Origin of the sequence: Rhizobium sullae (assembly GCF_900169785.1) — a bacterium.
Taxonomy (GTDB): domain Bacteria; phylum Pseudomonadota; class Alphaproteobacteria; order Rhizobiales; family Rhizobiaceae; genus Rhizobium; species Rhizobium sullae.
In genome coordinates this window covers 1-48,129 of the sequence record NZ_FWER01000044.1, presented here as the reverse complement: position 1 = coordinate 48,129, position 48,129 = coordinate 1, and the positions used below count along the sequence as shown (strand labels likewise).

The window sequence follows — 48,129 nt, the reverse complement described above, 5'->3', positions numbered from 1 at the left end:
GAGAGAGAGAGAGAGAGAGAGAGAGAGAGAGAGACGTGTGCCGTGAGCAACGCGCGCAAGAAAACTGCGTCCGCAATTCTCGGCACCGAGGATTGCCCCTCCGTAGGAGATCAGGACTTGGGCTTCCGTCCGACCTGGCGACGCTACTCGATCCGCGCAAGGTCGCCATCGAATCCCATTTGCGTATAGAGGCCGCCGTGGAATTGCCGCGAGAGGGCATCCTCGATGTCCGGCGTACTCAGAATGTCGGCCGCATAATCCTCCGAGTCGTCCTGCGGTCGATAACCGAGCGACTCGATGCCTGCATTGCGGTAGCGGTTGCGCCTGTTGTTGGAAACGCCGTAGACGACGATGAAATGATAGTCGGGCGCATCGATGCAGCATCCGACCAACCGCACGGCGTCGCGCGGGCTGAGCCAGATAGGGAGCAGGCGCCGATCAGCCGGCTTGTCGCGAAAGGCGCCAATGCGGAGACAGGCGACCGACAGGCCGTGTTTGTCGGCAAACAGGCGTCCGACTGCCTCGCCGAACACCTTGCTCACTCCATAGACGCCGTCCGGCCGCGGAGCGACCGTCTGGTCGATGAAGCGGGCGCGCCGATAGAACCCGACCACGTGGTGCGAGCTCGCATAGATGACGCGATGCACACCTTGTCGCCGCGCAGCCTCGAACACATTCCAGGTACCGACCACGTTGTGAGGCAGGATTTTGTCCCACGTATCCTCGCCTGCGATTGCGCCAAGGTGGACAACACAATCGACGCCCCGCATGGCGCCCTCCACCTCGGCGAGATCGGTGAGATCGGCGCGCATGATCTCTTCGCCGGCGCGCGCCGAATCGAGTGGCGCGATGTCGGAAAGGCGCAGCACCGCGTACCGTCCGCGCAAGCCTTCACGTAAGGTACTCCCGATTTTTCCGGCCGCGCCGGTGATGAGAATGCGATTCATGCTTCCCTCTCAAAACCCGATGCGGCCGTGCTGCAAGCTGGTATGGACGGCAGCTCCGGCTGGCCATCTCTGAGCACGCAAGCACGCGTCAGATTTCGACCGCTCACGACCAGCCTGAGTCAAACTTCAACGCAGACTCCGATTAGGGGTGTACTTTACAGCAAGGCGATGTGCCTGGCCATCGGCGGACCGTCGATCCACCTGCCTAGCTCGTGTCTGCTTCTCTTCTTTTATCGCGACGATGCACAGCAGCGGATCGCATCAAACGAGAGCAGGTGGCGGAATTGGTTCAACGAAGCCTTCAAGCTGGCTTAGGCGCCGGCGCATTTTGGACCCCGTTGCTGACATTGGAGCAATCTCGATCGCCGGTCGGCGCCTTCACCTACAAAAGCCTCAGAATTTGCTCATGGGTCCTACAGGGAGCTGAAAGCCTCGCTCTTGGACGGAGGCAGGGCAATGACAGAAAATTCAAGCGGCGGACGGCATTGGAGCGCTGGAGGATGGCGGGCTGGGCCGCGGCAGCGGCGCTCTTGCTTCTGCCCTTGTTCGCGGTGCAATTCACCGATGGAGTGAATTGGGAGATGGTCGACTTTTCGGTCTTCGGCGCGATGCTGCTCGGCGCTGGCGTCAGCTATGAGTTGGCGGTGAGGATGACGGGCAGCAGCGCCTACCGCGCCGCCGTCGGTGTTGCTGTCGCGGCAGCGTTCCTCCTCGTCTGGATAAACCTCGCCGTCGGCATCATTGGAAGCGAGGACAACTCTGCCAACCTGATGTATGGCGGAGTACTCGCCATCGCGGTCATCGGCGCAGCCATCGGCCGCTTCCAGTCCGCTGGAATGACGCGGGCGCTCTCCGCAACTGCGCTTGCTCAAGTACTGGTCGGTATCATTGCGCTGGCCGCGGAATTCGGATCTACGGCGCCTAGCTTTCCAGAAGCCATCGTGCTCTCGACCGGGTTCTTCGTCGCGCTGTGGCTGCTATCGGCATACCTATTCCTGAAGGCGGCGAGCGGGTAAACTCCCACAGGCGCGGCGCCGCGGTACCATCCAGGCTGATTCGCGCCATCCTTCCCTTCGCTTCGCCTCCGGCCGCGATCGAATACGCCCAGTCGCGGAGGCGGGAAACCACCCGAGGATCGTTGACCTTTCTGCCGGAGGCCGCGTCACCCCAGCCAATACCTTGGCCCCGGCCCCTTGCGTCCTGCCACATCAGCAGGGTTCGCCAAGCTACACCGGTCGATCGACAGGCAGCCGCAACCGATGCACTCGGTAAGCCCGGACCGCAGGCGCTGCAACTCGGCTATGCGCTGGTCGATGCGCTTTGCCCACTCGCCCGACAACCGCGACCAATCCCGACGCGACGGCACGCGATCGGCTGGCAACTTGGCGAGCTCGGCGCCGATCTCTTCAAGGGTCAGTCCGATCCGCTGCGCGAAGATGACGAAGGCGATCCGGCGCAACACGGACCGGTGATAGCGCCTATGCCCCGAGCCGGCCCGCTCGGATGCAATCAGCCCGCGCTGTTCGTAGAAGCGCAGGGCGGATGAGGCGACGCCGCTGCGCCGCGATACATCGGTGATGGTCAGCATCGGATCCATGCATAAACGAAAGCACGATTCCCACTTGACTTCAAGTTAACTTGAACTTGTAGCAACTAGTCCTACGGATTGAAGGAGCACTGGCAATGCAGACGAATATCGATCTTCAGGGACTTCGCGTGACGGTCACGGGCGGCACCTCCGGCCTCGGACTGGCGCTTGTGCGGCAGCTTACCGCGAAGGCTGCGTGCGTCGCCTTCGTTGCCCGCAGCGCCGCGAATGTCGAGCGCGTCTCAGCCGAGACGGGCGCGCTCGGCATAGTCGCCGACATAAGCAGGAAGGACGACATCTACCCGATCGCGATGCAGGTCACTGCCGGCCTCGGCGGGGTCGACGTCCTGATCAACAATGCATCGAGCCTCGGTCCTGTCCCTCTGTCGCTTCTTGCCGATACCGATTGCGAGAAGCTGGAAGCAGCGCTTGCCGTCAACCTCCTCGGCGCGTTCCGGCTGACGAAAGCGTTGTTCGGTGCGCTTGCCGCGTCCGCACGCGAGGGCCGCGGCGCGCTGGTGGTCAACATCTCCAGCGACGCGGCGGTCAACGCGTATCCCGGCTGGGGGGCGTATGGTGCGAGCAAGGCCGCTCTTGCGCACCTAACGGCGATTTGGGATGAGGAGGTGAAAGACGATGGCATAAGGCTCCTAGCGCTCGACCCTGGCGATATGGCCACGCCGCTCCACGCGCTGGCGCTTCCAGACGCAGATCCGTCGACCTTGAAGGCCCCCGAGCTGGCGGCTGCCGAGATCATCGAAAAGATGCTCGACGCGTTGTCGGTCCAGGCCAGGCTTCTCGCCGGGGAACACGCATGATTGCCGTCGCCCGCCCCGATCGGCACTCCGCCAGGCTGTTCGTCGTCGCGGCGGACGGAATGATGCGCGACCTGCCGCGCACCAAACTCGCAACGCTGTTCGATCCCGGAGACCTGGTCGTCGCCAATGACGCCGCGACCTTGCCTGCCAGCTTCCAAGGCACGCATGTCCCAAGCGGGAAGGCGATCGAGATCCGCCTGGCCGGCTGGCTATCACTTCCCGATCCCACCCGTTTCGTGGCGATTGCCTTCGGCTTGGGCGATCATCGCACGCGCACGGAAGACCGGCTGCCTCCGCCTGCGCTGTCAACAGGCGACCGCCTCTGGCTCGGTCCGCTTGAAGCCGTCGTCGAGCGCCTTCTCGACCATCCTCGACTTCTCGAACTGTGCTTCCCAGGCAACCGCGCAGCGGTGCTTGCAGGAATGGCGCAGCACGGCCGGCCGATCCAGTACGCGCATGTTCCCGAGCCGTTGGCGCTGTGGGATGTTTGGACGAAGATTGCCGCCCGACCGTTCGCGTTCGAGGCGCCGTCGGCAGGCTTCGGGCTCGACTGGCGCACGCTCCAAGCCTGGCGTCGGCGCGCCGTCGGCTTCGCAGCACTCACGCATGCCGCGGGCGTCTCTTCCACCGGCGATCCTGCGCTCGACTCGCGCCTTCCCTTCGATGAGCCGTACCGCATCTCCGAGCGCACCGCAGCGCAGGTCGCGCGGGCGAAGCTACGCGGCAGCCGCATCATCGCGATCGGCACGAGCGTCGTGCGCGCGCTCGAGGCGGCCGCTAATCCCGATGGCAGCGTGCGTGCCGGAAATGGCATTGCGACAGGGCGCATCGAGCGGGGCACACCGCTCCGCGTTGTCGATGCGATTCTCACGGGCGTCCACCAGCCCGGCGAAAGCCACTTCGAGCTCCTGCGCGCCTTCGCCGATGATGCCCTGCTCGCGAAGGCCTCCGCAGCGCTCACGGCGTGCCGCTACCGCGCCCATGAATTTGGCGATTCTGTGCTGCTGAATTGTTAACGGCTGCTCTTATCGATCCGATCCGGCCTGCAGAACTGGTCGAGGTGAAGAGATTCCCTGCCGAACTGATCGGAGCGCTGGAGACGATTGAGAAATGCATCGCCTGCCTCGTGCGGTGGCCTGTCCGGAACTCGAGAAGCGCGCTTCGGTAGGTTGAATGATTGCCCGTCTACCCGCCAGCATGAGACGGTATAGCAGCGAAACAAGACGCAACCGCATGAGCAGTGCAATGTAGCCGCTCTCTGAAGGCCCATCTGTTTTTTCGCCCTTGACTCATTTCGGTATGAGAACATAATGAGAACATTGGCGTCGCGATCAAGCGGCATTCCATGAAGCTCAAGACTCGGGTACCGCGCGCCGGCGCGGGAGGAAGATACACGTGCGTCCATTGGCGATCGAAGAGACTCCGCCCGAAGGCACCGACCTCGACTGGGAGGTGCAGGCCATCCTTGCCTTTCACGATGATGACGCCAAAGCGGCGATCGAGACACTGCTGCTCGACTGCAAATACCTCAGGCACCAGCTGGCCTTGGCGGAGAGCGTGTTAAGCCGCGGCATCACGCGCGGGTGGTCTCCGAAATACGAACGGGAGGTATAGGCAAATGCACGGCTATACGATCAACTGCGACCTCGAGCTGACTGCGACGGAGGCCGAGGCCACCATGACACTCAGCGATTATGTCAGCCGCGAATGCTTTGACCGGCTCAGAGAAAACGGCGGGCGGCAAAAGTCGATCGAGTTGCTTCATATGCTGAATGATTCGCGTGGCGTTTTCGCCAAGCTCGTCGAATATCATGTCGATCCGGATGACGGTGACGAGGACATTTTCGAGGATTGCGTTCCGCTGGCGGAAACCGTTTTGCGCGAAGGAAAGCCGCGTCCATCCGAGCTGGAGCGACATTAAATCTTGGGAAACACGATCGAGGCCGAAATGCCTGAGAGCTATAGACGAGAGCATGGAGATCCCGGGGCGGCATACCACATCCCGACGTTGTCGCAGTACGACGACGGCAGCAACATGCTGATCAACATCAATTGCATCCGGTGCAAGATAAGGCATCACTACCGCCCGCAGGATCTCCTTGAGGTTTGCGGCGACGTCGCGCTCGACAAGGTTACGCGGCAATTCCGATGCGAGAGATGCGGCCGGAAAGACTATCTGGAAGTGTCGCTGGATTCATTGATGACAAGCGAAATGACCGAGCTGAAGGTTAGGCGCCTGGTGAAGATCAAGACCATCCGGCGGCCGGTTTGGGAAGACGTGACACCGTCTGTGGACGACACCTAAGCGATCGGCCTTCGGCTGACAGAAAGGTCGGACCTTAGTCCAAGTTGACGATATTTCAATCCTAGCTAAATTAGCGTCTGCAGAAATAACCGGGGGCGGTCAGATGCTGGGGGCTTCATTCAGAGAAAGTGACTTGCGCTTGATGTCAGGTGCGGTTCAGGCTTGGTACCGGCACTTTGGTTTGGCACCCGACACGAGATGTTCCGTCGTGCTGTGCAGTTCCGTGATCGATCTGTTCAAGCAAGGCCATGGTTCCGCCGATGATCTGGCCGCGCTCCTGATTGCTCTCTACGATGGGCCGAAATCCGTCGAGCGCCCACCGACGTCTACCAAAGCGCATTAGCAGATACTTGCAGCAGATACTGGATGACATTTGCCGGCGTGATCTGCTGCGCCGCCGATCCGCATCGCTTCATGTGGTTTATTGCAGTTGTCGTCGGCTCTCTGGAGCCATCTCGGCATGTTCGGCGTTGTCGCGACCGCCCAGGGAAGATCCAGTCGACCGGCCGGTGAAGGTCATCCAGTCGATCGAGGACGGCAAGACGACGTCGGTTGCGGTCAGCAACGGCTCTCCAGGGTTCACGGCGGGCGATCTGCTTGTCGAGCTCGACGAGACCGAGCTGAAGTCCGATGAGGATGTCGTGCTCACCGAGCTGGAGGCGCTGAGCGCCGAAGTTGTTGCCGTCGCCGCAGCACGCTAATGGCGGGCCCAAGGGCTAGGCGCATGGGCTGGTATACTATGATAGGGGTAACCTATTGCTCTGAAGAGCTAACTTGATTGGATTAGTCGGCAAAAGCATTTTTAGGCCAGCGGATTCTCAATCTAAGTCCGCAAGGCGAAAGGGACGAACGTGAATAAAGCCGTGAATGTGAAGCAGCCGAATGCAATCGATGTGGAGGTCGGCCAGCGAATCCGAATGCACCGACTTGCCCGTGGCATGAGCCAATCAGCGCTTGCTGAAAAGGTCAATGTCACGTTTCAGCAGGTGCAGAAATACGAAAAAGGCAGCAATCGGGTGGGAGCGAGCCGGCTTCAGGGCATTGCCGACTGTCTCAATGTGCCTGTCTCGTTCTTTTTCGAAGCAATTCCGGGAGCGCCCGAGACTGCAAAGTCAGGCCTAGTGAACGGCATAGACGATCTAACAGGATTTGTTTCCACCGCCGAGGGGCTCGCACTCAATCGTGCATTTCTTGCTGTAAAAAACGCCCGCATACGGCAAAAGATCGTGAGTTTGGTAAAATCGCTTGCGTCGCGGGAAGGCGTCGGTTCCGATAGGGGCGAAATGACGCCTTAAAGGAAATCCTGTTGTATCGCAGCAGGAACGGCTAAAGATCAGCCAAAACTCTGGGAAACCTGCAAAAGCAAGACGTTTGGCCCTGAATGCGTATGCAGGGAGGACCAACAAACGCTATGCCCGCCGCAATGAAAAGGGACAGTTTGGGCCCCGCGGGTTGTGGAACAAGTTCCCGGTACCGGCCATTTGTTGTCCATGAAAACAGCCCTGCCGATGTCGCTGCTCGCTCTGGTCTTCACCGTTGATGGTGTTGCCGCGCAAGAACTCCGGCGCGAAGCCATCGATGCCGCTTCGATCGCTTCCATCGTCGCAGAGCGGTCGACAAAAGCGCCTGCCGATCCAGATCCAGCGGTTGTCCGTCTTCAGGTCCTTCTCGATCGCGCGGGCTCGTCTCCAGGTGTGATCGACGGCTTCTACGGCGAGAATGTCCGCAAAGCTGTGGCCGCGTTCGAGGCGATGAACAGCCTTCCTGTCGATGGGAAGACGGACCCGGAGGTGGTCTCCCGCTTGGAAGGCAATACGCCCATCGTCGAGCGCTACGTCGTCTCGCCAGAGGATGCCACGGGTCTCGTCGACAGGATCCCTGAAGATTACGACGAGAAGGCAAAGATGCACAGGCTCGGCTACACGAGCGTTGAGGAGAAGCTTTCCGAGCGGTTCCACATGGACGTCGACCTTATGAAAGCCCTCAATCCCGCTTCGCGGTTCATTCCTGGCGACGCGGTCTGGGTCGTGACGCCCGGCCCTGCGAAAGAAGGAACAGTCGCGAGAATCGAGGCCAGCAAGACGACAGGGCAGGTCCTGGCCTATGCCGAGAACGGATCGCTGCTTACAGTCTATCCCGCGACGATCGGAAGCAAAGACAATCCGGCCCCGTCGGGCAAGCACAAGGTGAAAGGCGTCGCGAGGATGCCGGTCTACAGGTACGACCCGGGGCTTAATTTCAGGCAGGGGAAGAATAACAAGGTTTTGACGATACCAAAGGGGCCGAACGGTCCGGTCGGCAGCGTCTGGATTGACCTCACTGAGCCTACTTATGGAATACACGGGACGCCTGAACCGAAGCTCATCGACAAGGTTGGATCGCACGGTTGCGTACGTCTGACGAACTGGGACGCCGAAGAGCTGGCCGGAATGGTCAAGCCGGGAGTCTTGGTGGACTTCGTCAGTCGAAGTCCGGCCGCTCCTAAGTGAAGTGTATGCCAATTCGTTCGGCACGGCGGAAAATCCGCTCTCCTCAGCGCGTTCTCCCAGGGATTCCAACCAACGGATGGAAGCAACCATTGGTGAGTGCACGAATCTTCACATCACCATCCGGCCCTGTGTGCTGTCGAGCTCAATCTTCTTCACACGGGGGGCGCAAACGCGGTACCGAAACATATATGGGCACAGGCAACGAACCTGTGCCTATATATTCTGGCTATCCACTCCAGGGAGAACCAAGACGCGAGAGGGAAGGATATCGACGGCCACTATTTCCTGGCAAGGAACGCGAACGTCCTGTCCGCCCGTCCAAGACTGTCATAAATATGAGGCTTGAGAGAGCGGAAAAACACGGGCAAGAAACGCGCCGGCGACAAACGTTCCGAGCATGAGAGTAAAAAGCGAGTTATTTTCGCTGGGCTTATTACGGTGTCGACTGACTGAACTTTCCGCCTCGATATCACGGGATCGCGCCATCAGTACATTGAGCGATACTACGGCTCGAGCAATCGCTGAGCGGTGAACTTGTCGGTCACCAGCGTGTCTATGACGCCAAGTCGTAGCGCGCCGGCAATAGCGGCCGCCTTTTTCGAGCCGCCCGCCAAGGCAATGACACGATCCACCCGCGCAAGATCCTCAAGAGGGATACCGATAACACGCTCATCCAGAGGCGTCTTCACCGCTTTGCCGTTCATATCAAAGAATCGGAGCGAGATGTCGCCGACGGCACCTGCATCCGCGAGATCAGCAAGCTCCCGCGACGAAAAGATGTTCCCCGACCGTGCGAGGAGCTCGGAGGGTTCGACCGCGCCGACGCCGACGATCGCAAGTGTGATGCTGCCAAACAAGTCCATCGTCTCTCGGACAAATGGATCGGACTGCATGAGGAGCTTGGCCTCTCGCGAGGTGGTCACACCTTGCACAGGAAGAAGTTTAGGCTCCGCACCGGTCAGCCGCGCAAGCCGTGTAGTAAGTTGGGTCGCGTGCGTTTGCACTGACGGATCGCCCATGCCGCCGAGCGTCTGAACGACGTATTTCGCCTGCGCGCTCTTCTGAGGGTGGATGTTTTCGACCATCTTGAAGATAGTTTGACTCCAACTCGAAACTCCGATGATCTCGCCGGGCGCGAGCGTGACCTCCAAGAGATGAGCTGCCGCTTCTCCGATCCGGGCCATGATGGCGCCGTCGCGATCTTCCGTACACTCCACCACAACTGCCTCGGGCAGGTCGTACTTATCTCGGAGCGCGCCCTCGAGTTCGCTATAGGTTCCGACAGGAGGGATGACGCTTGTCCGGACGATATCTTCTGCCTCGGCACGCTTCAGCATTCGGGAAACTGTGGCCTGCGACAGGCGAAGATGCTGCGCTATCTCCGCCTGTCGCCTTCCCTCAATGTGATACATCTGGGCGACTCTTGAAATGAGGCGGAGTTCGTTTAGGCGAGACATAGCTGATCCCGGTGTGAATTTTTATTCACCTTTAGCCGGTGTTTGGCGCAACGTCGAGCGGGCGAGAGCATCATTCCAGGTATTCAGGAGCGCTGCTCGGTCCACCGGTTCTGGATTAATGATCTGCGTGCTTCGGGGCAGTCCTGCGATGACCCCCAGATCGCTCCACAGGCCAAGTGACAGCCCTGCCAAATATGCGGCTCCCAGAGCCGACGCCTCGGGCGCCTCGCACTGGATGACGGCGTGTTCGATAAGATTCGACACGCACTGCATCAGGAAGAGGTTCTGGCTTGGTCCACCATCGACATAGAGGGCGCCGAGTTCGCCGCCGCTCTGTGCGCGCATGGCCGCGATCACGTCGTGGACCTGGAACGCAATCGAGTCTGTCACCGAGCGCGCCATCTGCGCGCGCGTCGTACTGAAATTGATCTGAGAGAAGAGAGCACGCGCGTCGGAATTCCAATATGGTGCCCCCAAGCCGACGAAGGCTGGCACGAATCCCGGTCCACCCGGTTCCGCGGTTGCTGCGAGATCGACGAATGCAGCGACGTCCGCAAGTCCCAGGATGCTGGTCATCCACGGCAGGCTGGCTGCCGACACGAGGATGTTGCCTTCAAATGCGAACGTCGGCGTTCCGCCAACGCGCCAAGCGACGGTGGTCGTGATACCGTTTCGTGGGGCGATGAAGCCTGGAAGCGTCGTCATCACGGAGGAGCCCGTTCCAAAGGTTACCTTTCCATCGCCAGGTTTGAACGCTCCGTGACCGAACAGGGCCGCATGGCTGTCCCCGATTGCCGCCCTGATGGGCGTTCCGTCCGGCACGCCCGGCAGCCCCTGCGTGCTCCCGAAATCGGCAGAGCTGTCGAGCACCTCTGGCAGGAGTTCGGTATCGACGCCGAAAATTTCGCCGAGCTCCTTACTCCATGTCTGCTCCCGGAGGTCGAACAACTGGCTCCTGGCGGCGTTCGAGGCATCGCAGACGTGCCTGCGCCCACCCGTCAGGCAGTGCACCAGCCAACTGTCGATCGTCCCCAGCCGAACTGATCGGCCGCTTGGCACCCGATCGAGCAGCCACCGGAACTTAGAGCCAGGAAACATGGGATCCAGCGGAAGCCCGGTGAGCGTCTGCACACGATCAAGATGACCCTCGGCGAGGAGACGCTCGCAATCAGGCGCCGTGCGCCTGCATTGCCAACTTAGGACGGGTCCCAGTGCTTTTCCGGTCTCAGCATCCCAAACGGTAACCGACTCGCGCTGATTGGAAATTGCCACAGCAGCAATGGTCACGTCCGGGACCGCTTCCAGGCAGACTTCGATTGCCTCGCAAACCGAGGTGTAGAGACGGTTTGGTTCTTGTTCGACCCAGCCGGGCTTCGGATGCGAAATACCGACAGCCGCGGAGCCTCTAGCGAGGACTTCTCCCTTTTCGGAAACTAGAACTGCCTTAGAATTGGTCGTGCCCTGATCGATCGCCAGAATAGCGAGCATCCTATCCTCCACAAACTAAAAGGCCAGGCGGCGGAGCGTCCCGGCTTGATCACGTGCGACCCAGCTTATTTGCGCTTGATGAGCATCTGGGCGGCGTCCGCGATTGCCGATGGAGCCATGCCGAACTCATCGAGAAGGAACTCCGCCGAACCGGTCGGAGCATAGACGCCCGGAACGCCCAGGCGCTTCATCGGGACGGGAGCGTTGTCGACCACTACCTCGGCAACTGCCGAGCCAAGCCCGCCGAAAATCGAATGCTCTTCTGCTGTCACGATCGCTCCAGTTTCCTCAGCAGCGGCAATGATGGCATCCTCATCGATAGGGCGAACAGTCGCGAGGTTGAGGACTCTTGCCTGGATGCCGCGTTCTGCGAGAATTTCCGCGGCTTTCAGCATACGGTGAGTCAATGTGCCATTCGCAATGAGCGTGACATCGGAACCATCGCGCAGGAGGTTCGCCTTGCCAAGCTCGAACTTGTGACCTTCCGGCAGAAGGTCAGGCACACCCACGCGTGACAGGCGAAGGAAGCAGGGGCCGTCGTAGGAGGCCGCCCATTGCACCGCAGCGGCAGTCTCGATCCGATCGCAAGGAGCAATCACCGGAAGGTTCGGCAGGACTCGCGTCCAGGCGAAGTCTTCGATCGAATGGTGGGTCGGACCGAGCTCGCCATATGCCATTCCGGAGGAAATTCCAACGAGCTTAACATTCGCATTCGAGTAAGAGATATCCGCCTTGATCTGTTCAAGCGAGCGGCCCGTCAGGAAAGGCGCGGCGGCGCAAACAAACGGCAGCCGTCCGCCGTTTGCGAGTCCGGCGCTGACGCCGACCATGTTCTGTTCAGCAATGCCGACGTTGACGAGCCGGTCTGGAAACTTCGACTTAAAGCCGCCGAGCTTCGATGAACCGACAGAATCGTTGCACACGGCGACGATCCGGTCATCGGTCACTGCTAGCGCCTCGAGGGTCGCCGCGAACGCATCGCGGCAGTCGTAAAGTTTGGGTGTGTTTACCGGCGCGTTCATTACAGTGCCTCCGAAAGTTCTGCTACTGCGATGTCATACTGTTCCTTGCTTGGCACCTTATGATGCCAGTCGACACGGTCCTGCATGAATGAGATGCCATGGCCCTTGTTGGTGTGGGCGACGATGCCATGCGGACGGGAGCCTCGATATTCCAACGCCGGCACGATTTCATCCATGCTGTTGCCATTGATTTCGGTCACATCCCAGCCGAACGCCTCAAGCTTCGGCCGCAGCGGCGCAACGTTGTTCGTATCAGCCAGGGACGCGCCCTGCTGGAAGCGATTGTGATCGACGATCAGCGTTAGATTGTCGAGGCCAAACTGGGCAGCCGCCATGAGAGCCTCCCAGTTGGAACCCTCCTGCATCTCGCCGTCTCCGGTGATGACGTAAGTTTGATACTTCGCTCCGGAGAGCTTGGCGGCCTTGGCCATGCCGACGGCGACTGGCAGACCGTGGCCGAGCGGACCGGTATTCGTTTCGACACCTGGAACCTTGTTGCAGTTGGGATGCCCATTCAGTCTCGAGTGCGGCTGCAGAAACGTGGAAATCTCCTCTTCCGGAATGAAGCCGCGCTTTGCCAGGGTCACGTACAGGGCGCACGCCGTATGCCCCTTGGAAAGAACGAACCTGTCCCGATCGGGGTGCTTCGCCTGATCGGGCCAAACGTTCAGCACGCGGAAATAAAGGGCCGTCAAGATGTCGATGACCGACATCTCTCCGCCGATATGGCCGGCACCTGCTTCGAAGACTGCCTGAAGGTCACGCAATCGGATCTCGCGAGCGACGCGCTCAAGTTCTATGGTATCCATGGATTCCTCGTGCATAAATATTCACTAGGCAATATTTTTGCACAAGACGAGGTTTAGTCAAGCCCTTGCGCAAAACATACCGCCAGCAGGGGGGCGGACAAATCCTGTTGACAGCCAGAAGGCAACTTGTTAATTCATTTTCTGGCATGTGTGAATAATTATTCTTGCCTGCACAAATATCTACTGACGACGACACCCAGGGAGGAATGATGGTGGCGCTCGACATCAATGAACAGAGACTTTCGTCCGGCACCTGGCTGAGCAAGCTCAAAGGCGCCACCGGTCCGCTCGTGGGGCTGCTCGTGCTGTGCGTCTTTCTGAGCTTCAGCACGGACGCGTTTCTTTCGGTCAGAAACGGTCTCAATATCCTCGATCAGATCACCGTCCTCGGTATCATGGCGGTCGGGATGACCTTCGTCATTCTGATTGGCGGCATTGACCTGTCGGTCGGTTCGGTACTTGCCCTTGCGATGATGGTCATGGGCTGGACCGCCAACATCGCCGGTCTTCCGCTTCCCGTCGGGATCGCTTTCGGACTGCTCGCATCGGCCGTTTCGGGGCTGATCGTGGGCCTGCTGGTGACGCAGTTCAGCGTTCCGGCGTTCATCGCCACTCTGGCCATGATGTCTGCGGCTCGCGGCGTCGCAAACATGATCACAGACGGTCAACAGATCGTGGGATTCCCTGACTGGTTCATGATGCTCGCAATCGATCGTCATTTCGGCGTGCTGACGGCTACCGTCTTCCTGATGCTTGCCGTGGTCCTTGCAGCTTGGCTTTTCCTGCACTTCCGTTCCGAAGGTCGCATGCTCTACGCGGTGGGTGGAAATCCGGAGGTCGCGCGTCTGGCGGGTATCAACGTCCAGCTCGTGACGATCGGCGTCTATGTGGTGAGTGCAGTCCTCGCAGGACTAGCAGGCATCGTGCTCGCGGCCCGCCTGGACTCGGTCCAGCCGTCCAGTGGGTTTGGATATGAGTTGGACACCATCGCTGCAGTCGTCATTGGTGGGACTTCGCTCTCCGGCGGCGCCGGCGGTATTGGGGGGACGCTGATCGGTGTTCTTATCATCGGTGTCCTTCGTAACGGGCTCAACCTTCTTAACGTCTCGCCGTTCCTTCAGCAGGTGATCATCGGCATCGTCATCGTACTTGCAGTGGGCACGGAGACAATTCGTCGGCGTCGCGCCTGACGAGCGGCCCGCCGAGTTGGCGGACGCCACGAATTCCGCCCCGAAGGGTTGGGGCGGATCAATACCCCGAGGGGGAGGTATTACCCGAGGGTCCCATCAAACAACGGAGGAAATACAATGAAAATTGCGCGCACCATGCTCGCGTCTGCCGCACTGCTTGGTCTCACGCTCGGCCCCGTACACGCGGCGGAGCTGAAGAAGCTCGGCCTGGCCGTTGCTAACCTTCAGGCAAACTTCTTCAATCAGATCAAGCAGTCTGTCGAGGACGAAGCCAAGAAGCGTGGCATAGAAGTCGTCACCGTCGACGCGAAGGGCGACGGACCGACGCAGGTGAACCAGATCCAGGACCTTCTGACGCAGAACATCGACGCACTGATCTACATTCCGGCGGGGGCGGCCGCCGCGACTGTTCCGGTCAAGCTTGCCAAGAACGCCGGCGTCCCGGTGGTGAACGTCGACCGCAATGCTGACGGCGCGCCAGGCGACACTTTCCTTGCCACGGATTCCGTCGCGTCTGCCAAGGCCGTCTGCGACTACATTCTGAAGCAAGCCGGCGGCAAGGGCAAAATGGTCATCATCCATGGTCAGAAGGGCACGACGCCCGAAGTCGACCGCTCCAAGGGATGCGCTGAATCCCTTAAGGCCAATCCGGACGTGACGGTTGTCGCCGAGCAGTACTCGAACATCTGGAGCCAAGACGAAGGATTCCAGATCATGCAGAACATGCTGCAGGCAAATCCCGACGTCTCGATCGTGTTCGCACAGGCCGACGCGCTGGCGCTTGGCGCCGCGCAGGCAATCAAGGTCGCCAATCCCTCCCAGAAGATCGTGGTTGGGGGTTTCGACGGTGACACAGCAGCCCTCGAAGCGCTGAGCAAGGGTGTCTTCGACGTGACTGCGACGCAGCAGACGCAGAAGATGGGCCGCGATGCGGTGGAAAATGCCGCCAAGCTCGTCGCCGGAGAGAAGATACCTCCGGTGCAGCTCATGGACGCCACGCTGACGACCAAGGAAAACGTCACAGGCTTCATCGCGAGCCATCCGTAACAAAGTCGAGATCTTGAGGAGGTGCGCCGTGACTGATCCGGTTCTTTCCCTGAGGGGCATATCGAAGCGATATGGACCGCTCCAGGTTCTGAAGAATGTCAGCTTGGACGTCTATCCGGGCGAAGTGGTTGCACTTCTTGGTGAGAATGGAGCGGGCAAGTCAACGCTCTCCGGCATCATCGCCGGGTCACGCACGCCATCCGAAGGATCCATGACATGGCTGGGGCAGACTTATGCCCCGGCCACCCCAAGGGAGGCGATCGACAACGGCGTCGTCCTGATCCACCAGGAACTGCAACTCCTGCCGCAGCTCTCCATCGCAGAGAACGTCTTCATCGGACGCTGGCCCATGACGAACGGCATTGTCGACCGCGCCCAGATGGTCCGCCGCGCTCAGGAGCAGCTCGCGCGCCTGAACCTTCACATACCGGCAACGCGGAGGGTCGCCGGCCTTTCGACCGCAAATCAACAGCTCATCGAGATCGCGAAAGCGCTGGCTCTCAATGCAAAGCTCCTAATCCTTGACGAGCCGACCGCGGCCCTCGGTGGCGCGGAGACGGAAGCTCTCTTCGAACAGGTTCGGAAGCTTCGGTCGGAAGGCGTTGGCATCATCTACATCTCCCACCGAATGGAGGAGATTAAGCAGATCACTGACCGGATCGTCGTGCTTCGGGACGGGGAGCGTGTGCAGGAATTCCCCGACAGCGCGACGCCCGTGCGAACGATCGTCGAGAGCATGGTCGGACGCTCGCTCGACCGCCTGTTCCCGGCTCTGCCCGTTCCGACTGAGCGCCCGGTACTTCAGGTGTTCGGGCTGAGTTCTCCGGACAATTCGTTCCGCGACGTCACCTTCGACGTGAAGGCAGGCGAAATCCTTGGAATTGCCGGACTAGTCGGCGCCGGACGCACGGAACTTGTCCGTGCGATTTCGGGAGCGGATCCGATCAGTGCAGGCTCGATCAAGCTGGAAGGCGAAGAACTCAGGCTACGCGATCCTGCTGACGCGATCGCCAAGGGAATCGTAATGGTTCCGGAAGACCGCAAGGATCAGGGTCTGGTCGTCGGGCACCGGATCGGCGAGAACATTATCTACGCCAACCTTGACAAGCTGGGTGGGGGTTGGATTACGCCGCGCGTCAAGCGTTCGTTCGCGGAGAGGGCGGTTGTCAAGTTCGGCGTAAAGGGTCGTGCCGAGCAGTATGCTTCAGACCTGTCCGGCGGCAATCAGCAGAAGGTAGTCATCGCGAAGTGGCTCATGCGCGATCCGAAGGTCGTTGTACTCGACGAACCCACCAGAGGCATCGACGTCGGCGCCCGGGCGGGCATCTACGACATCATCGTCAATCTTGCAAAACAGGGCGTGGCGGTCATCGTCGTAAGCTCTGACCTCGAGGAAGTTCTCGGCGTCTCAAACCGCATCCTCGTGCTTGCCCAGGGCAAGCAGGCAGGCATTCTCGATCGTGACGAGGCAAACGACGTCTCGGTCATGGAGCTAGCTACAATCTAAACAGAAGAAAGGAAGAGCGGTGTCCGACATCACTCTGAACGCCCCGAAGCTTTTCGATCTCAGCGGCAAGGTTGCCATCGTGACCGGAGCTGGAAGCGGGATTGGGCAGCGCATCGCCATAGGTCTCGCGCAGTGCGGCGCTGACGTCGCGCTGCTTGACCGCCGGACTGACGACGGATTGGCCAACACGGCTAGACACATTCAGGGCGCCGGCCGCCGCGCTATCCAGATCGCAGCGGATGTCACGAGCAAGTCGTCCCTCGGCGAGGCGGTAGCCCGCACCGAGGCCGCACTCGGCGCACTGACGCTTGCCGTCAACGCCGCCGGTATCGCCAACGCCAATCCCGCGGAAGAGATGGAAGAGGATCAGTACCAGACGTTGATGGACATCAACCTGAAAGGCGTCTTCCTTTCTTGTCAGGCCGAGGCGCGCGCCATGTTGAAGAACGGAGGCGGGTCCATCGTCAACATCGCTTCCATGTCCGGCGTGATCGTCAACCGGGGACTGAGCCAGGCGCACTATAACGCCTCCAAGGCCGGCGTGATCCACATGTCTAAGTCCATGGCGATGGAATGGGTCGGTCGCGGCATCCGTGTCAACACGATCTCGCCCGGATACACGGCAACGCCCATGAACACGCGTCCGGAGATGGTTCATCAGACCAAGCTCTTCGAAGAGCAGACGCCAATGCAGCGCATGGCAACGGTCGACGAAATGGTCGGTCCGGCGGTGTTCCTGCTGTCGAATGCGGCAAGCTTCGTAACCGGCGTCGATCTGCTTGTCGACGGCGGTTTCTGCTGCTGGTGATGCGATGCGAAAGTTGATTGCCGGCAACTGGAAAATGAACGGTCTCGCTTCCTCCCTGGCTGAGATCGAGGCGCTGAAGGGGCTCGCGGGCAAGGCGGCGTGCGACATCGTCGTCTGCCCGCCCTTCACGCTGATCGAGAACGCCGCGAAGCGCTCGACGGATTCGACCGTTATCGTCGGCGCTCAGGACTGCCACCCCGAGGCGTCCGGCGCCCGCACCGGAGACATCTCCGCCGACATGCTCGTCGACGCGGGGGCACGATTCGTAATTCTCGGCCATTCCGAACGCCGCGCGTCCCACAACGAAACAGATGCGATAGTCGCCAGCAAGGCCGTCGCGGCTCACAAGGCCGGACTGACCACGATCATTTGCATCGGCGAGACCCGCGATGAACGCGATGATGGAAAGGCGATCGATGTCGTGGGTGGACAGCTGCGAGGCTCAATGCCCGCGAGCGCCGCCAGCTCGAACATGGCGATCGCATATGAACCGGTCTGGGCCATTGGAACCGGCTTGGTTCCGACCATTGAGAAGATCGAGGAAGTGCATTCCTCGATAAGACAGATGCTTGAAGAGCGACTGGGCGATGATGGGCGCCTCGTGAGGATCCTTTACGGTGGTTCGGTGAAGGCTTCGAATGCAGCCGCCATCTTCCGCGCGGCAAACGTGGATGGAGCCTTGGTCGGAGGCGCATCGCTGAAGGCGGCAGAGTTCGCCGAGATCATTTCTGCAGCCGCTTGATGGCGGCATGACCCAAGGGGGTCGCCGGCTCTGCGGTCGACGCCCGAGATCGTCTGGCACGTGGAAGGAAGAAAGAATGAAACGCTTTGAGAACAAAACCGTGGTCATCACCGGAGGCAGCCGCGGCATCGGCGCTGCGATCGCCAAGCGCTTCGCAAAAGAAGGCGCCAATCTCGTCGTCTCCGCCAACGAAGAGTCGGTCCATGCAGTCGCCGAGCAGATCAAAACCGATGCTGGCAATGCTATCTCCTTCGTCGGAGACGTCACCGACAAAGCCAGCGTGAAGGCTCTCTACGACGCAGCAGAGAACGCTTACGGCGTTGTGGACGTGTCGATCCAGAACGCCGGCGTCATCACCATCGCCCGCATCGAAGACATGACGGAAGGTGAGTGGGACAAGGTCATGGCCGTTAACACCAAGGGCGTCTTCTTGTGCGCGCAGGAAGCAATTCTGCGCATGCGCAAGCATGGACGAGGTGGCCGTATCATCAACACCGCCTCCGGCCAAGCGCGCGACGGTTTCATCTACACGCCACACTACGCCGCTTCAAAGATGGGCGTTGTCGGGATCACCCAAAGCCTTGCCAAGGAAGTCGCGACCGAAAACATCACCGTCAACGCCTTCTGCCCGGGCATCATCGAAACCGATATGTGGGCTTATAACGATCAGGCGTGGGGGAAGCTCCTCGGGAACTATGGTCCTGGCGAACTCATGAAGCAATGGGTCGAAGGCATTCCGATGAAACGGGCCGGATCAGGTGAGGATGTCGCCGGTCTCGTCACTTTCCTCGCCAGCGACGATGCTGGCTACATCACCGGCCAGACGATCAACGTCGATGGCGGCCTGATCATGTCCTAGCTTTATTCGACAATAAGGAACGGTGCGTTCACTGGGAAAACCGGATTTTCGCTCGGTCGGCGGCCGGCGACCTCTTGCACAACAAGGCATCGATCCTCTATGTTGCATGCGTTCTCAGGGCGGGGTGCAATTCCCCACCGGCGGTATCGAGGCAACTCGGAGCCCGCGAGCGCCTTCGTGGATACGGAGGGTCAGCAGATCCGGTGAGATGCCGGAGCCGACGGTTACAGTCCGGATGGAAGAGAGCAATGCAGCGGACGCCGCCTCAAGAGCGGCGTTTCGTATGCTTGTTCGCCCAAGGGAAAATGGTGGCTATGACAGGCCATGCACGCCGCTCACAGCGGCTAACCCTTGAAAGGCAAGAAGATGGCAATTTCCAAAATCGACGATGCGATCGCCGCAATTGCGCGGGGCGAGATCGTCGTTGTTGTCGATGACCGTGACCGGGAAAACGAAGGCGACCTCGTGATCGCTTCGGAAGCCGTAACTCCGCAAGCAATCGCGTTCATGATGAATCAAGCTCGTGGCCTCGTCTGCGTTGCGATGGAAGGCGAGAGGCTTGATGAGCTTGATATTCCTTTGATGGTGCCACGCAACACCGAGGTGCTGAAGACCGCCTTCACCGTCTCCGTGGACTACATTCCCGAAACGACGACTGGGATATCCGCCGCCGACAGGGCCGCGACCGTTCGAGCACTCGTCAGGGAAGGTTCTCGCCCCGACGATTTTGCCCGGCCAGGTCATATCTTTCCGCTTCGAGCCCATGCGAACGGCGTCCTTTCCCGCCCTGGCCACACCGAAGCAGCGGTGGACCTCGCCAAGCTTGCCGGTCTATCCCCGTCCGGCGTGATTTGCGAGGTGGCCAACGACGATGGCACGATGGCACGTCTGCCGGAGCTCGAACGCTTTGCCGAACGGCATGGTCTTCATCTGATCACGATTGAAGACCTCATAGCCTTCAGGGCAGCGAGCGTGTCCGTTAAGGCTGCCTAGTTCCTAAGCGCTCGTGGCGCCTGCTTTCATGTGCGGGGGCAAAGTTCAAACATGGGTCAATTCTCGATGGAAATATTCCGCAAGGCCGGGTCAGTTCTTAGTGGAAATCAAAACCGAGCATTGACCGGTCTGACTTCGGCGAGCATCCCATCACGCGCCTGAAGAAGGTGCTGTGCTGAACGCACTCTCGTACCCGAGCGCGCGCGATGGACGTTTTCCGTCGCGTTTCGAACGGCGAGCTATTCACAGGGAAAGTCGGCGCTGTTCGTTGTCTCAGCTTATTCAGGTCTTCAGCGGCGCCGCAGAATCATTCCGCCATGGTGAAGGGTGTTTCGGTCGACGAAGGTTCCGTCGGCCGTGAAGCCGGTGTCGTCCCAATACTCGATGTGATTGCCCCGGATCTCGTAGCGACCTTCATAGGCGCTTTCGCGATTTCCGCGCGCTTCGTCGTAACGTCCGCTCGGCAGCAGATTGTGCCGAACCCTATTGTCGCTGGTCGTCCACATGCCGACGTAGGGATGATCTGTCATCCTGTGTTCATCCTTTATTTCATGCCTATTGCTGCCTGCATCGGAGGCGTTCGCCGGGGCGGAAAGAATTGCCAACACAGTGAGAGCGAGCCAGTTCTTGCCGAACACTCGGTACGCGTGCCTTCTCCGCGCCACACTCCGATAAGCGTTCAGGGCCGGGGCCTGACCCTTGATCATCCGATTTGGCCCTGAGGCCGCACGGTGATCTCGTTCACGCCGACGCTGGCCGGGGTCTCGATCACATGGCGCACCACGCGACCGACTTCGGCTGGCTGCAAGGCGTTGGCGCGGTATTCGTCCATGAATGCTATGGTCTCGGCATGGGTGATGGTGTTGGCCAGTTCGCTTTCGACCACGCCGGGATTGATACACGTAATCTGGAGTTCGGGGTGTTCCTTTCGCAGGCCCTCCGAGATTGCGCGGACCGCAAATTTTGTTGCCGAGTAGACCGCTGCGGTAGGCTCGACGGACAACGCCCCGATCGACGCGATGTTGATGATCTGTCCAGCGCCGCGAGCATGCATGTGCGGCAAAACCGCCCCAATGCTCCACAGAACACCTTTGATATTCACTTCGATCATGCGGTCCCATTCTTTGTAGTGGCCGGCGACGAGTGGCGACAGTGGCATGATGCCGGCATTGTTCACCAGCACGTCGATGCGCCCCCAAGTCTCCAGGGCAGCACCGGCAAAGGCCTCAACCGACGTGCGATCGGTAACGTCGAGAGGGCGGGTTTCGACGGTGCTGCCCGTCGCGCGGATGTCGTCGGCGATGGCCTGCAGCCGATTCGTGCGGCGGGCGCCCAGAAGGAGTTTGGCACCCGCCACTCCCAAAGCTCGCGCGATGCCTTCCCCGATTCCGCTGGATGCCCCAGTGATCAGAATAACCTTGTCCATGTCCGGCTCCTTGTTTCGTCATCGGCAAGATGGAGCGACTTTTCCGTCGTTTGTAGATGTCAATTGCTGTACTGGTTGGTTAGCGATACTGGACAATGAAAATGGACCTGAATCTTCTGCCCCTCTTCCTTGCAGTCTCGAAAGAGCGGAACTTTCGCGCGGCAGCCGATCGGATGGGTGTAACCCGTTCCGCCGTCAGTCAGGCGATCCGACGGCTTGAGGATCATCTCGGTACGGCACTCGTGGTGCGCACCACGCGGTCGGTGCAATTGACTGAAGCAGGCGCGCGGTTGGTTAGCTCACTGGAAGGGCCGTTGACCGACATAGGAAGTGCGCTGGATGCGACCGGGACGGCGGATGAGCCGCGCGGCCATCTCCGATTGACAGCAACTTCGATCGCCGAGCCATTCCTCTCCGGTCCATTGCTGGCGAGCTTCATCGCGCGCTGTCCCCATGTGACCGTCGATGTGACGGTGACCGATGAGGAATTCGATATCGTCGCCCACGGGTTCGATGCTGGGGTCAGGCTGGGGGAGGTGATTGAGAAGGATATGATTGCCGTTCCCGTGGGCGGCGAGCAGCGGGAGCGAGCCGCCGCGGCGCCCGCCTATCTCGCCGAGCGCGGTGCGCCCGTCCATCCAGGCGAGCTCGTCGGACATCGTTGCATTGGCTGGCGCCTCTCGCCAGAGATTGCCCCTCACCGCTGGGAATTCGTCGAAGGCGGTCGCCCGTTCGACGTCGCGGTGGAGCCGCAAATCACGACGAACGACCTTCGCTTGATGCTCCGGCTCGCCCTGGCGGGAGCCGGTATCACCTTCGCCCCTGAGGACTGCCTGCAGCCGCATCTTGAAGACGGCTCACTCGTGCCGCTGCTGGAGGAGTTCCTGCCGCCCTTTCCAGGTTTCTTCCTCTATTTTCCACAACGCCGCAACATGGCGCCGAAGCTGCGTGCGTTGATCGACCATGTGCGACAATGGCAGAAGCCACGGTTAAGAGGATGATCGGGCGTCGGACGCGCCGTCGAGGGCGCTGGACATCGCTCTACGCCCTCAAGGACTTCATGGATCATCAGGGCTATCGGTCCTTTTGCGCGGCACGGGGAAGTTGGAAGATTTCTGTTTCACGATGGAGCCATCTGGAACAGTATGGACTTGATGCTCACAATGACTGAAGGATTGGAAATGCACGGATCTATCCAAGGGGTCAGTGGAATGCTTGTGCTGGCGCATGTCAGCCGGCGTTTTGGCGAGACGCAGGCGCTGGATGACGTTTCGTTCGCGCTCGCGCCTGGCGAAATTGTCTGTCTCGTCGGCCAGTCCGGTTGCGGCAAGTCCTCGCTCCTGCGCATAATCGCCGGGGTGGACAAGGCAGACAGCGGCGAAATTCTGCTGAACGGCGCGGTGATCGCGGGCGCGAACGGGTTCGTCGAACCCGAGGACCGCAAAATCGGTTTCATGTTCCAGGACTACGCCCTGTTCCCGCATTTGACGGTCGAGGAGAATGTGACGTTCGGCCTGAAAAAGCTGCAGCGGCATGAGGCACGTGCCCGCGCGGTCGAGGTGATACATCGCATCGGCATCTCGGCGCTTTCCGGCCGCTATCCGCACACGTTGTCGGGCGGCGAGCAGCAGCGCGTCGCCCTCGCGCGCGCCCTTGCCCCGAAACCGGTGATCCTCCTCATGGACGAGCCCTTCTCGAATCTTGACCGTGGCCTGCGGGAGCGGGTGCGCGAGGAGACCATCGCGACATTGAGGGCCCTGGGGACGACGGCGATTCTCGTCACGCACGACCCAGAGGAGGCGCTTTCGGTGGGAGACCGGGTCGTGTTGATGAAGGAAGGGGTCATCGTGCAGATCGGGACTGGATACGATATCTACGATTATCCCCAGTCGCTCTACGCCGCCGAATTCCTCGGCCCCTGCAACAGGATAAACGGGACATACCGCCATGGCCGGATCGAAACAGCGCTGGGCGCCTTTCCGGCCCGGCTCGATCTGCCGGAGGGCGCTAAGGCATTTGCCTGCATTCGTCCGCAGGCCCTCTTCCTCTCGCCTGGAGGCGAAGGGGTTGCCGGCCTTGTCGTGGGTTGCTCGTTCCTTGGCGAGATCGAGCAACTGTCGCTCAGGGTCGAAGGCGTTCCTGACCTCCTGCGCCTGCGCACAACAGGCCGCGCCGATGTACGGCCGGGCGAGTGGATTTCATTGAGCGTCGATCCAAAAGGCGTCCTGGTCTTTGCTGCGGAGCGAGCCGAAACGGCTGCTTTCGAGAAATAACTTGACCGTTTCGATCATATATGTTCGAGCAATTTGCTGGCTGTCAGTACGTCGGCCAGACCAGAACAATTTGATGGAGGACCGCATCTTGAAGAACATTTCCGTATTGCGGCATGCCCTGCTGGGTGGCGTTTTCGCTCTCGCCAGTGGCGCCGGTGCCATGGCGGCCGAACTGAACATTTACACGACGCGCGAGCCCGGACTGATCCAGCCGCTGCTTGACGCCTTCACCGCCTCGAGCGGCGTCAAGGTCAATACGGTCTTCCTGAAGGACGGCCTTGCCGAGCGCGTGGCCTCGGAAGGGGAGAGCTCTCCTGCGGACATCCTCATGACGGTCGATGTCGGCAATCTCGCCGACCTGGCCGAAAAGGGCCTGACGCAGCCAGTCGAATCGGACGCTCTGAAAGCCGCCGTGCCGGAAAACCTGCGCGACCCGGCGAACAACTGGTTTGCCCTCTCGATGCGCGCCCGTGTGCTCTACGCCGCCAAGGACCTCGATCTCGCCAGCTTCAATTACGAGAACCTGGCTGATCCGAAATGGAAGGGCAAGATCTGCATCCGCTCCGGTCAGCATCCCTATAACACGGCCCTCTTCGCCGATTACATCGCGCATCATGGCGCCGAGGCGACGGAAGCATGGCTTGCCGCCGTCAAAGGCAATCTCTCCCGCAAGGCGGGCGGCGGCGACCGCGATGCGGCCAAGGACATCCTCGGCGGCCTTTGCGACATCGGCATCGCCAATTCCTATTACGTTGGCCTGATGCGCTCCGGCAAGGGCGGCGAGGAGCAGGTCGCCTGGGGTAGCGCGATCAAGGTCATCCTGCCGACCTTCGAGGACGGTGGCACGCAGGTAAACATCAGTGGCGCGGCCGTCGCAAAGCACGCGCCGAACAAAGATGAGGCGGTGAAGCTCTTGGAATACCTCGTTTCGGACGAGGCCCAGAAGCTCTATGCGGAGGCGAACTACGAGTATCCGGTCAAGGCCGGCGCGGCAATCGATCCGATCATCGCCTCGTTTGGCGAGCTCAAGGTCGATCCCGTGCAGATGACGGAGATCGTCAAGCATCGCAAGCAGGCAAGCGAGCTGGCCGAAAAGGTCGGCTTCGACAACTGATGGACGAACCGGGCTCGGCAGCGCCGTGCCCGGTAATCTGCCGATGTCGCATCTCAATCTGCAACCTTCCTCCACACTGAAGGCTGCCCGGTATCGTTCCGGGCGGCGGTGGCTGTTTGCGTCCGTCTTCATCGCCGCCCTGGTGGCCACTCCGGTCCTCGCCCTTCTCTGGCAGGCGCTTCAGGGATCAAGCGGACTCTGGCCGCATCTTTTCGCCTATGTGCTGCCGCAAGCCTTCCTGCAGACCGGAATGCTGCTCGTCGGCGTCGGGGTCCTCGTCACGCTTCTTGGCACTTCGACGGCTTGGCTCGTCACAGCCTATGATTTCCCCGGACGCAGGCTGCTCGAATGGGCGTTGCTCCTCCCGCTTGCCGTGCCGACCTATATCATCGCCTACGCCTATCTCGACCTTCTCCATCCGATCGGTTGGGTTCAGGGCGCAATCAGAGCGGTGCTCGGCTATGCGAGCCCCCGCGACTTCCGCCTTCCCGATATCCGCTCGATGGCCGGCTGCATCTTGCTGCTCGGCTTCGTGCTCTATCCTTACGTCTACCTCACGACACGCGCGATGTTTCTCACCCAGTCGGCCAGTCTGGTCGAGGTTTCGCGCACGCTCGGAAGCGGAAAAGGCCGTGTCTTCTGGCGGGTCGCGTTGCCGCTGGCGCGGCCGGCGATCGCCGTCGGCGTCAGCTTGGCCTTGATGGAGGCGCTGAACGATATCGGTGCCTCGGAGTTCCTCGGGGTGAAGACGCTGACCGTATCGATCTACACGACATGGGTGACGCGGTCCGACCTGCCGGGCGCGGCGCAGATCGCGCTCGTCATGCTGTCATTGGTGATAGCGCTCGTCACGATCGAGCGCTGGGCGCGCCGTCGCCAGCGCTATTGGTCGAGCGCTCAAAAGGCGCGGAGCTTCACGCCGCATCGTCTCGGGGCCGCTTCCGGCCTGGCCGCGTTTGCGCTCGGTTTCTTGCCGGTGTTCATCGGGTTCATCGTCCCGGCGAGCTATCTTGCCATCGAGGCGTGGAAGCGCTTCCGCTTCACCGGGCTCTCGTCCCGGCTTCTGTCGGAAACGCTCAACACCGTGATCCTGTCGGCGATGGCGACGCTCGCCATCCTGCTCTTCGGCCTGGTCACCGCTTATGCGGCACGTTCGCTTCCCGGTCACCTCACGGCGGCATCGCAGCGGATTTCCACGGTCGGCTATGCGATGCCCGGGACCGTGTTGGCCATCGGAATATTGGTACCGGTCGCTGCGCTCGACCGGATGATCGATAAAACTGCGCTCGAATGGCTGGGCACGTCAACCGGCCTGCTGCTGATCGGGTCCGGGGCCGCGCTCGGCTATGCCTATGTCGCGCGCTTCCTGGCGATTGCGGTCGGTTCGATCGAGGCGGGCTTCAGCCGCATTCCGCGCTCGTTCGATCACGCCGCGCGCAGCCTCGGCGAGAATGTGACAGGGACGTTCCGACTTATTCATTTGCCGCTTTCGAAACCTTCGCTCGTCGCCGCAGGCTTGCTCGTGTTCGTCGACTGCATGAAGGAGCTGCCAGCCACGCTCCTCTTGAGGCCGCTCAATTTCGAGACATTGGCGACGCATCTCTATGGCGAGGCGGCGCGCGGAACCTATGAGGAAGCGTCGATTGCTGCGCTTGCCATTGTTCTCGTCGGCACCTTGCCGGTTATCATTCTTGCGCGAATCGGGCGCTGGAAATCCTGATGGGAAGCGGTGAGTTCTAGCGGCAATGGTTGTTGCGACGCCGATTTGACAACAACGACCATGACCGGCCCCCTGCAGCTTGAATCGAGCGCCCTGATCGACCCCGCCAGGAGCGGCCCAAGCGCCTCGGTGGCGCGCTTCCGCCTGCCTCCACGCCGCAACGGCAGTCAGATGCTCATCGTGAGTTGCGGAAGGTGGAAACCTGCCTACCGCTCGCCACCCCAGATGACCCGACCGCCACAGCGATCAGAGCGACGGCACCAGCAAGGAAAAGACATTTCAGCATTTGGCATACCTCACTAGCCTGAGGACGAGAACCGTCAGGTGGCCTCGTCCTGCCGCTGCCAATCGAGGCCTTCGAAGCGGATGAGATGCGATTCGATAACCGATTGGCCCCCACGCAAGGCTCTCCTCGCCTTCGGCCTTCACCGCCATGCGCAAACCACCCGCATCCGCATCGAGCGTGGCCACGCCGCAGTCGAAGCGGCGTTCGCCATGGGTGCCCGAATAGGTGACCTCGACCTTATGCGCAAAATGCTTGCGCAGCTGGATAAGGTACCCGTACCCGATGCGCAGGCAGGCGATGTAAGGCCCTATGGTCTGCGGATCCGGGGGAGAAAGCAGAGGTTGGGAGCGCCGACATCAGGCGCCGAAATGCTTCCATTCGCTGGCATAGGCCTTGCGGTTGTTGATGGAACTGGCCGGCTCGACATAAACGCGGGCCCGATCGGCGAGATGTTCGAGATGGCCGGTAATCTGCCATCTCCCTCCGGAAGAGGGGAGGATGTCAGGAAGATCTTTGGGGGAACTATCGTCGTCTGCCGTCGTCATGCGGCCTCGATATCGGTTTGAGAAAAGTCCTTGCCGATGAAGAGCAGCGGTTCGTCTGCGCGCTTTGCCAGAGCGTATGAGAAACAATCGGCAAAATTCAACCCCGCCGGATGGCGGCCCTTGCCGTAGGCCAGCCAAGCCTGCGTTGCCAGATCCACCAGATCGGCGTCGACCGGCACGATGTCGGCCTCGATTCTGGCAAGCCACAGATCGATCTCGGCCAGTGCGTGTTCGCCGCGCCGGCTGACCAACACCATGCGCGCCTCAAGGACACATGTCGCAGGGACCAAGCGAATAGGGTTGGCGACGACTTTCCTCTCGAGCGCTGCGGCCTCAGGTTCGCTGCGCAGAACCGCAACGATGGCGGAAGTGTCAATCACCATCAGTTCGGAATTCCGTGCTCATCATAGCCGATGATCTCTTCATCGCTGCGACTGTCGAGTTCGGGCAATCGCGCCAGTCGTCCTCGAATCGCCTGCATCTCGGTGAGCAGACGCTCCTGCGCCACACCGCCGTATCCCATGCGATGCAAGCGTTCGGTCAAAGCCTGATGAATAGCTGCGGTCTTGCTGATACCTTGCCGCCGCGCCAGCTCGTCAACGAGAGCGACTGTGGCGGGATTTTTGATGTTCAGGGACATGACCATCTCCGACATTCTACCTTTTAACGCATTTCTACCTCGAAAATCTCTCGCCGTCAAAACCTCCGATAAGGCAAGGATTTCGTTGAAAAACTCGGCAGATTGCTCGTTTTTAGGACTCTCTCAGCGTTTTTGGGACGAGGATGATCCGGTGTCTGTCCCGCGCTTTCTCGCAGCGCTGTCTTCGTAGTCGTTTATGCGGCGATGAATTGCCGAGTGGCGGCCTTGATGGTCTGAGTTTCGCCAATCTCCTCAGGTTCCGGCCCAGTTGCAGCAAGCAGGAATTCGTCTCGCGCGCCGCACCTTGCAGCCCAAACGAGCCATCCGGAGAATGCGTTTGAGCTGGACGAAATGCATATCGACCTTTTTGCGGCGATGCCAGGAACGCTCGTTTTCGGGTGTGGCGGCAATCGCTCCGGCGACATCGCGGGCATTTTCGTTGAGGTCACGCAGCAGCTTGCGAGCGGGTGTATTTGGGGCAGCAGCGCTGCTTATGTGAATCGGCACCGGGCCCTCGAAGGCCGGGAGGTGAACGAGTTCCAGGGAACATCGACAACGGATGGCATCGTTCTGTACGCGCAACCTAGCGCATTGAAACGACCATCAGAGCTGGCCAGGTGCCTCAAACCCGCCCGAGGGCAGGCCGTCTTGGCCCTCCTTCGGCTTTGCCGCCGTGGACTTCGAACTCGGGCGGGGAGGATCGCGTCTCATTTTGTTTCTCTTTGCAGATCAAGGGTGTTGACGACCCGAGATATGTCAATTAGAGATCTGATATCTCAGTTATGGAATTGATATGTCGAACGCTGTCGAATTTCCATCCTTGCCGCTTTCTGATCTGGTCTCTCCGCAGGATTTGCCGGCCGGGGGGAACATGACCAACCGTATTCACGCGCTGTTGCGCAAGCTCATCGTCGAGGTAAAGCTGCTGCCGGGCCGCGCGCTTTCCGAAAAGGAGATCGCGGCACTGCTTCATGTGAGCAAGACGCCCGTTCGAGAAGCCATCATCCGGCTTGCAGAAGAAGGGTTTGTCACCGTCGTGCCGCAGGGCGGCACCTACATCGCGCCGATCGATGTGCAGCGCTACATGGAAGCCTGTTTCATCCGCTTCAAGCTGGAGGAGGGGGCTGTTGTCGAGGCCACCAAGCGGCATTCGCTGGAGGATATTGCGCGCCTGAAGACCTGCCTTGGCCAGCAGCGCGCCGCCGCCGAGGACGAGCAGTTCACTGATTTCTTCCTGCTGGATGAGGAGTTCCATCGCACGATCTTTGCAGCGGCCCGCCTTCCCGGCGCCTGGAGCGTCGTCAACCAAGCAAAGGGCGAGATGGACCGGATGCGGCATCTGAAGCGCGTATTTGCGGTTCGCCGGACTGAAAAGGTGATCGAGGAGCACGAGAATATCGTGGCCGCCATCGAGTCCGGCGATATCGAGCGGGCGCGCGAGGCGGTTCAGCTCCATCTCGGATCGCTCGAATCCAAGATCACTGAACTCTCCAAGAATCCGAAAATCTGGACCTACATCGAACAGGTCAACACGCGCGTCACCAAGAAACGCGTCTCAAGGGGCTCCAAATTGCCTGCCTGAACATCCAAGGCTTTTGAGGAGGGGCCTTTCATGTCTGCAGTTCAAATCAACGACGTCGTCAAGCGATATGGCGCTCTCGAAGTCGTCCATGGCATCAATCTGGCGATCCAACCCCAGGAATTCGTGGTCCTGGTCGGTCCGTCGGGGTGCGGCAAGTCGACGACGCTGCGCATGGTTGCCGGGTTGGAGGATATCTCCGACGGCACGGTTTCGATCGGCGGGCGGGTGGTCAACAAGGTTGCGCCGAAGGACCGGGACGTCGCGATGGTGTTCCAGAACTACGCGCTCTATCCCCACCTCAATGTGGCGGAGAATATCGCCTTCGGCCTACGCGTCAGGGGCGAGAAGCGCGACGTGATCGATAAGGCAGTTGTGGAAGCCGCGCAAATCCTGGGATTGACGGATTATTTGGCCCGCAAGCCTGCCGATCTCTCCGGCGGTCAGCGCCAGCGCGTCGCCATGGGCCGCGCCATCGTTCGCAGGCCCAAGGTCTTTTTGTTCGACGAACCGCTCTCGAACCTCGATGCCAAGCTGCGTACCCACATGCGCGCCGAGATCAAGCATCTGCACAAGCGCATGCAGGCAACGAGCATCTATGTGACGCACGACCAGGTCGAGGCGATGACCTTGGCTGACCGTATCGTCATCATGAACGGCGGAAATATCGAGCAGATCGGTTCGCCGATGGAGGTATTTCTCGAACCGGCAAACACCTTTGTTGCCGGTTTTATCGGCTCGCCGCCCATGAACCTTCTCGACGCCGTGATTGCAAAGCGCGGCGGTGGAGTGAAGGCCGTGCTGACAGGCAATACCGGCCAGAGCCTCAGCATCCCAGACGCTTTTGCGAAGGCCGCAGCAGAAGGCCAGCCGATCAAGCTCGGCCTCCGGCCTGAGATCATGTCCGTCCGGACCGGCGACGGACGCGAAACGCTGGACTGCGCCATCGAACTTGTGGAGCCCCTCGGTGCCGAGGCGCTGCTTCATGGCAAGACGGATGGGCATTCCTTCATCGCCAAGGCGGAAACGCTCTACTCCCATCATGAACTGAATGCCGTGGCGCGGCTCGGTATCGATACGGCGCGCATTCATGTCTTCGATGCCGCAACCGGCCGGTCTCTCAAGGCAGGGAGCGGGTTGAGGCCATGAAGCACAACCTACGCGAGAGCATGCATGATATTTGGGATGATCTGCGCCGGGATTGGCAGCTTTATCTGCTCCTAGCTCCGACGATCATCTGGTTTGCACTATTTCTTTACAAGCCCATGTACGGGCTTCTGATCGCCTTCCAGGATTTTTCGATTTTCCGCGGCATCGAAGGAAGCCCTTGGGTCGGCTTTGCGAATTTCGCGGAACTCTTTCAAAACGACATGTTCGTCAGGGCTTTCGGGAACACGATCATCATCAGCGGCCTGGGCCTAATCTTCGCGTTTCCGGTGCCCATCATCCTCGCGCTAATGTTCAACGAAGTTCAGAGCGCGACGGCGCGCCGGTGGGCCCAGACTGTCGTCTATTTGCCGCACTTCATCTCGGTGGTGATCGTTGCGGGCATCGTCATCAACTTCCTCTCGCCCTCCACTGGTGTCGTCAATCTCTTGGTGAAAAGCCTCGGGCTGGAGCCCGTCTACTTCCTTACCCAGCCTGAGTGGTTCCGGCCCGTCTTCATCGGTTCGTCGATCTGGAAGGAGGCCGGGTTCGAGTCGATTGTCTACCTTGCGGCGATCGCGGGCGTCAGCCCGACCCTTTATGAATCCGCACGGGTGGATGGAGCATCACGCTGGCAGATGATGTGGCGCATCACGCTCCCCAGCATCCTGCCCACCATCATCATCATGCTGATCATACGGATCGGCAATCTGGTCGAGGTCGGCTTCGAATACATCATTCTACTCTACCGTCCGTCGACCTATGAAACCGCCGACGTCGTCTCGACCTTCATATTTCGGACTGGTCTGCAGGGAACCCAATATGACTTGGCCACCGCTGCCGGCCTATTCAACGCGGCCATCGCTTTCGCCCTTGTCTATTCGGCAAATCGCATCAGCCGAAAAGTCTCTTCGACATCGCTTTGGTGAGGAGCTGAAGATGGCAAGCTTCAATCTTTATTCCCGCAGCGACAGGATTTTCGGCTGGGCCAACGCCATTCTCTTGGGCCTGTTCGTTCTGTCGACGCTCTATCCGTTCATCTATGTCCTTGCGGTTTCGGTCTCCTCCGGCGCGGCTGTCACGGCAGGCCGTGTGACGCTCTGGCCGGTTGATCTTACGCTCGCCGCCTATGATCGCGTGCTCTCGGACAGGATGTTCTGGGTCGCCTACGGCAATACCTTCATCTACACCTTCGGCGGCACGCTGATGAGCCTGGCGATCATGATACCAGGTGCCTATGCGCTGTCGCGCAAACGCCTGCGCGGCCGCACCTTCTTCAACGTCGCGATCGCCTTCACGCTGTGGTTCCACGCCGGGATGATCCCGTTCTTCTTGAACATGCGGGATCTCGGGCTTCTGGACAGCCGTTTCGGCATCATCATCGGCTTTGCCGCGAATGCCTTCAACGTCATCCTCCTGCGCAACTTCTTCGAAGCGGTGCCGAAATCCTTTGAGGAAGCCGCCAAGATGGACGGCGCGAGCGAATTGCAGCTCCTGTGGAAAGTCTTCATTCCGCTTTCCAAGCCGGCCATCGTCACCGTCGCGCTCTTCTGCATCGTCTCGCGCTGGAACGGATACTTCTGGGCAATGGTACTTTTGCGCGGCGAGGAAAAGATCCCGCTGCAGGTCTACCTCAAGCGCGTGATCGTCGATCTCAACTCGAATGACGAGTTTGCCTCCAGCCTGCTGACGGCCCGGTATTCGTTCGAGACGGTCACCTCGGCGATCATGATCGCCTCCATCATCCCCGTCCTCATCATTTATCCCTACGCACAGAAGTATTTCACAAAGGGAATTTTGCTGGGCGGGGTCAAAGAGTAGCAACACAAGGGAGGAAAACCTGTGAAAGCACTGCACAAAGGAGCGCCCCTACTGGCATTGATGACGGCCGTGATGATGGCATCGCCCGGTTCGGCCCAGGATGCGGGCAAGGTAACCGAGGATCCGCTGGAGCTGACGATCCATTTCCACTTCCGCGACAAATATGTCTATTCGGAAAAATGGCCGGTGGAGCAAAAGGCGGCAGAGATTACCAATATCCATGTCCGCAACGTGGCGTCGCTTGCAACGACCAGCAGCCGCGATGCGTTCAACCTCCTAATCGCCTCGGGCGATCTTCCCGATATCGTCGGCGGCGACGCGACCGGCGGGCTGAAGGAAGACTTCATTCGCTACGGGTTGGAAGGCGCCTTTATCCCGCTGGATGACCTGATCGAGGAAAACGCACCGCATCTGAAGGCCTTCTTCGACAGCCATCCTGAAATTCGCAATGCGATCTCCGGACCGGACGGCAAGATCTATTTCATTCCCTATGTGCCGGACGGGAAGCTCTCGCGCGGCTGGTTTATCCGCCAGGACTGGCTCGACAAGCTCGGACTGAAGCGACCCGAAACGCCGGAAGAGGTCCATGAAGTCCTCAAGGCCTTCCGGGACAAGGATCCCAACGGCAACGGTATCAAGGACGAAGTGCCCTATTTTGCCCGCGAGGAAGTCGACGCGGTCCGCCTCATCAATCTCTGGGATGCGCGCGTGTCGGGGTCCGAGCGCTACGGCGATTTCGCCGTCTATGATGGAAAACTTCGCCATCCCTGGGCCGAGGAAAACTACAAGACCGGGATTTCGCATGTCGCGCAGTGGTACAAGGAAGGGCTGATCGACAAGGAGATCTTCACGCGCGGCGCGCGCTCGCGAGAATATCTCCTGGGCAATAATCTCGGCGGCATGACGCATGACTGGTTCGCCAGCACCTCGACCTACAACGACGCATTGTCGGGAAAGATTGAGGGTTTTGCCTTGAAACCGATGCTGCCGCCCAAAACCGCCTCCGGCGAGCGATTTGAGGATGCCCGGCGGCTGCGCGTCCAGCCGGCGGGATGGGCAATTTCGGCGACCAACGAGCACCCGGTCGAGACCATCAAATATTTCGACTTCTGGTTCTCCGACCAAGGCCGCACTCTGTCTAACTTCGGTGTTGAAGGCCTGACCTATGAAATGGTCAGCGGGAAGCCGCAGTTCAAAAAGGAGGTTCTGGAAAACAAGGACCCCGTGAACGCGCAGCTCTGGGGGGTCGGCGCCCAGGTACCGCGCGGGTTCTGGATGACCTACGAATACGAGCGCCAGTGGACCAACAAGATCGCGCTTGAAGGCATCGACATGTACGAGCAGTGCAACTGCCTCAAGGACGAGTTCCTGGGCGTGTCGCTCAATGCCGAGGAAAAGGCCGTCTTCGACCGCTACTGGCCGAGCATCCTCACCTACATGACCGAGATGCAGCAGACGTGGATCCTCGGTGCTCAGGACATCAATACGGGCTGGGACGCTTACAAGAAGCGCCTGACCGACATCGGCTATGATCAGGTCATCGATATCATGCAGGCCGCCTACGACCGCCAATATAAGGCGGCGCGGTAATCCTTCCTTATCCTGGATGGCGGCGCCGGTCGCTGCCATCCTCACACCACGCTTTTTCATAGGAGTTCGAGCCGCGATGCGTCACTCTGCCCCGGCCATAGTCAAACAAGCTCATCTCGATGAACCCCGACCGGGTTCATTGACCATTGGCTACGCGCCGAGCGAGCAGAGCCCTCCGACAGAGAACCCGCCGCGCTTCTCCTGGCTGCCCGACATCGATGATGGAGGGCGATATATCCTGCGGGTGTCGGCCGATCCCGGCTTCGCCGATGACAAGACGAGGACCTATAAGGACCTTGCCTGGAGTTTTTTCACTCCGGACGAAACCCTGCCGGAAGGTCGCTATCATTGGTCCTATGCGCTTTGGGATCCGAAGACCGCCACATGCAGTTCCAATTGGAGCGCGGTGCGCAGTTTTGAAATCAGTGAAAAATTGCCGCTGACCCCGCTGCCGGGCAGGGCCGCCCGACACACTGCCTCGCATATCAGTCATCCTCGGCTGTGGATGAATTCCAATCGGCTCGAAACTTTTGCGGCAGCCGTGGCAAAGGATCCGGATCACTGCGGCTGGTCGGATTTTTTTGCGAAATCCGCGAAACCCTGGCTTGAGCGTCCGATCATCGAGGAACCCAAGCCCTATCCCAACAATGTGCGCGTCGCGACACTTTGGCGGCAGATGTACATCGATTGCCAGGAGGCCGTCTATGCGATCCGGCATCTTGCCATCGCAGGCCGCGTCCTGGGCCGGGACGATCTGCTGGACGCATCCCGCGACTGGTTGCTCGCCGTTGCGGCATGGGATCCGACCGGCGCAACCTCGCGCGCCTATAATGATGAAGCCGCGTTCCGCGTCGTCGTTGCATTGGCCTGGGGTTATGACTGGCTTCATGACCACTTGAGCGAAGAGCAACGCAATACAGTTCGAGCCGTCCTTCTGCGCCGGACGCGCGAGGTGGCTGAACATGTCATCGCCCACGCCCGCATCCACGTGTTTCCTTACGACAGCCATGCGGTGCGTTCGCTCTCGGCGGTGCTGACGCCGGCCTGCATCGCGCTTTACGGCGAAAGCGACGAGGCGGTCGAATGGCTCGACTATACCGTCGAATTCCTAGCGACCCTCTATTCCCCCTGGGCGGGAACAGACGGGGGATGGGCCGAAGGCCCCCATTACTGGATGACCGGCATGGCCTATCTCATCGAGGCCGCCAACCTGATCCGGTCCTATATCGGCTTCGATCTCTATCAGCGGCCGTTTTTTCAGAATACCGGCCGGTTTCCCCTTTACACCAAGGCACCGGGAACGCGGCGTGCCGGTTTTGGCGATGATTCGACCATGGGCGATCTGCCCGGCCTGAAGGTCGGCTACAATGTGCGCCAGTTTGCCGGCGTGACCGGGGATGGCCACTATCAGTGGTATTTCGATCGCATCAAGGCGGATGCGATCGGCACGGAAGCGGCCTTCTATAACTACGGTTGGTGGGACCTGAATTTCGACGAACTGGTCTATCGTCACGATTATCGGGAGGTGGCAGCGACTTCGCCTGCCGACCTCCCCGCGCTTGCCGTCTTCAACGATATCGGCTGGGTGGCGATCCAGAACAATATGCAGGATCCCGACCAGCATCTGCAATTCGTCTTCAAATCGAGCCCCTATGGTTCGCTGAGCCACAGCCATGGTGACCAGAACGCCTTCGTTCTTTATGCCTATGGCGAAGATCTGGCGATCCAGTCAGGTTATTACATCGCCTTCAATTCCAGCATGCATCTCCACTGGCGGCGCCAGACCCGGTCGAAAAATGCGGTGCTCATCGGCGGCAAGGGGCAGTATGCAGAAAAGGATAAGGCGCTTGCCCGCCGCGCCGCCGGTCGCATCGTTGAGGTCGAGGAAAATCCCGGCCATCTTCGTATTCTTGGAGATGCGACGGCTGCTTATCAGGTCGCCAATCCGCTAGTTCAAAAAGCCGAGCGCGAAATCCACTTCGTCAACGACAGCTATTTCGTGATTATCGATCACGTGGAGTGCTCCGAGCCGCAGGAACTGCAGTGGCTTTGCCACACGGTGGGCGCGCCGCAGGCCGGCCGATCGAGTTTCCGCTACAATGGTCGGAAGGCAGGCTTTTATGGACAGTTCATCTTTTCCTCCGCGGGCATGCCTCAAATCACGGCCGTCGAAGGATTCCCCGGCATCGATCCGGCGGAACTCGAAGGGCTCGAACTGCATCACCACATTTGTGCCACCGCGCCGGCGGCGACGCGCCACAGCCTTGTGACCCTTCTCGTTCCCTACAGCCTGAAGGAGCCGAAGCGCATTTTCAGCTTCATCGACGATCAGGGCTTCTCCACCGACATCTATTTCACCGATGTCGATGACCAGCGCTTCAAACTGTCTCTTCCCAAGCAATTCTAGTCCGTCGGAGGTTTTCAATGCAGCGTTTCACAAACAAGACTGTCGTCGTCGCCGGAGCCGGTCGCGATATCGGGCGTGCGTGCGCCATTCGTTTTGCCCAGGAAGGGGCGAATGTTGTGCTCACCTACAACGGTGCCGAAGAGGGGGCGGCGAGCGCAGCGGCCGAAATCGAGAAGCTCGGCCGTTCGGCTGTAGCAATCAAGGCCGACCTTACGAAACGTGCCGATGCCGAAGCGGCAATTGCCACAGCCTCCGACAGGTTCGGTGCCATTCATAGCCTTGTGCATGTCGCCGGCGGCATGGTCGCTCGCAAGACCATAGCCGAAATGGACGAGGCGTTCTGGCATCAGGTCCTCGACGTGAACCTAACGTCTTTGTTCGTGACGGCAAAGGCCGTCCTTCCGAGGATGGCAAAGGGGGGCGCGATCGTGACCTTCTCCTCCCAGGCTGGCCGCGATGGCGGCGGGCCAGGTGCTATCGCCTATGCCACGTCCAAAGGTGCCGTCATGACGTTCACGCGGGGTCTTGCAAAGGAAGTCGGCCCCAATATTCGCGTCAATGCAGTTTGCCCTGGCATGATCGCGACGACCTTTCATGACACCTTCACCAAGCCCGAAGTTCGCGAGCGGGTGGCCGGTGCCGCGCTCATGAAACGAGAAGGATCGAGCGAAGACGTCGCGGCGCTGGTGGCCTTCCTGGTGTCGGACGACGCGGCCTACATCACCGGTGCCTGCTACGACATCAATGGCGGCGTGCTGTTTTCCTGAGGTCTGGATGTCCGTGTCTCTACGAAGGGCAGGCCGCATCGCCATTCTCGGCACCTCGCTTGTCCAGCAGAACCACATTGGTGATGATACGTCGCGTGCCACCTCGGCGCGCGGCTGGATGAGTTGGGCCGAGGTGTCGTCGAACGGCCGGCTTTCTTGTCCCATCCATCATGATCCAGATATTGTTTCCGGCTGGGAGCCCAGCAATCGCGACGGCGTCAGTCGCTTCTTTTCGGGCCGCAATTTCGGAGGTTCCGGACAGAAAGCAATCGAGATCGAGCCCCGCCTGCCGCGGCCGTTCGCATCGGATTTCGATCTGATCGTCGTCGATGCCGACACAAGCCAGGAGGCAATTACGCTCGCGCCATTTTGCGCCGATGACGGCTCGTTTTTTCCGTTCCAGAGCACATCCTGGCGAGGAGCGATTGGGACACCGCCGCTGAAGCTCGAGGCCGGTGCCAAGGCGCCCGAACTTCACCTCGATGTCATCTTGCGCGCGGATGCGAGGCCCCTCGAGATCAAGATTTCCCGTATCGACATTCGGCCTGTTGCAAGTCCGGTACGCGCATGACGGGAAGCTCGCGTAAACCAAGGCTGCTCGTCGCCATGCGGGACGAACTTCCCGAGGGATTTTTCGGGCCGCACGAATGGGTGAGGTTGAAGGCAGTGGTGGATGTTATTCCGGGTTTCCCCTTCACCGACTTCGACACGCTGACGGGTGCCGAAGCGCTTGCCGAGGCGGATATTCTTTTGGCGGCTTGGGGCACCCCGGCGTTGACGAGGGCGCGTCTCAAGCGTGCGCCCCGGCTCAGGATGGTCGCCTATGCGGCAGCGTCCGTGCGCACGGTCGCGCCAGCTGAATTCTGGGACGCGCCCGGCATCCTCGTTACGACGGCCGCGTCGGCCATGGCCGTTCCTGTTGCCGAATTCACCTTTGCGGCGATCATCATGTGCGGCAAGGATGTCTTCCGCCTGCGCGACGATCACCGAGCCGAGCGAGGTGCTGGTGGCTTCGGCAGCCGGCGCGGCCTGAATTTTCCCTATCTCGGCAATCATTCCCGTCGCGTCGGGATTGTGGGGGCCTCGCGGATTGGCCGTCTGATCATCGAGATGCTCGCCCGCAGCAAATTCCAGATCGCGGTTTACGATCCCTTCCTTAAAGCGCAAGAAGCCGCGGCACTCGGCGCCATGAAGATGGAACTGCATGATCTTCTCGCATGGTCCGATACGGTTTCGCTCCATGCGCCGATTTTGCCCGAGACCCGCCATATGATCGGCGCGCGCGAATTGTCGCTGATGGCGGATCATGCTGTGTTGATCAATACGGCGCGGGGCTGGCTTGTCGATCATGGTGCGCTGCTGGTCGAAGCCCGGTCGGGGCGGTTGCGCATTCTGATCGATACGCCCGATCCCGAGCCTCTGCCACCGGATAGCCCGTTCTACGATCTTCCCAATGTCGTGCTGACTCCCCACATCGCCGGGGCGTTGGGCAATGAATTGAGGGCGCTTTCCGACCTTGCGATTACCGAGATCGAACGGTTCGTCGGCGGCCTCCCGCCGCTCCATCCCGTGCATAAGCGTGATCTGGAGCACATGGCATGAGGGGATTGGAATATTGCTTCTCCACCCTTGGCTGCTCGGACCTGAACCTGCACCAAGTGGCCGACCTGGCGAAACGAAACGGCATCGAGGCCGTAGAACTGCGTGGGCTTTCCGGAACACTCGATCTGCCGGCGGCACTTGCCGCCGAGTTCGGCAAGCCTTCCGGCTTGGCGGCTTTCCAGTCCCGTCAAAAGATAAGAGTCGCTGCGCTGAATACGTCCGTACGTCTGTTCGATGGGCCCGATCTGTCCCCGATCAAACCATTTATCGCCTGGGCTGAGGCGGCGGGCGCCGGATATCTGCGTGTCTTCGATGGCGGCAGCCGATTGAGCAAAGCCGGTATGGTGCAAGCCGGGGACATGCTGGATGCTTGGCAGGCGATGCGGCAGTCGCGTGGTCTGAAGGTCGACCTGATGATCGAGACCCACGATGCGCTGGCGGATTTCGAGCAACTTGTTGCGTTTGTCGAGCAGGTGCCGGCAGCGCGAATTTTGTGGGACACGCATCATACATGGACGAAGGGGGCGGGCGCCGAGGCTCTCTGGGGCCGCATTGCGGCGAGCGTCGTCCATTTGCACGTCAAGGACAGCGCGCTGGATGGTGATGGGCGCCGGCATTACGTCCTGCCGGGACAGGGTGATTTTCCCATGGCAGGGCTGATGTCGCTTCTTTCGTCGGACGAGCGCCGTCTGCCGATCAGTCTGGAATGGGAGCGCCATTGGCATCCGGAATTGCCTCCCCTCGAGGACGCACTGACGGCAGCGTGTGGTTGGTGGCGACAAGGAGTTTTCTGATGCGCATAGCCGAAATCCATCTCACACCTGTCGCGATACCCGACAAACCCCTGTTGAACTGCAAGGGCGTCCACCAGCCTTATGCGCTGCGCACTGTCATCGAGGTCATTTGCGATGACGGGACGGTCGGATTGGGCGAAAGCTACGGAAGCACCAAGGCGCTAGAAGGCCTGCGGCGTGCGGCGCCCGCTTTGATAGGGCTCGATCCTTTCCATCTTCACGAGCTGAAGTCGCGCGTCATAACGGCGCTGCCCGAAGGCGGCGGCATCAATGCGAGGTCCGCAGTCGCCGATCACAAGCTGACCGATGTGGTTGCGTCCGCCTTCGAGGTTCCGTGTCTTGATATCCAGGGCAAGCTGCTCGGGCGCCCCGTGGCCGACCTGCTCGGAGGCGCGGTGCGCAGCAGTGTCTCCTTCAGTGCCTATCTTTTCTTCAAGTTCGGCGCCCATGTCGGGCAGGAACAAGATACGTGGGGCGAGGTGCTCACGCCGGAGCAGATGGTCGCCGAAGCGCGGGTCATGATCAAAGCTCACGGATTCCGCTCGCTCAAGCTGAAGGGCGGCGTGCTGCATCCAGACCTCGAAATCGAGACGATGTTGAAGCTGCGGGAGGCCTTCCCCGATCATGCACTGCGGATCGATCCCAACGGCGGCTGGACTGTCGAAACGGCCATTCATGTTGCGCGCAAGCTGGAGAACGTCCTGGAGTATTTGGAGGACCCGGTCATCGGCACGGATGCCATGGCGGAAGTCGCCGCCGCTACCTCGATCCCGCTCGCCACCAATATGATCGTGCTGGAATTCGATCAGATCGCCGAAGTCTTTCGCAAAAGAGCGGTGCAGATCGTTCTGTCCGATCACCATTATTGGGGTGGCTTGCGAGCATCGACGCATCTCGGCAAATTATGCGAGACCTTGGGCCTCGGCGTTTCCATGCATTCCAATTCGCATCTCGGCATCACCCTTGCGGCAATGGTTCATGTGGCGGCGGCAACACCAAACCTAAGTTACGACTGCGACACCCATTACCCCTGGATCGGCGTCGATGTGATCGAGGGTGCGCCATTCACTTTTTGTGACGGCGCCTTGACCGTGCCGGATGGTCCGGGTCTTGGCGTTACCCTTGATCGCGACAGTCTGGCCGAACTGGCGGCTCTCTACAAACAGGCGGACATGAAGGAGCGCGATGACACCGCTTACATGAAGCAGTTTGATCCGGGCTACGAGCGACGAGTGCCCCGATGGTAGTTTTTGGCGAGCTTGTGGGGCGAGCGTTAAGCTCAGGTCTCCTGTTGCATCTCCAGACGTGCTACGGGTCGCGGAACAAGCAGGCAGGCTGGAACGATCAATACGGCGGTCACCAGCATGACTAGGAAGGTAGAATGTAGTGCGTGCTGAAGGGCGAGCCGCAGCTCTTCTGCACTGCTGACGACAGCACCCGTGCCGTTCAAGAGAGCCCGCAGTTGCTCCGGCGTTATCGCCTGGCCGCTGGTGGTGTGCGCCAGGCCATAGGTCAGCACTGCACCAAGGACGGCTGCGCCGAGCGTGCTACCGAGATTTCGCGAGAAGACGTTCGAGGCGGTAGCGCTGCCGCGTTCAGACCAGTTCACGCTTTCCTGGATGAGGATCAAGGCGCAGATATTGAGTAATCCCATGCCAAAACCCATCACAAGTGAGCCGGCGCCAGCCAGGACAGCCGAACTCGAGGGTGTCAAGAGAAGCAGCAGGCACGTGCCCGCCGGAATGCAGACGCTGCCGGCGATCATGATGGGTCGCAAACCGAAGCGGCCAAACTGGCGGGATGCGATCGTTGCACCGCAGGGCCAGCCCAGCAGCAACATGGTCAATGCGAAGCCTGCCACGAGAGGCGAGCGGTTGAGAACCGTCTGCACGTACATCGGCAGGAATGTCGTCAGACCCATGATCGACATGCTTGCGAAAAAGACCGCCAGGTTTGCGAATGCTATCGGCCGTTTCAGCCACAGGTCAGGAGCGACCATGGGCGCTTCGGCACGGCGTTCCTGCCAGATGAAAGCGGTGAGAGTGACAACAGCGACGACGAGGGCAGCGATGGTTTGGCCCGATACGGCATTTTCCATTTCCGTCAAAGCAATCATCAACGAGGAAATAGAAATGGCGAAAAGTGTCGCGCCGAGCACATCGACAGAGACTATTCGACTCCGCTTCTCCTCGTGCAGAAACAGTATGAACCCCAATGCGGCGAGAAGTCCTACCGGCACGTTGATCCAGAATACCCAGGCCCATGGGAGATTGTGAATGATCAGGCTGCCGAGGAGCGGGCCAACGACGGCCGACAGCGCCCACACGCTTGCGAGATAGCCTTGGACCTTGCCTCGCTGGTTTCCGGGAAAAAGATCGGCAACTACGGTCATGGCGACGGGCTGAATCGATCCGGCGCCGATACCCTGGAGCAGCCGAAAAGCAATCATCGACGGCATCGACCATGCGAAGCCGGCAAGCACGGATGCGAACAGGAACAATCCGATACCCAGGAGGATCATCGGTTTGCGGCCATAAATATCCGCGAGCTTGCCGAATACAACGGTGGTTGCCGTCTGCGTCAGAAGGAATGACGAGAAAACCCAGGAATAGAGGTTGATCTGCCCCAACTGGGCGGCGATTTGCGGCATCGCCGTCGAAACGATCGTTGCCTCGATGGCAATCATCGCCATGCTTGCCATGATCGCGACCACAACGAGCCCGCGATGGGAAGTTTTTTCAGACATGGATGGCTCTTCAGACAAAAAGGACGCCTTGAGGGGGAGGGGCTTGGGCGGCAATGAGGGGCTGTTGCATGAGGACTTAACTACTCTTCAGATCCCTGGCGTCAAGCAACGATTGGACTGCTATCGACCCAGGCGGCCCAGCAATATCTGTTCCTGCCGATCATCAGCTCTTATTCGCAGGCAAACAGCATTGAGTGATATCTGCAGAAGCACGTTGCGGGTCAGTCTGTCTGCGCCGACCGCAATCAGTGTCGCCTGCCTTGACGAAACCGTCGCCTGCAGGCTCAGCATGTGAATCGGCATGAGGTCGCACTCCCACGTTCCCGATATTGGGCAAAGTCGATGGGTGACCGAGGCGACCAGAGCTGCGAATGCCACTGAGCTTGAGAAGCAGCCCGTATCGAAATCAGCCGGTTCCAGCGGCATTACCCCGCCGTGCTGCAGGTGAAACGCCCACGGTCTTTTTGAACGCCCGGCTGAAGGCAGCCTCGGATTCATAACCAATTTCACGGCCTACAGCCGCCACCTTCATGGAGCTGTCGCCAAGGAAGCGCGGCAATCCGCATACGCCAGAGGGTCAGATACTGCATCGGCGCATGGCCCACGAGATGCGTGAAACGTCCCGCAAAGGCTGCGCGCGACATGCCGGCGCGACTTGCCAACTCGTTCAGCGTCTAGATGACTGACCATGCTCTCGTTATCTGCTTCAAAAGTGCCGATTCCGATGAACCCGCCCTTCGTTCCGAGATGATGTCGCCATGGATGCTATGCAGCTCATATATCATGATAAAAGCGCACCGATCTCAAGCCTTCGTGCGGGACTGCAGCGCCACGATAACCCGATCGGCCATAGATGAGCAGCGGGAGCCATCGAAGGGGAAGAGGGCCGAGAACGCTCCTGCAAGCTGCTTTTCTATTGCCACGCGCATCAGCTTTCGCGCCCTGTGCAGACGGGTCTTGACCGTCTCGATCCTGATATCGAGATGTGCCGAGGTTTCCTCAGTGCTCATGCCTTCCACGTCGCGGAGCACAAAGACAGCGCGAAAATCGACCGGCAGCCCGTCAACCGCGTGCTCGAGCAACGTGCGAACTTCACTGCGTGAAAGTTCCGTCTCTGGATCGGACACAGCAAGCGACATTGGAAACTGCAACACTTGGCCTCCATGGTTCTTCAACTGCATGTCAAGGTCCTCGAGCCCGGTGGTCTTCCGTTGACGGCGTATGCGCCCGAGCGCTTCGTTGAGGACTATTCTCGTCAGCCAGGTGGACAGCCGGGCCTTGCCGCGAAACAAAGCCAGATGTGTGAAGGCCTGAACATACGCGGCCTGCACGATATCCTCCGCCTCGGCATCGTCGCGAATGATGGCGCGCGCTGTACGGAACAGGCGTCGATTGTACCGCTGGATAATCATGCGGATCGCACGTTCGTTGCCCTCGCGTGCAAGCTCGACGAGCTGGTTTTCGGCGAGCATAAATGTTTCGAGATTCTGTCGTTCGGCCGTGACCAGTGGAATAACCATGAATTCTCCGTTTTTTCGCTGTTGTCGGGCAGCGTCCAGCCCTATCGCTGGACGTCCAGTCTCCCCACCATCGCAGGGTGGAAACGGCAGTAGAAATCGATGACTCCTCTCTGCCTGACCGTTATTCGTCTCTCCGACTTCGGCGGAAGATCGACGTCGAAGCTCTTGTCGCGCGCCGTGGCTGTATGACGGAAGATATCATCGTTTCGCCAGATGATCACGTCGCCCACGTGAAGCGAGCCCGCCGGCGCACCGAACCCCATATTGGCGATCGTGATCTGATATTCCGCCGCCAAAGCAGCAGGCGATGCCATGGCAAAGGTTGCCGCAACCGCCACCGTGAGCAGTACCGTTCTGAATGCCGAGGTCATCGTTGCGTCTATTTGATCATCGAGGCCAGATGCTCAGCATGCATCTGGTGTTCCTTAAACAACGTCAGGCCGGTTTCCAGCAGCGCCTTGAGTTCGGCATTTTTTGCGGAGGGGATCAGGGTTTCCGCGAGCGCATTATTGACCGCCTTGTGGTAAGCCACCTCGTTTTCGACATAGGCCTTGTCGAAGGCGGCACTATTGAGCGCGTCGAGCGTTGCCAACTCCTTTGTCGCTTGGGAGGATAAGGACTGGCTGATCGCATTGTCTTCCGGCGTAACCTTCAGCTTCTTGACCAGAGCCAATGCCTGTTCATTGACCGCCTTGTGATCGCGTTCCATAACTTTCGCGAATGCGATGACATCGGCGTTCTTGCTTTTCCTCAGCGCCTGCTCTGCGGCGGTGACGTCGATCTGTCCAGCTGTGTAGGCGACATGGGCGATCTGCGGATCGGTCGGCTTGGCATCGTCAGCCATCGCACCGGTGGCCAATGATGCCGCGAAGAAGGTCGCTGCCAGAATGCGCTTCAACATGATCTAACTCCCGAAGGTCCAACTATTGCGCCGAAACAGGCGACGCCTGTATTCGACGGCAGACATTGGATGCAGCATCCCCGGAAAGGTTCCCCGGAAATATTTGGCACGGATTCAAATGACAGAAGCAGGGTCACACGCTGGCTCACGAACTGCTTCGTGACAACCGCAAGTATCGATTAGAGGCCAGTGCCCCAGAATGCCATTCGCGGGTCAATGGTTCAAATTCACTCAAGGCGTAGAGGGTTGCAGCCGGATTGCGTTGCTGGGTTGGCGTGGTTAGCAGGGAGCCGCCGCTCCCTCGTCTGCGAATTCAAACCGGTCAGCCAGCCGCGGCATGTGTGTTCCGCAGTTTTTCAGCTTCGGAGGGCTGCGGAGAAGTTTGATCCGCCAGCGGTGGCGATCTTCATCGCTCCCTACCTATCTCAGGACGCGCGGACCCTTTGCCGTGACTTCGACGTCGGATACCTCGACTTTGTGGGAAACGCACGGATCACGTTCGATACCGTCTTCATAGAGGGCGGTCGGTCTGCGGGCATAACGCGGCGAGATAAGGTTCCGGCCCGAAAATGGTAACGATTGGCGGGAAATTCAGGATCGCGTTGGCTTCGGTGGGAACCGCATTATCCGCGTCGAGCCCAAATCGATCCCGATCTTTCTGGACGGGCCGCGCTTGCACGCGACGCGACCCAATTCAAGGTAAGCATTGAACAATTGAGCGAGCTCCAACGCGCTACCGATTAGGCGGTGCATCCGAAAATTGCGGGCTTTCCATAATGATCATGTTGACTCCGCCTTTCGCCCAGCCGACAAGACTGTCGGGCACAAAGGGGATAATTGATGGCTGACCAGAACAATACGGGCTCCACTACGGAGGGCGTCGAAACGAATACCGCGGCACAAAAGCCGGCGCTTAAGAAGCAACGCGCACCACGGCGTCAGAAGGCAACTACCGAAGCAACGGTAGTCGCCTCAGCGAAGTTGCCGAGGGGTCGCAAGAAGAGTGGCGAACACGCTGAAGCAGCGAAGCTGACGCCCGTGGGAACGGAAGTCACCGGCAAGAGCACGAGGAAGGACGCCATCGAGGCAACCGGCAGAAAGAGGACGGCAAAGCAACCCGGACCAACGGCAAAGGCGACTCTTTCGACGATGGATGAGATGGCAGACCTCATTCAGCTCGAGGAAGAGAATAAAAGGCTCCGGAAAGCTATGGCAGAAAAGCTGCGTGCGGAAAACGCCGATCTGCGCAAGCGGCTTGGACTCGATTGATCACCGAGTAACAACGGGACCGGTTGCGAGATCGGCCCCAGCCACTACATTTTCGGTAGGAGAAATTCGCCGGGCTCACGTCATGAGCTTGGACCTGAGGCTGCGGCAACGTCGCAGCGCGGGGTCACTCGAGGTCGAAGCACAATGAAATCACCATGGAAATTCCTCGCTCAGTTAACGTCGCCGCGACGACCGGCGGAAGTTCGAGAGAGTTCGGCCGGGCATAGTCCCAATTCCAAGCCCAGCGAAAGCGAAGCGCAACAATCGACGGTACTTCCGTTAAATTCAACAGAAGCATTCCCCGTATCCGACCGCGCCGAGAACCGACCTTTTGATCTCGGGGCAGCAACGACTTCAAACAGAAGCGAACGCCATCCGGACACCGGAGGAGCACCCTCGACGCCAATCGATGCTGAAGACATCCAAACAGCTGCGCATCAAGAGGTCAGTCGGTCGGGTGCTGAAGCGCATGCGTTGGTGCCGCGAAGCGCAACACGCAAAAAATCCCCGCGAGCACCCTTGGCGAAGCTGTCAGGACGCGCGAAGAATGCCCGAGCCGACATGGTTTCCCAGAGCAATGCCCCGGGGAACAAGGATGAAAGTGCGCAATCCTCGCCCTCCCGGGGAGCCTTCTTCGATGAGGTGGCAGTCCTGGACGATGAAATCAGGCGACTGAGAGCCGAGCTGGCCCAAAAGCTCCAGTTGCAGAATATTCAGCTTAAAAGAATGCTTGAGCGATTTGACGTATAGTAGGCGTGGGGACCGGCATTGAGTTCGGGCTTGCGCATTGCAAGCGACCGGTAGACAAAAACGAGCGCCAGCCAGCATGCCGATTGTGGTTGTCTCCGCCGTATGCGGAAGACGGCCTTTGCCCTTGCCGCGTGACGAAGGCCTGGGTGCTAACGAACTAACAAGACCCCGGATTGGCGATACCGGCGGATGAGCGCATAGACTGTCCGCTCCGTAAGGCCGAGTACCCTTCCAGCTCGTCGCGCAAGATGCGCTGGTGCAGCCGGCAGTTCAGCGATCGGGCGGATAACTGCCACGCTGCGCTTCGCCTCCTCCCACGCGACATCGGACAGACCGATGACGCCTTGCTCCGGGATCGAATCGGCTTTGGGCAGACAAGGCTTTCCAAGGCGGCAATTGTCCGCATGGCGCACATCGACTACGAGAGGGAGATGGCCTTCGTGGCGATCAATCCGGCAGGGCAGCTTGTAGGCGTTTCTCGTCTCGTGATTGACGCGGGGAGGGAGTGGGGCGACTATGACCCACCCGTCAGGAGCGACCAACAGCGCATCGGCTCGGGAACGGCGCTCTTGCAACAGCTCCTGATGTTCGCGCGCGCAGAGGGTCTGGCCGAGGTCCGTGGCTCCGGTCTGCGCGGCAACGCAAAGATGCTCGGGTTGTGCCGCAAGCTTGGATTTGAGGTCGCGACCCCATCTGGTGATGCCGGGCTTGAACTAGTGCGCCTCAGGCTTGCCGATCCAAATGCGGCGGGGGGGCGAAACAAGCGTGATCTGTCACAGGACGCCACGAACGGCAGCGGTCATTGCCCGATCCGGCTTGAGAGAGATCAAGGACGACGGCGAAGAAACAATCTAGCCTGATATTCTGAACAACCGCGGAGGCCGCACATGACTAGTTTGCACATGCCACTTCCATTTTCGCAATTCAGCCCCTTCGGCGCTGCCATTTTGGCAAGCACGAGGTTTCAAGCCGGGTTCGCGGGTGCGGCGCTTCGGTTTCAGATCGAGGGCCTCACGTTCTGGCTCGATCGCATCGAGAAGGACGTCGCGTTTGTCGGCGCCCTGACGGGCGCGCAGGCCGCACCTGACGCATTAGACGTTTTCAATGATTTCTCAGCAGAAATGATCACGGACTATGCGCGCGAAAGCAGCCGAATCTTTGCCG

Annotated in this window: 52 protein-coding genes, 1 pseudogene and 1 riboswitch; of the genes and pseudogenes, 35 read left to right on the top strand and 18 right to left on the bottom strand. The window is 59.9% G+C overall.

Annotation, left to right across the window (positions count from 1 at the left end; genetic code table 11):
* Positions 1–143: 143 nt before the first annotated feature.
* Positions 144–947 (bottom strand): NAD-dependent epimerase/dehydratase family protein, encoded by an 804-nt coding sequence (locus BN1800_RS28845; protein ID WP_087002367.1) that lies wholly within the window; start codon positions 945–947, stop codon positions 144–146.
* 500 nt (positions 948–1,447) lie between these two features.
* Between BN1800_RS28845 and BN1800_RS28840 the strand changes: the two genes are divergently transcribed.
* Entirely contained in the window at positions 1,448–1,963 is a 516-nt protein-coding gene (locus tag BN1800_RS28840; RefSeq protein WP_087002365.1) for a hypothetical protein, read from the top strand.
* 146 nt (positions 1,964–2,109) lie between these two features.
* Here the strand turns inward: BN1800_RS28840 and soxR are convergent, their stop codons facing one another.
* Positions 2,110–2,544 (bottom strand): redox-sensitive transcriptional activator SoxR, encoded by a 435-nt coding sequence (gene soxR, locus BN1800_RS28835; RefSeq protein WP_087002363.1) that lies wholly within the window; start codon positions 2,542–2,544, stop codon positions 2,110–2,112.
* 86 nt (positions 2,545–2,630) lie between these two features.
* Between soxR and BN1800_RS28830 the strand changes: the two genes are divergently transcribed.
* The 8 genes from BN1800_RS28830 (at position 2,631) to BN1800_RS28790 (ending at position 8,147) form a co-directional block, all read left to right on the top strand.
* Positions 2,631–3,353 (top strand): SDR family NAD(P)-dependent oxidoreductase, encoded by a 723-nt coding sequence (locus BN1800_RS28830; protein ID WP_087002361.1) that lies wholly within the window; start codon positions 2,631–2,633, stop codon positions 3,351–3,353.
* Positions 3,350–4,369, top strand: a complete 1,020-nt coding sequence (locus BN1800_RS28825) for an S-adenosylmethionine:tRNA ribosyltransferase-isomerase (protein ID WP_087002359.1) — start codon at positions 3,350–3,352, stop codon at positions 4,367–4,369. The genes BN1800_RS28830 and BN1800_RS28825 overlap by 4 nt, the downstream gene beginning before the upstream one ends.
* Positions 4,370–4,748: 379 nt before the next feature.
* Entirely contained in the window at positions 4,749–4,967 is a 219-nt protein-coding gene (locus BN1800_RS28820) for a hypothetical protein (RefSeq protein WP_143534138.1), read from the top strand.
* Positions 4,968–4,971: 4 nt separating this feature from the next.
* A complete protein-coding gene (locus BN1800_RS28815) occupies positions 4,972–5,274 on the top strand; it encodes a hypothetical protein (protein ID WP_087002357.1) in 303 nt (100 codons plus the stop codon).
* Positions 5,275–5,301: 27 nt separating this feature from the next.
* Entirely contained in the window at positions 5,302–5,658 is a 357-nt protein-coding gene (locus BN1800_RS28810; RefSeq protein ID WP_143534136.1) for a hypothetical protein, read from the top strand.
* Positions 5,659–6,128: 470 nt separating this feature from the next.
* A complete protein-coding gene (locus BN1800_RS28800; RefSeq protein ID WP_143534134.1) occupies positions 6,129–6,359 on the top strand; it encodes a hypothetical protein in 231 nt (76 codons plus the stop codon).
* A 192-nt stretch (positions 6,360–6,551) separates the two neighbouring features.
* The gene (locus tag BN1800_RS28795) at positions 6,552–6,953 is read left to right on the top strand and encodes a helix-turn-helix domain-containing protein (RefSeq protein WP_280173978.1); all 402 of its coding nucleotides are present in this window, start codon (positions 6,552–6,554) and stop codon (positions 6,951–6,953) included.
* Positions 6,954–7,148: 195 nt separating this feature from the next.
* Positions 7,149–8,147, top strand: coding sequence for a L,D-transpeptidase family protein (locus tag BN1800_RS28790; RefSeq protein WP_087002351.1), 999 nt, complete (start codon positions 7,149–7,151; stop codon positions 8,145–8,147).
* 503 nt (positions 8,148–8,650) lie between these two features.
* On the opposite strand, the gene BN1800_RS28785 is transcribed toward BN1800_RS28790, so the two are convergent.
* From BN1800_RS28785 to BN1800_RS28770, 4 genes are all read right to left on the bottom strand, one after another.
* Positions 8,651–9,604 carry a sugar-binding transcriptional regulator gene (locus tag BN1800_RS28785; protein ID WP_087002349.1) on the bottom strand — a complete coding sequence of 318 codons (954 nt, stop codon included), beginning with the start codon at positions 9,602–9,604 and terminating at the stop codon, positions 8,651–8,653.
* A 21-nt stretch (positions 9,605–9,625) separates the two neighbouring features.
* The gene (locus tag BN1800_RS28780) at positions 9,626–11,092 is read right to left on the bottom strand and encodes an FGGY-family carbohydrate kinase (RefSeq protein ID WP_087002347.1); all 1,467 of its coding nucleotides are present in this window, start codon (positions 11,090–11,092) and stop codon (positions 9,626–9,628) included.
* Between the two features lie 65 nt (positions 11,093–11,157).
* Positions 11,158–12,114, bottom strand: coding sequence for a transketolase family protein (locus BN1800_RS28775; RefSeq protein ID WP_087002345.1), 957 nt, complete (start codon positions 12,112–12,114; stop codon positions 11,158–11,160).
* A complete protein-coding gene (locus BN1800_RS28770; protein ID WP_087002344.1) occupies positions 12,114–12,923 on the bottom strand; it encodes a transketolase in 810 nt (269 codons plus the stop codon). Before BN1800_RS28770 ends, BN1800_RS28775 begins: the two co-directional genes overlap by 1 nt.
* 209 nt (positions 12,924–13,132) lie before the next feature.
* On the opposite strand from BN1800_RS28770, the gene BN1800_RS28765 reads away from it, so the two are divergent.
* From BN1800_RS28765 to ribB, 7 genes are all read left to right on the top strand, one after another.
* Positions 13,133–14,113: an ABC transporter permease gene (locus tag BN1800_RS28765; RefSeq protein WP_087002342.1), complete on the top strand. Its 981-nt coding sequence runs from the start codon at positions 13,133–13,135 to the stop codon at positions 14,111–14,113.
* A gap of 117 nt (positions 14,114–14,230) precedes the next feature.
* A complete protein-coding gene (locus BN1800_RS28760; protein ID WP_027509113.1) occupies positions 14,231–15,160 on the top strand; it encodes a sugar ABC transporter substrate-binding protein in 930 nt (309 codons plus the stop codon).
* Between the two features lie 28 nt (positions 15,161–15,188).
* On the top strand, positions 15,189–16,667 hold the full coding sequence (locus tag BN1800_RS28755) for a sugar ABC transporter ATP-binding protein (RefSeq protein ID WP_087002340.1): 1,479 nt from the start codon (positions 15,189–15,191) through the stop codon (positions 16,665–16,667).
* A 19-nt stretch (positions 16,668–16,686) separates the two neighbouring features.
* The gene (locus BN1800_RS28750) at positions 16,687–17,475 is read left to right on the top strand and encodes an SDR family oxidoreductase (RefSeq protein WP_087002337.1); all 789 of its coding nucleotides are present in this window, start codon (positions 16,687–16,689) and stop codon (positions 17,473–17,475) included.
* Between the two features lie 4 nt (positions 17,476–17,479).
* Entirely contained in the window at positions 17,480–18,217 is a 738-nt protein-coding gene (gene tpiA / locus BN1800_RS28745; protein ID WP_087002335.1) for a triose-phosphate isomerase, read from the top strand.
* A 76-nt stretch (positions 18,218–18,293) separates the two neighbouring features.
* Positions 18,294–19,076, top strand: coding sequence for a glucose 1-dehydrogenase (locus BN1800_RS28740; RefSeq protein WP_087002333.1), 783 nt, complete (start codon positions 18,294–18,296; stop codon positions 19,074–19,076).
* 106 nt (positions 19,077–19,182) lie between these two features.
* A riboswitch (FMN riboswitch) is annotated at positions 19,183–19,327 on the top strand.
* Positions 19,328–19,442: 115 nt separating this feature from the next.
* A complete protein-coding gene (ribB, locus tag BN1800_RS28735) occupies positions 19,443–20,069 on the top strand; it encodes a 3,4-dihydroxy-2-butanone-4-phosphate synthase (RefSeq protein ID WP_087002331.1) in 627 nt (208 codons plus the stop codon).
* 290 nt (positions 20,070–20,359) lie between these two features.
* On the opposite strand, the gene BN1800_RS42010 is transcribed toward ribB, so the two are convergent.
* Entirely contained in the window at positions 20,360–20,776 is a 417-nt protein-coding gene (locus tag BN1800_RS42010; protein ID WP_179213920.1) for an Atu4866 domain-containing protein, read from the bottom strand.
* Complete coding sequence (locus BN1800_RS28725) at positions 20,773–21,495, bottom strand: SDR family oxidoreductase (RefSeq protein WP_027509120.1); 723 nt, start codon at positions 21,493–21,495, stop codon at positions 20,773–20,775. Before BN1800_RS28725 ends, BN1800_RS42010 begins: the two co-directional genes overlap by 4 nt.
* Before the next feature lie 95 nt (positions 21,496–21,590).
* Between BN1800_RS28725 and BN1800_RS28720 the strand changes: the two genes are divergently transcribed.
* From BN1800_RS28720 to BN1800_RS28705, 4 genes are all read left to right on the top strand, one after another.
* Positions 21,591–22,496, top strand: a complete 906-nt coding sequence (locus BN1800_RS28720) for a LysR family transcriptional regulator (protein ID WP_087002330.1) — start codon at positions 21,591–21,593, stop codon at positions 22,494–22,496.
* Between the two features lie 180 nt (positions 22,497–22,676).
* On the top strand, positions 22,677–23,768 hold the full coding sequence (locus BN1800_RS28715; protein WP_244564691.1) for an ABC transporter ATP-binding protein: 1,092 nt from the start codon (positions 22,677–22,679) through the stop codon (positions 23,766–23,768).
* Between the two features lie 73 nt (positions 23,769–23,841).
* Entirely contained in the window at positions 23,842–24,882 is a 1,041-nt protein-coding gene (locus BN1800_RS28710) for a Fe(3+) ABC transporter substrate-binding protein (protein ID WP_179213919.1), read from the top strand.
* Positions 24,883–24,925: 43 nt separating this feature from the next.
* Positions 24,926–26,602: an ABC transporter permease gene (locus tag BN1800_RS28705; RefSeq protein ID WP_087002326.1), complete on the top strand. Its 1,677-nt coding sequence runs from the start codon at positions 24,926–24,928 to the stop codon at positions 26,600–26,602.
* Positions 26,603–26,881: 279 nt separating this feature from the next.
* On the opposite strand, the gene BN1800_RS44100 is transcribed toward BN1800_RS28705, so the two are convergent.
* The 5 genes and pseudogenes from BN1800_RS44100 to BN1800_RS44095 all read right to left on the bottom strand — a co-directional run.
* Complete coding sequence (locus BN1800_RS44100; RefSeq protein WP_425299074.1) at positions 26,882–27,148, bottom strand: DUF2218 domain-containing protein; 267 nt, start codon at positions 27,146–27,148, stop codon at positions 26,882–26,884.
* A gap of 96 nt (positions 27,149–27,244) precedes the next feature.
* Positions 27,245–27,433 (bottom strand): hypothetical protein, encoded by a 189-nt coding sequence (locus BN1800_RS28695; protein ID WP_087002324.1) that lies wholly within the window; start codon positions 27,431–27,433, stop codon positions 27,245–27,247.
* Complete coding sequence (locus BN1800_RS28690) at positions 27,430–27,816, bottom strand: type II toxin-antitoxin system VapC family toxin (protein WP_087002322.1); 387 nt, start codon at positions 27,814–27,816, stop codon at positions 27,430–27,432. Before BN1800_RS28690 ends, BN1800_RS28695 begins: the two co-directional genes overlap by 4 nt.
* Positions 27,816–28,073: a type II toxin-antitoxin system VapB family antitoxin gene (locus tag BN1800_RS28685; protein WP_027509126.1), complete on the bottom strand. Its 258-nt coding sequence runs from the start codon at positions 28,071–28,073 to the stop codon at positions 27,816–27,818. Before BN1800_RS28685 ends, BN1800_RS28690 begins: the two co-directional genes overlap by 1 nt.
* A gap of 229 nt (positions 28,074–28,302) precedes the next feature.
* Positions 28,303–28,566 (bottom strand): annotated as a pseudogene (locus BN1800_RS44095) (IS5/IS1182 family transposase); the annotation flags it as partial.
* A gap of 378 nt (positions 28,567–28,944) precedes the next feature.
* Between BN1800_RS44095 and BN1800_RS28675 the strand changes: the two are divergent.
* The 11 genes from BN1800_RS28675 to BN1800_RS28625 all read left to right on the top strand — a co-directional run bounded on the left by BN1800_RS28675 (position 28,945) and on the right by BN1800_RS28625 (position 41,026).
* The gene (locus BN1800_RS28675) at positions 28,945–29,655 is read left to right on the top strand and encodes a GntR family transcriptional regulator (RefSeq protein ID WP_037141473.1); all 711 of its coding nucleotides are present in this window, start codon (positions 28,945–28,947) and stop codon (positions 29,653–29,655) included.
* Positions 29,656–29,685: 30 nt separating this feature from the next.
* A complete protein-coding gene (locus tag BN1800_RS28670; RefSeq protein WP_027509129.1) occupies positions 29,686–30,801 on the top strand; it encodes an ABC transporter ATP-binding protein in 1,116 nt (371 codons plus the stop codon).
* On the top strand, positions 30,798–31,727 hold the full coding sequence (locus BN1800_RS28665) for an ABC transporter permease (RefSeq protein ID WP_087002320.1): 930 nt from the start codon (positions 30,798–30,800) through the stop codon (positions 31,725–31,727). Before BN1800_RS28670 ends, BN1800_RS28665 begins: the two co-directional genes overlap by 4 nt.
* Positions 31,728–31,737: 10 nt before the next feature.
* Positions 31,738–32,619 carry a carbohydrate ABC transporter permease gene (locus tag BN1800_RS28660; RefSeq protein ID WP_027509131.1) on the top strand — a complete coding sequence of 294 codons (882 nt, stop codon included), beginning with the start codon at positions 31,738–31,740 and terminating at the stop codon, positions 32,617–32,619.
* 60 nt (positions 32,620–32,679) lie between these two features.
* The gene (locus BN1800_RS28655; RefSeq protein WP_087002318.1) at positions 32,680–34,209 is read left to right on the top strand and encodes an extracellular solute-binding protein; all 1,530 of its coding nucleotides are present in this window, start codon (positions 32,680–32,682) and stop codon (positions 34,207–34,209) included.
* Positions 34,210–34,285: 76 nt separating this feature from the next.
* Positions 34,286–36,616 (top strand): alginate lyase, encoded by a 2,331-nt coding sequence (locus BN1800_RS28650; protein ID WP_087002371.1) that lies wholly within the window; start codon positions 34,286–34,288, stop codon positions 36,614–36,616.
* A 17-nt stretch (positions 36,617–36,633) separates the two neighbouring features.
* Entirely contained in the window at positions 36,634–37,383 is a 750-nt protein-coding gene (locus BN1800_RS28645) for an SDR family NAD(P)-dependent oxidoreductase (RefSeq protein ID WP_087002316.1), read from the top strand.
* A gap of 7 nt (positions 37,384–37,390) precedes the next feature.
* A complete protein-coding gene (locus BN1800_RS28640) occupies positions 37,391–37,954 on the top strand; it encodes a hypothetical protein (RefSeq protein ID WP_087002314.1) in 564 nt (187 codons plus the stop codon).
* Positions 37,951–38,985, top strand: a complete 1,035-nt coding sequence (locus tag BN1800_RS28635; protein WP_244564690.1) for a hydroxyacid dehydrogenase — start codon at positions 37,951–37,953, stop codon at positions 38,983–38,985. Before BN1800_RS28640 ends, BN1800_RS28635 begins: the two co-directional genes overlap by 4 nt.
* On the top strand, positions 38,982–39,779 hold the full coding sequence (locus BN1800_RS28630) for a sugar phosphate isomerase/epimerase family protein (protein WP_087002310.1): 798 nt from the start codon (positions 38,982–38,984) through the stop codon (positions 39,777–39,779). Before BN1800_RS28635 ends, BN1800_RS28630 begins: the two co-directional genes overlap by 4 nt.
* A complete protein-coding gene (locus BN1800_RS28625; protein WP_087002308.1) occupies positions 39,779–41,026 on the top strand; it encodes a glucarate dehydratase family protein in 1,248 nt (415 codons plus the stop codon). Before BN1800_RS28630 ends, BN1800_RS28625 begins: the two co-directional genes overlap by 1 nt.
* 32 nt (positions 41,027–41,058) lie before the next feature.
* Here BN1800_RS28625 and BN1800_RS28620 read toward each other — a convergent pair whose 3' ends face one another.
* The 5 genes from BN1800_RS28620 to BN1800_RS28595 all read right to left on the bottom strand — a co-directional run bounded on the left by BN1800_RS28620 (position 41,059) and on the right by BN1800_RS28595 (position 44,946).
* Positions 41,059–42,525, bottom strand: coding sequence for an MDR family MFS transporter (locus tag BN1800_RS28620; RefSeq protein ID WP_087002306.1), 1,467 nt, complete (start codon positions 42,523–42,525; stop codon positions 41,059–41,061).
* Positions 42,526–42,931: 406 nt separating this feature from the next.
* Entirely contained in the window at positions 42,932–43,057 is a 126-nt protein-coding gene (locus BN1800_RS42895; RefSeq protein ID WP_244564689.1) for a helix-turn-helix domain-containing protein, read from the bottom strand.
* Between the two features lie 271 nt (positions 43,058–43,328).
* The gene (locus BN1800_RS28605; RefSeq protein ID WP_087002303.1) at positions 43,329–44,045 is read right to left on the bottom strand and encodes an RNA polymerase sigma factor; all 717 of its coding nucleotides are present in this window, start codon (positions 44,043–44,045) and stop codon (positions 43,329–43,331) included.
* Positions 44,046–44,086: 41 nt separating this feature from the next.
* A complete protein-coding gene (locus BN1800_RS28600) occupies positions 44,087–44,416 on the bottom strand; it encodes a cupredoxin domain-containing protein (RefSeq protein WP_027509143.1) in 330 nt (109 codons plus the stop codon).
* A gap of 8 nt (positions 44,417–44,424) precedes the next feature.
* Positions 44,425–44,946, bottom strand: a complete 522-nt coding sequence (locus BN1800_RS28595; RefSeq protein WP_087002301.1) for a DUF4142 domain-containing protein — start codon at positions 44,944–44,946, stop codon at positions 44,425–44,427.
* Positions 44,947–45,786: 840 nt separating this feature from the next.
* Here BN1800_RS28595 and BN1800_RS28585 point away from each other — a divergent pair.
* The 4 genes from BN1800_RS28585 to BN1800_RS28570 all read left to right on the top strand — a co-directional run.
* On the top strand, positions 45,787–46,215 hold the full coding sequence (locus BN1800_RS28585) for a SyrB-like regulator (RefSeq protein ID WP_087002297.1): 429 nt from the start codon (positions 45,787–45,789) through the stop codon (positions 46,213–46,215).
* A gap of 144 nt (positions 46,216–46,359) precedes the next feature.
* Positions 46,360–46,965, top strand: a complete 606-nt coding sequence (locus tag BN1800_RS40655; protein WP_143534132.1) for a hypothetical protein — start codon at positions 46,360–46,362, stop codon at positions 46,963–46,965.
* 344 nt (positions 46,966–47,309) lie between these two features.
* Positions 47,310–47,825 (top strand): GNAT family N-acetyltransferase, encoded by a 516-nt coding sequence (locus BN1800_RS28575; protein WP_143534130.1) that lies wholly within the window; start codon positions 47,310–47,312, stop codon positions 47,823–47,825.
* A 27-nt stretch (positions 47,826–47,852) separates the two neighbouring features.
* Positions 47,853–48,129, top strand: a 277-nt coding sequence (locus BN1800_RS28570) for a hypothetical protein (protein WP_143534128.1), incomplete at its 3' end; no start/stop codon positions are given.

What these genes read in the sequence shown, in the direction of transcription:
- BN1800_RS28845 (WP_087002367.1), bottom strand. Translation starts at nt 947, where the DNA reads ATGAATCGCATTCTCATCACCGGCGCGGCCGGAAAAATCGGGAGTACC.
- BN1800_RS28840 (WP_087002365.1), top strand. Translation starts at nt 1,448, where the DNA reads ATGGCGGGCTGGGCCGCGGCAGCGGCGCTCTTGCTTCTGCCCTTGTTC.
- soxR (WP_087002363.1), bottom strand. Translation starts at nt 2,544, where the DNA reads ATGGATCCGATGCTGACCATCACCGATGTATCGCGGCGCAGCGGCGTC.
- BN1800_RS28830 (WP_087002361.1), top strand. Translation starts at nt 2,631, where the DNA reads ATGCAGACGAATATCGATCTTCAGGGACTTCGCGTGACGGTCACGGGC.
- BN1800_RS28825 (WP_087002359.1), top strand. Translation starts at nt 3,350, where the DNA reads ATGATTGCCGTCGCCCGCCCCGATCGGCACTCCGCCAGGCTGTTCGTC.
- BN1800_RS28815 (WP_087002357.1), top strand. Translation starts at nt 4,972, where the DNA reads ATGCACGGCTATACGATCAACTGCGACCTCGAGCTGACTGCGACGGAG.
- BN1800_RS28810 (WP_143534136.1), top strand. Translation starts at nt 5,302, where the DNA reads ATGCCTGAGAGCTATAGACGAGAGCATGGAGATCCCGGGGCGGCATAC.
- BN1800_RS28790 (WP_087002351.1), top strand. Translation starts at nt 7,149, where the DNA reads ATGAAAACAGCCCTGCCGATGTCGCTGCTCGCTCTGGTCTTCACCGTT.
- BN1800_RS28785 (WP_087002349.1), bottom strand. Translation starts at nt 9,604, where the DNA reads ATGTCTCGCCTAAACGAACTCCGCCTCATTTCAAGAGTCGCCCAGATG.
- BN1800_RS28780 (WP_087002347.1), bottom strand. Translation starts at nt 11,092, where the DNA reads ATGCTCGCTATTCTGGCGATCGATCAGGGCACGACCAATTCTAAGGCA.
- BN1800_RS28775 (WP_087002345.1), bottom strand. Translation starts at nt 12,114, where the DNA reads ATGAACGCGCCGGTAAACACACCCAAACTTTACGACTGCCGCGATGCG.
- BN1800_RS28770 (WP_087002344.1), bottom strand. Translation starts at nt 12,923, where the DNA reads ATGGATACCATAGAACTTGAGCGCGTCGCTCGCGAGATCCGATTGCGT.
- BN1800_RS28765 (WP_087002342.1), top strand. Translation starts at nt 13,133, where the DNA reads ATGGTGGCGCTCGACATCAATGAACAGAGACTTTCGTCCGGCACCTGG.
- BN1800_RS28760 (WP_027509113.1), top strand. Translation starts at nt 14,231, where the DNA reads ATGAAAATTGCGCGCACCATGCTCGCGTCTGCCGCACTGCTTGGTCTC.
- tpiA (WP_087002335.1), top strand. Translation starts at nt 17,480, where the DNA reads ATGCGAAAGTTGATTGCCGGCAACTGGAAAATGAACGGTCTCGCTTCC.
- BN1800_RS28740 (WP_087002333.1), top strand. Translation starts at nt 18,294, where the DNA reads ATGAAACGCTTTGAGAACAAAACCGTGGTCATCACCGGAGGCAGCCGC.
- ribB (WP_087002331.1), top strand. Translation starts at nt 19,443, where the DNA reads ATGGCAATTTCCAAAATCGACGATGCGATCGCCGCAATTGCGCGGGGC.
- BN1800_RS42010 (WP_179213920.1), bottom strand. Translation starts at nt 20,776, where the DNA reads ATGATCAAGGGTCAGGCCCCGGCCCTGAACGCTTATCGGAGTGTGGCG.
- BN1800_RS28725 (WP_027509120.1), bottom strand. Translation starts at nt 21,495, where the DNA reads ATGGACAAGGTTATTCTGATCACTGGGGCATCCAGCGGAATCGGGGAA.
- BN1800_RS28720 (WP_087002330.1), top strand. Translation starts at nt 21,591, where the DNA reads ATGAAAATGGACCTGAATCTTCTGCCCCTCTTCCTTGCAGTCTCGAAA.
- BN1800_RS28715 (WP_244564691.1), top strand. Translation starts at nt 22,677, where the DNA reads ATGCACGGATCTATCCAAGGGGTCAGTGGAATGCTTGTGCTGGCGCAT.
- BN1800_RS28710 (WP_179213919.1), top strand. Translation starts at nt 23,842, where the DNA reads ATGGAGGACCGCATCTTGAAGAACATTTCCGTATTGCGGCATGCCCTG.
- BN1800_RS28705 (WP_087002326.1), top strand. Translation starts at nt 24,926, where the DNA reads ATGTCGCATCTCAATCTGCAACCTTCCTCCACACTGAAGGCTGCCCGG.
- BN1800_RS28695 (WP_087002324.1), bottom strand. Translation starts at nt 27,433, where the DNA reads ATGACGACGGCAGACGACGATAGTTCCCCCAAAGATCTTCCTGACATC.
- BN1800_RS28690 (WP_087002322.1), bottom strand. Translation starts at nt 27,816, where the DNA reads ATGGTGATTGACACTTCCGCCATCGTTGCGGTTCTGCGCAGCGAACCT.
- BN1800_RS28685 (WP_027509126.1), bottom strand. Translation starts at nt 28,073, where the DNA reads ATGTCCCTGAACATCAAAAATCCCGCCACAGTCGCTCTCGTTGACGAG.
- BN1800_RS28675 (WP_037141473.1), top strand. Translation starts at nt 28,945, where the DNA reads ATGACCAACCGTATTCACGCGCTGTTGCGCAAGCTCATCGTCGAGGTA.
- BN1800_RS28670 (WP_027509129.1), top strand. Translation starts at nt 29,686, where the DNA reads ATGTCTGCAGTTCAAATCAACGACGTCGTCAAGCGATATGGCGCTCTC.
- BN1800_RS28665 (WP_087002320.1), top strand. Translation starts at nt 30,798, where the DNA reads ATGAAGCACAACCTACGCGAGAGCATGCATGATATTTGGGATGATCTG.
- BN1800_RS28660 (WP_027509131.1), top strand. Translation starts at nt 31,738, where the DNA reads ATGGCAAGCTTCAATCTTTATTCCCGCAGCGACAGGATTTTCGGCTGG.
- BN1800_RS28655 (WP_087002318.1), top strand. Translation starts at nt 32,680, where the DNA reads ATGACGGCCGTGATGATGGCATCGCCCGGTTCGGCCCAGGATGCGGGC.
- BN1800_RS28650 (WP_087002371.1), top strand. Translation starts at nt 34,286, where the DNA reads ATGCGTCACTCTGCCCCGGCCATAGTCAAACAAGCTCATCTCGATGAA.
- BN1800_RS28645 (WP_087002316.1), top strand. Translation starts at nt 36,634, where the DNA reads ATGCAGCGTTTCACAAACAAGACTGTCGTCGTCGCCGGAGCCGGTCGC.
- BN1800_RS28640 (WP_087002314.1), top strand. Translation starts at nt 37,391, where the DNA reads ATGTCCGTGTCTCTACGAAGGGCAGGCCGCATCGCCATTCTCGGCACC.
- BN1800_RS28635 (WP_244564690.1), top strand. Translation starts at nt 37,951, where the DNA reads ATGACGGGAAGCTCGCGTAAACCAAGGCTGCTCGTCGCCATGCGGGAC.
- BN1800_RS28630 (WP_087002310.1), top strand. Translation starts at nt 38,982, where the DNA reads ATGAGGGGATTGGAATATTGCTTCTCCACCCTTGGCTGCTCGGACCTG.
- BN1800_RS28625 (WP_087002308.1), top strand. Translation starts at nt 39,779, where the DNA reads ATGCGCATAGCCGAAATCCATCTCACACCTGTCGCGATACCCGACAAA.
- BN1800_RS28620 (WP_087002306.1), bottom strand. Translation starts at nt 42,525, where the DNA reads ATGTCTGAAAAAACTTCCCATCGCGGGCTCGTTGTGGTCGCGATCATG.
- BN1800_RS42895 (WP_244564689.1), bottom strand. Translation starts at nt 43,057, where the DNA reads ATGAAGGTGGCGGCTGTAGGCCGTGAAATTGGTTATGAATCCGAGGCT.
- BN1800_RS28605 (WP_087002303.1), bottom strand. Translation starts at nt 44,045, where the DNA reads ATGGTTATTCCACTGGTCACGGCCGAACGACAGAATCTCGAAACATTT.
- BN1800_RS28600 (WP_027509143.1), bottom strand. Translation starts at nt 44,416, where the DNA reads ATGACCTCGGCATTCAGAACGGTACTGCTCACGGTGGCGGTTGCGGCA.
- BN1800_RS28595 (WP_087002301.1), bottom strand. Translation starts at nt 44,946, where the DNA reads ATGTTGAAGCGCATTCTGGCAGCGACCTTCTTCGCGGCATCATTGGCC.
- BN1800_RS28585 (WP_087002297.1), top strand. Translation starts at nt 45,787, where the DNA reads ATGGCTGACCAGAACAATACGGGCTCCACTACGGAGGGCGTCGAAACG.
- BN1800_RS40655 (WP_143534132.1), top strand. Translation starts at nt 46,360, where the DNA reads ATGAAATCACCATGGAAATTCCTCGCTCAGTTAACGTCGCCGCGACGA.